Below are 57,671 nucleotides of genomic sequence, written 5' to 3' on the forward strand. Positions count from 1 at the left end.
CTATTTCATTAGCATTAGTTATTCCGTCTGCAATTGCTTGCGCTTCAGCTGCACCTCTGAAATAAGGCTCTAAGAAAATTAAACTTATCAGGTATAAAATTACACCAACCGAAAGAACTAATTTTGCGCCAACAGCTGGTACTTTTTTGGTATAAACACCAACTATTACAACAGCCAAAATAGGAACACTTAAACTTCCAAGAGACTGCTGTATATAACTAAATAAACCATCAGGTGCATTGGCAATAAATGGTGCAATAAGCATTGCTATTGTAGCCACAATCAAACCGAATTTTTTACCTGCTTTTACGGTTTCTTTCTCTGTAGCATCTTTATTAAAATATTGTTTGTATAAGTCAAACCCAAATAGTGTGGCACTACTATTTAATAAACTATTAAATGAACTTAATACAGCACCAAATAATACTGCAGCAAAGAAACCAATAAACGCTGTTGGTAGTACTTTTTTAACAAGTGCCGGATAGGCCTGGTCGGCATTTTCTAAATTTCCATCAAAAACGTGCCAGGCAATAATACCTGGTAATACTACTACTATAGGAATAATAAATTTTACAAAGGCGGCAAGTAGCATCCCTTTTTGACCTTCCTTAAGGCTTTTGGCTGCAAATACACGTTGCAATATGGATTGATTTGTTCCCCAATAATAAATCTGAGCTAGCATCATACCAGTAAAAAGGGTTCCGAATGGAATAGATGAATCTACTTCTCCTCGCATATTGAATTTTTCAGGATTGCTCTTAAATAAGATACTTATGCCATCGCCAATACTTCCATCACCAATTAGCAGTAAACCGAATACAGGAATAAGTAAACCGCCAACTAACAAGCCAATGGCATTAATTAAATCTGAAACTGCAACTGCTTTTAAGCCACCAAAAATTGCATAGATAACACCAATAATACCGATACTCCATACACAAACCCAAATAACGCCGTTTTGCGATAGCCCTAACATTTCTGGTAAATCAAACATAGTGCTAAAGGCTAATGATCCAGAATATAGTATTGTGGGTAGTAACACTATGGTATAGGCTACTAAGAATAATAATGATAAAAGTGCTTTAGTTTGTTTATCAAATCGGGTTTCAATAAACTCAGGTATCGTCGTAATACCTGATCCCAAGTATTTTGGTAGTAAAAATATTGCTCCAAAAATTATAGCAATGGCAGCCAACGTTTCCCATGCCATTACCATTAAACCTTCCTTAAAAGCAGAACCGTTAAGCCCTACAATCTGTTCTGCAGAAAGATTAGTTAAGAGTAGTGAACCTGCTATGGTTAAGGCTCCTAGACTTCTACCTGCTAAGTAAAATCCATCTGCCGAAGATTCGTCCGTTTTTCGTGTTGCATACCATGCAATTACAGCAACAAGGGCTGTAAAGCCTATAAAGGAAATAATTGAAAGCATTTATTTATTAGTTAGTTAGTATTGATTAACAATATATAAAAAAACGAATTAAGGGTTTGCGAATTTTAGAAATGAATTAATTATTTGCGAACGAAATGCTTTTCGTTAAAAATTGAAATAGTTTTATCTTAATTTTATTCAATACCATTTTTCTGAATTGTAATTTTAAATTCTAAACGAATATTAGGAATGAACCAAGACGAAAACCGAATCAATGAGACATCTCAATTTAATGGTGTAATGCTTAATGCATATCCAGACAGTATTGGTGAAACGCTAAGCGATATTGTAAGCATGTTGAGGTTTCCAGAGTTTAAGGACACATTTTCTTTTTTTTATATTTTACCCACATTTTTTAATAGTGATTTAGATAGAGGTTTTTCCATTATAGATTATAATTTAAACAAAGATTTGGTTATAGAAGATGACCTTATGAATCTTAAGGAACTTGGTATTGATCTAAAGTTTGACATTGTTTTAAATCATCTTTCGGTTGCTTCTCCTCAATTCAAAGATTTGTTGGAAAAAGGTGAACATTCAAAGTACAAGGATTTCTTTATTAATTGGAATTTGTTCTGGCAAGACCATGGCGTGATGAATGACGATGGTATTGTTATTCCAAATAAAAAACATTTAGATAAACTCTTTATGAGAAAGTCTGGATTACCAATCTTAAATGTGGTTTTCCCGGATGGTTCAGAACAACCGTATTGGAATACATTTTATCAAAAAGTAACATATAACTCAATAAGTGTCGAAGATTTAGCTGAAATAGAAGGCTTAACTCAAAAAAATGCACAATCCATTTGTGATCTTGTAAATAGTAAATTTCTTGAAATTGAGGAATTACATACTGTAGATTTTGGAGAATTCAAGAATTTTAAATCTTCTGTAATTAATATTCTCAAGAAAAAAAGAACTTATTTAGGTCAAATGGATGTTAATGCCAAGTCAGAGCTTGTCTGGGAATTTTACAAAGAAACCTTAGCAAAACTCAAATCATTTGGATGCAGTATATTAAGGTTAGATGCCTTTGCTTATTTACATAAAGAAATTGGCGAATCTAACTTTTTTAATAATCCAGGGACATGGCAATATTTAGAAAGAATAAAAGAAATAGCAGATAAAAACGAATTAATCTTATTACCAGAAATCCATGCAGAATATGGTTTAGGATTACATAGGGAAGTCTCAGAAAGAGGATATCAAATCTATGATTTTTTTCTTCCAGGCTTAATGATTCATACCATTGAACAAAAGACAAATAAACCATTGTTAAAGTGGATAAATGAAATTATCGAAAATGATTACCGAGTAGTTAATATGCTTGGTTGTCATGATGGTATACCGGTTTTGGATTTAAAAGGCAAGGAAGTCAACGGCTCTTATAATAAAGGTTTATTGGAAGATTTTGAGATAGAATCTTTAATGCATTTAATTATTCAAAGAGGAGGAAAGGTTAAAAACTTATATGGTCCAGATGGAAAGAAGGTCTCCTACTACCAAGTTAATGCAACTTATTTTAGTGCACTTGGGGAAGATTCAAGAAAAATGCTATTGGCAAGAGCTATACAACTGTTTATGCCAGGTATTCCACAGATATGGTATTTAGATATTTTTGAAGGTAAGAATGATTATGATGCAGTTGAAAAAGCTGGTAATGGTGGTCACAAAGAAATTAATAGAAGTACATTATCCAGCAAGAGTATTCTTGAAAGTTTAAAAAAGAAGTCAGTACGCAATCAGTTAGAATTAATAAGATTAAGAAATACGCATAAGGCCTTTCAAGGGCAAATAAAAATAAATCCCACTTCAGATTCTAAATTATCTTTGGTCTGGAACAATAATGGTGCTTATGTAAAATTAGAAGCGGATTTAGAAGCATTATTGTTCAAGGTGAATTACTCATACTTGGACTCTGAGAAACAGTTTGACTATTAAAACCAAAAAACCCGATTCATTTGAATCGGGTTTTTGATGGTGGTGCCTCCAGGAATCGAACCAGGGACACAAGGATTTTCAGTCCTTTGCTCTACCAACTGAGCTAAGGCACCAATTGCTTATTGAAGCGGATGCAAATATATATTCAATTTTATTATTCACAAAAAGAAAAATGTAAAAATTGATTTTATAAATTTGTCTCATACATAACCGTTATGAATCTTATTGTTGATGTTGGAAATTCTTTTGTGAAGTTCGCCGTATATAAGCGAAATAAATTGGAATACAAGATAAGTTTTGAATTGTCGGAGTTTAAAAAGCAATTCAAATCGGTTAAAAAAAAATATCCAAAAATCAATAGAGCTATTGTTTCTTCCGTGGGTCGTCTTTCTAAAAAACAGGTAGAAATTATTGATGATGATTTAAAGCTTATTGTATTAAGCCATGAACTCAAAACACCGTTCAAAAATTTGTATGAAACACCAGAAACATTGGGCGTGGATAGAATTGCCTTAGTGAGTGCTTCAGTAGATAAATTCCCTGATAAGAATGTGCTGATAATTGATGCAGGTACTTGTATTACTTATGACTTTGTAACTGATGAAAATGTATACTTAGGAGGAGCTATTTCACCAGGAATTAGACTGAGATATAAAGCATTAAATAATTTAACCGCCAATTTACCGTTATTAGAAACAAACCTACCAAAATCAATTATTGGTGACTCTACAGAAGAATCAATTCATTCTGGTGTTGTAAATGGTGTTATTAAAGAAATTGATGGTCTAATTGAGTATTACAAAGAAAATCATCAAGATTTAACAGTTATTTTAACAGGAGGCGATGCCAATTTTTTGTCAAACCAATTAAAAAATAGCATATTTGCGAATTCAAATTTTCTATTGGAAGGGTTGAATTTCCTCCTAGATTATAACACATAATAATGATAAAACGACTTATTGTAATAGCAATTACAATTATTAGTTCTTGTTCTTTCGCTCAGCAAGGCACAGCTTCACCTTATTCCTTTTATGGTATTGGAAGCCTTAAATTTAAAGGTACCGTAGAAAATAGAAGTATGGGAGGTATTAGCGTATATTTAGATAGTATTCATGTTAATCTTAGGAATCCAGCTTCTTACACTGGTAAAAATGTAGATGCCTATCCTTTTAATGGTGAAAGTAGACCTGTGAAGTTCACAGTCGCCGGAACCGTATCTGAAGTGAATTTAAAAGGAGATAATGCAGATGTAAATACTAACTCTGCAACTTTTGATTATCTAGCACTTTCCGTACCTTTAGGGAAATTTGGATTTGGATTTGGTCTTTTACCTTACACATCTGTTGGTTACAAGATAGAAGATATCAACGATGATGGTGATCTTGAATACAGATTTAATGGTGAAGGAGGTACCAACAGAGTTTTTGCCGGGTTTGGTTATCAGATTTCTAAATCATTAGGGATTGGTGTAGATGTAAATTATAATTTTGGAACAATTGAAAACTCAGCATTAGCCTTAGAGTATACACCTGAAGGCGAATTGGTGCAGTATCAAACCAGAGAGAATACACGTTCTGATGTTAGTGGATTAAATTTAAATTTTGGATTGGCATTTAAAACGATGCTTAATAATACGCTAGAGCTTTCTGCAACTGCAACATATGCACCAGAAAGTGAATTATCCTCGAGTAATGAGCGATCTTATTCTACATTGTTGTTTGATTCTTTTACAGGAAGCGAAATAATTAGAAATACGCTTGAAGAGGATTTAGAAGCACAAGGATTAGAGCAAACTAAAATTACTATACCTTCTAGATTGTCGTTTGGAGCGGGATTAGGTAAGTCAAAAAAATGGTTTGTAGGTGCCGAGTTTACGTATAGAAATACAAGTGATTTTTCAAATCCAATATTTGGTAATGAAATTTCTAGTTATGAAAACTCGTCTAAAATTGCCCTTGGTGGATTTTATATTCCCAACTATGATGCGTTCTCAGGCTATTTTAAACGTGTGGTTTACCGTGCAGGTGTTAACTTTGCAAATACTGGTTTAGTAGTAAAAGATGAGTCAATTAAGGAGTTTGGCATATCTTTTGGTCTAGGTTTACCAGTTGGCGACAGAAGTTTATTTTCAAATGCTAATTTAGGTGTAGAATTTGGACAGCGTGGTACAACAAATGAAAACTTAATTCAAGAGAATTTTATAAATTTCAACGTAAGTTTATCTTTGAACTCTAGATGGTTTCAACAAAGAAAGTATAACTAACAATAAATAATAAAGATGAAGACGAGAATTACATTATTGATGATTGCACTTTTTATGGGCTTCAATTTAAGTGTGGCACAACAAGATGAAGAGTGTATGAACAATCTATCAATATTTGATAGTTATGTTAAGAGTAAAAAGTATGATGATGCTTATGGGCCTTGGAATATTGTACGTAACAAATGTCCAAAATTCAATAGAGCAATTTATGCGCACGGTGAAAAAATCCTTAAGCATAAAATCAAAAATTCTAGCGGAGCAGATCAAGTAGCGCATATTAAAGACTTGCTTTTACTTTGGGACCAGGCAAGAGAGAACTTTGCGTCAAAGTATCCTTTAGGTGAGGTTGAGTCAGATAAGGCTCAGTTAACCTATAAGTATAGAAAAGAGCTTAATGCATCGGCAGATCAAATTTATAATATGTTTGATGGTGCTTACACTAAAGATGCTACAAACTTTACAAGTGCTCAGGGTTTATATACTTACTTTTCTTTAATAGTAGACTTGTATGATGCCAAAAAGAAAACAGCACAACAAATGTTTGATAAGTATGATGATGTAATCGAGGTGATTGAAAAACTTGAAAAGAGTTATACTGAAAAGTTAAATAAGCTTGTACAGAAGGAAGAAGGCGGTACTGATTTAACTAAGAAAGAAGCTAGTTACAAGAAAAATTACGAAGCAAATCTAGGAGCTTTTGAAAAAGTTACTTCTAGTATGGATACTAAATTAGGTCAAAGAGCTAATTGTGAAGTATTAATACCACTTTATCAAAAAGACTTCGAAGAGAATAAAAGTAATACAGTTTGGTTGCAACGTGCAATGAACAGAATGTTTGCTAAAGGATGTAAAGATGATCCATTATTCTTAAAGTTAGTTGAACAAAAGAACAGTATTGAGCCAAATGCAGATACAGCTTTCTATCTTTACTTACTTACTGGTGAACAAAAGTATTTTGATCAAACGGTTCAATTAGAGACTGATCCGCTTAGAAAGGCTAAGCTTTACAAAAAATTAGCTGATGACTTCAGAAAAAAAGGTAGTTACGGTAGAGCAAGACAATACTTTATGGAGTCTATAAAGCTAAATCCTTCAGACGGATCACCATATTTAAAAATTGCAAATATGTATGCAAAGTCTGCTAACAATTGTGGTACAGATAATTTTAGTAAAAGAGCAGTGTTTTGGTTAGCGGCAAGTACAGCAGAAAAAGCAGGACGTGTAGATGGTCGTTTAAGAAAAGCGGCTGCACAATCTGCAACAAGCTACAGAGCGAGTGCACCATCTAAGGCAGATATCTTTACAAAAGGTAATGCTGGTCAAACTATTAAAATAGGTTGTTGGATTCAGCGTTCGGTTAAAGTGCCAAACATTTAATGAATTCAGATAAAATAAATATTATGAAAAACCTAGTCACAGCAATTGCTGTGACTTTGTTTTTTTCATGTAAAAATAATTTTGACGAAGTGCAGAAAGTAGGCGTACTTCAAAACCAGCCAGTAGGCGAAGCTGAAAATATTGATTTAAAATACACAGAATTTGATGATGATTCTGTGAAACTTTTAGCTAACCTATTAAGCCCTAAAATGCTAGATTACTCTAATAGGGATTTTTCATTTTCTGAATTTCCTGAAGGTATTGAGCTTATTGTTTATGGCGATGATAATAAGCAAACAAAAATATTTGCTGACTATGCTATCATCTACAACGATACGGATATTATAGATCTTAGAGATAATGTAATTATCGCCACACATGATAACGACACCTTGTTGACAGACCAGCTTTATTACAATGAAAAGTTAGAATGGGTTTTTACAAATGAACCATTTACATATGGACCTTTACATGGTAATGGATTTGACTCAGATAAGGATTTCAAGAACTTTCAGATGTTAGAAATGGGTGGTGATTTTGAAATTGATAATTAACTATCTTTGTGCTCTAATCGATTTTTCTTAAATAATGAAATTATTAAAATTCTTCCAGTACGCATATTTGGTTATTGCATTTCTATTTCTTTATAAAGGTATTTCAGAATGGAGTACGGATAGAAATAGTGCTTATTTAAGCTTCTTTTTTACAGCCTTAGCTGTTTTTATGTTCTTTTTTAGGAAAAGATTTAGAAAAAAATTCGACGATCGAAATAATCAATAATTGATGACTACTGATATAGTCATAATTGTAATTTCATTACTGCTTTCAGCATTCTTCTCAGGAATGGAGATTGCCTATGTGTCCTCTAACAAAATCCATATAGAATTAGAGAAAAAACAAGGTGATTTCCTGGGTCAGGTTTTAACTAAACTCACAGCAAAACCATCAAAATATATTGCCACCATGCTGATTGGTAACAATATAGCATTAGTTATATATGGTTTGAAAATGGGTGATGTTTTGGTAAAATGGTTTCAATCAATGTTGCCAAATGATAGTGTTACATTAGAATACCTCCTTGTTGATTTACAACTATTAACTCAAACGGTAATATCCACAATTGTCATACTAATAACCGCTGAATTCTTACCAAAGGTGTTTTTTCAGATTTATGCTAACACACTATTGAAAGTATTAGCATTTCCGATGTATGTTTTTTATGTGATTTTCTCATTGATATCAGATCTTGTTATTTGGCTATCAGATATAATTTTAAAGTATGTTTTTAAAACAAAAGGAGAGGATGTAGCACTTGCTATGACTAAGGTTGAGCTTGGTAATTATATTAGTGAGCAAATGGAGTCTGTTGAAGACCATGAAGAGGTTGATAGTGAAATACAAATCTTTCAGAATGCGCTTGAATTTTCAGATGTTAAGGCTCGTGAAGTAATGATACCAAGAACGGAGATTACAGCAGTAGATATTAATGAATCTATTGAAAACCTAACGAACCTTTTTATTGAAACGGGAAGGACCAAAATCATTGTTTATAAAGATAATATTGATGATATCTTGGGTTATGTCCATGCTTTTGAGCTTTTCAAAAAACCAAAAAGTATTGGATCAATTATTATCCCTGTAAGTTTTGTTCCAGAAACTATTTTAATTAAAGATGTACTAAATATTTTAATTAAAAAGAGTCGTAGTATGACTGTTGTGATAGATGAATATGGTGGTACAAGTGGTATTATGACGGTTGAGGATATCATTGAAGAATTATTTGGTGAGATTGAAGACGAGCATGATACAATTGAATTGACCGAAGAGCAAATTGATGACACCCAATTTAGGTTTTCTGCTAGGTTAGAGGTAGACTACATAAATGAGACCTATAAGTTAAATCTACCTGAGAGTGAAAATTACGAAACCTTGGGAGGTTTAATTGTTCAGGTGGCACAAGAAATTCCGCAAGAAAAAGATGATGTGCAAATCGATAATTTCAAATTTACTATAGAGGAAGTATCAAGCACAAAAATTGATGTTGTTTTACTTAAAATTCTTGAAGTGGATTAAAACCGCATAACTCCTTTAAAAACTAGATTTCTCCTTTTATTATTTGCTAGAAAATGCTATTTTCGCAGACTTATTTATAGCAAATCAAAAGACTATGGCAGTTTTAAATAAAATTAGACAACGTTCGCTCGTTTTAATCCTTGTAATTGCAATGGCATTGTTTGCCTTTGTAATTGGTGATTTATTCAGAAATTCTGATGCATTGGCAGGAGGAAATCAAGATGTTATTGCAACCATTAATGGAAAAGACATCAATAGAACAGAATTTCAGCAGAAGGTTAAAAATTATCAAGATAGATCAGGAGGAAGGCAAACGTCTACTCAGGCAATGAATGCTATCTATAACCAAGAATTGCGTAAAATTTTATTAGATACAGAATTTGAAGAGTTAGGTTTGGCTGTTGAGAAGGATGAAATGAGAGATTTATTAAAAACTAGTTTCTCTTCTTATCCAGAATTCCAAGATGAAAATGGTCAGTTTGATGTTAACCGTTTAAATGCATTTATAGCAAATCTTAAGGATCTCAATGGAGAAACGGCTCCATTAGGCAATTTCTTGGTTAATTATGAAAGCTGGGCAAACAATGAACAAACTATTGCGACTAATGCTGTGCAACAATCGTATTACAATATGATTAAAGCTGGGATAGGAACAACAATTACAGAAGCTGAGGATGATTATTTTGGTGATGCTAAAACTGTAGATGTGCGTTATGTCCAATTACCTTACACAAGTATTGCAGATAGTTTAGTTAAAGTAACAAAGTCTGATATTAAAGAATACATTAAGGACAACGAGGATAAATTTAAAGTTGATGCAAGTAGAGAGTTAGTTTACGTAGAGTTTAAAGAAGAAGCTTCAACTGCAGACGAGGATAAAATAAAATTTGATTTAGTCGCACTTAAATCTGATAGACTAGAATATAATGATAGTAGCAAGAATACAGATACTATTCCTGGATTTGATAATGCTACAGATATTGAAGAATTTGTTAATTACTATTCAGATATAAAATACAGCGACACCTTCTTAAGAGAAGTGCAATTACCAGGTGTAGCTAAGGACAGTTTAATGAATTTGGAAGTTGGTGATTACTATGGTCCTTACAAAGACGGTGAGTATTACAAATTATCAAAACTAATTGAAGTTAAGCAATTGCCAGATTCAGTTAAGGTACGTCATATATTAGTGCCTTATGTTGGTGGCCAAAGAGCAGATGCTACTATAACTAAAACACCAGAAGAAGCCAAGAAGACAGCAGATAGTATTCTTGCAGAGATTACAAGTGGCCGTAAGAAATTCATGGATTTACTTGAGTTATCATCTGATAAAGTGAGTAATGAGAAAGATGGAGAAATAGAATTTGCTTATAATGCCGGTATGGCTCCAGAGTTTAAAGCTTATGCTTTTGATAATAAAGTAGGTGACGTTGATGTAGTCGGTACATCATTTGGTTATCATGTAATTGAAGTTTTAGAGCAAAAAGCCTTCAACAAAACATATAAATTAGCAACATTAGCAGATAAGATTGAACCATCAGAACAAACACTTCAAGATGTGTTTAACAAGATGTCTAAATTTGAGATTTCAGCAAAGGATGTTGATTTTAATGAGCTAGCAAAAGAACGTGAGTTAACTGTAAAGCCAATTACATTTAAAGAATTAGATGAAAACATACCAGGTTTAGGTAGTCAAAGAGAAATTGTAAGATGGGCTTTTGAAGAAGATACAGATGTAGGTGAGTTTAAGAATTTCCCAATTTCTGGATTTGGTTTTGTTGTTGCAAAATTAGTTGAGAAAAACGAAGAAGGATTAATGAGTGTTGAAGATGCTTCAATCACAGCATTACCTGAAATCAGAAAGCAAAAGAAAGCGCAGATGATTCGTGAGAAAATCTCTGCGGCGAACGTTAATGAAATAGCCTCAAATCAAGGGCAAAGTCCACGAACGGCTTCAGCACTTACAATTAAAAGTACAACATTATCAGGTGCAGGAGTTGAGCCAAAAGTAGTAGGTGCAGCATTTGGTCTTGCAGAAGGGGAAACTTCTAAACCAATTGATGGAGATAGAGGTGTGTATGTTGTTGAGGTAACAAAAATTAATGATGCGACTAAGCTAGATAACTATAATGCTATCATTAATAGATTAAATAACGAAATAAGAAATACAGTACAAGCCAAAGTATATAAAGCATTAGAAAACGCTGCTGATATTGAAGATAATAGAGCTAAGACAGTATATTAAACATAATTAGTTTAAATTATCAAATAAGCCTTGCAGTGATGTGAGGCTTATTTTATTTTAAAACCATTTGATTATAAGGTATAACTATACTATACCCTTTTGACCTGAAGTAACTGGTAGGATCTGTTTTAGATGAAACCAAAACAAAATCTCCACCCCAAGCTCCAAGACTTTTTATAGTTCCGTTAAAATCATTGAATAAATAGGATTTGATTGGCTCTAAACCTATAAGTTTAGATATGATGCTTTCATGTTCATCTAAAAGCTGGCTAAATAGGTCAATGGTATCTACTTTAATTATTGTCTCAGTAATTAGATTTATTTTATTTAAAATAGATGAATCTAATTTTCCTTTGCTACGATAATTAGCTATACCCTCTCTGCTGTTTTGTTTTTGTTCTAAATAAACGAAATAAAGATTGTTAGAAAACGAAGGGTTAAAATTGACTAATTCAACTCTAGGATTATATTTAACATTTAATTGATAGGTAATAGGACTGTTGTTTTGAGCACAAGCAATATCGTATCCGCTGCCATCAAATGTTATATCCAATAATTCGTAAGCATTTACATCAGCCCAATTGGCTATATTATTTATTAAAGTAGATGAGGTTCCTAAACCCCAAAATCTATTGAAATCTTGTTTAGTTATGATATCATATCCTTGGTCATTCCTCAAAAAATCCGGATTAAGTTTTTGAGTTGCCTTTAATATTTGGAGCAAACGATCCGATATTGGATTTTTAGATTTGTGATTCTGATATTCTATTTCCTCATTCAAATCAAAATTATCTTCAAACCAAATTTCATTTAATTCATTAAAACTTTTCCAGTTGATTTTGTTAGAATTATTTTCAATAACCTCTAAGCTTTGACCATACTTTGTCGGTATTGCTAATGCCTTTGCGCCATCAAGTACAGCATATTCTGCTGTAAGTAACAATTTACCGTTGCTTCTATAGGTTTTCAAATTAACGTCTTAAATTTTCGATAGCATCAACTACGGCACTATGCGTAACCGTATTGGTTTTAAAGTGTTCTACTAGTTTTGTTTTTTCTTCAGTTGTTGCTTCAAACTGATTTAGAATATTCATTAAATGCATTTTCATATGACCTTGCTGAATACCTGTAGTTGTTAAGGATTTAACTGCGCCAAAGTTTTGGGCTAAACCAGCTACGGCGACAATTTGCATTAGTTCTTTTGCAGTTGGATTTTTAAGTAATTCTAATGAAAACTTTACTAGAGGATGTAATCTAGTTAATCCACCGACAGTACCCAACGCAAGAGGAATCTCAATCCAAAATTTAAACAAACCGTTATCAATTGTGCAATGTGTTAGACTTAAATATTTTCCATTTCTTGCTGCATAGGCATGCACACCAGCCTCAACTGCTCTAAAATCATTACCAGTTGCCAATACCACAGCGTCAATACCATTCATTATTCCTTTGTTATGGGTTACAGCTCTGTATGGTTCTACTTCTGCAATACTTACGGCTTGTTTGAATTTCTTAGCAAATATTTCCGGATTTGGAATATCCTTACTTTTTAAATCTTTAATGGGACATGATACTTCTGCTCTAACCAAACAATTTGGAACATAGTTAGATAAGATGCTCATAACAACATCTATAGATTTTTCTTCATCATTAAAATCAACATTTTTCAATGCTTCGTTCTTTAAGGTGCTAGCAAATTGCTCTAAGCAAGAATTTATAAAATTAGCACCCATAGCATCTAGAGTTTCAAAAGAAGCATGGAGTTGATAGTAGTTATCTATGTCATTTGTTTTATTTCTTAATTCAATATCCAATATGCCACCACCGCGACGTTCCATATTTTTTGTAATGTCTTTTGAAGCTTCAATTAATTTAGGTTTGACATCATCGAAAAAACCCTTTAGCTTTTCAAAATCACCTTTGTAAATAAAATGGACTTGTCCAATTTTAGTAGTAGAAATAACTTTGGTTTTAAATCCACCACGTTCCAACCAAAATTTAGAGGCTTTACTTGCTGCTGCAACGACTGAGCTTTCTTCAATAGCCATTGGTATGGCATATAATGAATCATTTATTGAGAAATTTGGAGCAACACCTAATGGTAAGTAATAATTGGTTATTGTATTTTCAATAAACTCATCATGAAGCTTTTGAAGTTTTTTATCAGTGTTCCAGTACTTTTTTACAAGGTCCCGTGATGCCTCAATATTGGTAAAATATGTATTTAGAAGCCATTCAATTTTTTCTGATTTTGAAAGCTTTGAAAAGCCAACTATCATATTAGACATAATCCTTTAAATTTAAAAAACACAAAGATACTGAGGATTGGTATAAAACATGTGTTTTTACCTTCAATATTGCGGATTTACTGTTAATAAAGGCGGTTTTTTGCATTATTTTTAGTAAACTTGACATCGTTATTTTGAAAATTGTATATATGAAATTGAAACATACTCTAGCTATTATTAGCTTTATTACTACTTCTTTAATTTACTGTCAAAATAAGCAAATAACACTTGAAGAAATTTGGAGTGGTGCCTTTAGAACTGAAGGAATGCAAGCTCTACATTCTATGAATAACGGAAAACAATATTCCATTTTGAATTTTGATAGGCAAACAAGAAATTCAACAATAGATATTTATGATTATAAAACCTTAAAAAAAGAAAAAACCTTAGTGTCTTCTGAAGAGATAGAAGAAATTAAAGGTTTTTTTGATTATACATTCAGTCTAGACGAGTCCAAAGTAATATTAACAGCAAATGAGGTGCCTATTTTTAGACGCTCTAGATTAGGTGAATATTATGTATATGATATCAACGCCAAGTCCCTAGTAAAAGTTTCTGACCAATTGGTACAAGAACCAACCTTGTCTCCAGATGCATCTAAAATTGCTTATGGATTTGAAAACAACCTATACATTAAAGATCTTACGACTGGAGCTGTTGAGCAAATAACCTTTGATGGTGAAAAGAACAAGATCATAAACGGTATCACAGATTGGGTATATGAGGAGGAATTTAGTTTTGTAAGAGCTTTTGATTGGAATGTAGATAGTAATCAAATAGCATTTATTCGTTTTGATGAAACCAATGTACCAGAGTTTTCCATGGATGTTTACGGTTCAGATTTGTACCAAACCCAACAAGTATTTAAGTATCCAAAAGCTGGTGAGACCAATTCTATAGTATCACTACATCTATACGATTTAAATACTAAGACATTAAGTGAATTGAATGTTGGTAAATCTTATACAGATTTTTATATACCAAGAATAAACTGGACTAAGGATGCAAATTTATTGAGTGCTCAATATATGAATAGACATCAGAATGAGCTTGATCTTTGGATGATTAATACCCAATCTAAGACTTCAATATTAGCACTCGAAGAAAAGGACAAAGCTTATATAGACGTAACCTTTGATCTCACATTCCTAAAGGATAATAGTTTTATTTGGACCAGCGAAAAAGACGGTTTCAATCATATTTATCATTATTCTAAAGAAGGTGATTTATTAAATCAGGTAACCAATGGGAATTGGGAAGTAACCAATTATTATGGCTTTAATGAAAAGGCAAATACTATTTATTTTCAATCCACTGAAAACGGTTCTATCAATAGAGATATTTATTCAATTAAACTGAATGGCAAAAACAAGAAGCGTTTAACTAAATCTACAGGATCAAATAGTGCCTCATTCAGTGCAGATTTCACGTACTTTATAAATACGCATTCTAGCGCAACAACACCGCCAGAATACACATTAAATAGTGCAAAGTCAGGCGTGGTAGTAAAAAGTATTAAGGACAATGACAAATTAGCTCAAAAAATAGGTGACTACCAGACCTCTAAAAAAGTATTTTCTACCATTAATGTCAATGGCAATGATCTTAATATGTGGATGATTAAACCTGCAGATTTTGATGAAAGCAAAAAATATCCGTTGTTCATGTATCAATATTCAGGCCCAGGTTCACAGCAAGTTGCAAATCGTTGGAATGGCACAAATGATTATTGGTATCAAATGTTGGCACAAGAAGGCTACATTGTGGCTTGTGTTGATGGAAGAGGAACAGGTTTTAAAGGTTCAGATTTTAAGAAAGTAACTCAAAATGAGCTAGGTAAATATGAGTTGGAAGACCAAATAGCTGCTGCAAAGAAATTAGGAGATTTACCTTATATAGATGATTCTAGAATTGGAATTTGGGGATGGAGCTATGGTGGTTTTATGAGTAGTAATGCACTTTTCAAAGGAAATGATGTCTTTAATATGGCAATAGCAGTTGCGCCAGTTACAAGTTGGAGATTTTATGATACTATTTACACAGAGCGCTATATGACTACGCCTCAAGAAAACCCAAGTGGTTATGATGAAAATTCTCCAATAAACCATGTAGATAAACTAAAAGGTGATTTCTTGTTAATTCATGGTACAGGCGATGATAATGTACATGTACAGAATACTATGAGAATGGTTGAAGCTTTAATACAAGCAGATAAACAATTTGAATGGATGATCTATCCAGATAAAAATCATGGTATCTATGGTGGTAATACGAGGCTTCACTTGTACAAGAAAATGACTAATTTTATTCACGATACATTAGGTGATAAACGTGAAATTAAAAAAGAAGAAAACCAAGAAGCATCAAACATTAAAGGATAACTAACTAATAACTAACTAAATTAAATAATATGTCAACATTAATTAAACAACCACACCAAAGGGAGCTATTTGGTCATCCTGTAGGATTATTCGTTTTATTTTTTACAGAAATGTGGGAACGTTTCTCCTATTATGGAATGAGAGCTATACTTGTATTGTATTTGGTAGCTCAATCAACAGGTGATAATGCAGGTTTAGGATGGACAAATGGAGAAGCATTAGCCCTTTACGGATGGTATACCATGTTGGTATATGTAGCATCAATACCAGGTGGTTGGATAGCTGATAAATTTTTGGGCCAAAAGAAGTCAGTTCTTTATGGTGGAATTCTTTTAGTAGCTGGGCATAGTATTTTGGCTGTTGAACAGCTATGGGCATTTTATACAGGTCTTGGATTAATTATAGCTGGTGTCGGAATGTTAAAACCGAACATATCAACTATGGTAGGTGGCCTTTATAAGCAAGGTGATATTAGACGAGATAAAGGCTTTACTATTTTTTACATTGGTATTAATGTAGGAGCTTTTCTTTCAAGTTTAATCGTAGGATATGTTGGTGAGGTTCACGGATGGCATTATGGATTTGGACTTGCCGGAATTGGTATGGCCGCTGGATTAATTCAATATTTAGTTGGATTGAAATATTTAGAAAAAGTTGGGAATTTCCTTGGTACTTCTGAGAATAAATTAGAAAAGGAAGCAATGAATAAACCATTAACCAAAATCGAAAAAGATAGAATTGTTGTACTATTTATATCATTTTTACTTGTAATTGTTTTTTGGGGTGCTTTTGAACAAGCAGGTGGTTTAATGAATATCTATGCTTCAGAGAAAACAAATCGTGTGTTAATGGGATGGGAAGTTCCAGCGTCTTGGTTCCAATCCCTAAATGCCATGTTTATTATTTTCCTTGGTACTTCTGTAGCTGGCTATTGGGCAACACGTAAGTTAAGAGGTAAATTATCTACTGGCTTATTTAAAATGATAGTTGGGCTCATCATTATGGGTACAGGATTCTTTTTTATGACTGCTGCGGCAGGTCAATATGAAAGTGCGGGTTCTTCTGCAATGTATTGGTTAGTGCTTGCATATTTATTCCATACAATTGGTGAGTTATGTATTTCTCCAGTAGCATTATCCTATATTACGAAATTAGCCCCATTAAAGTATGCGTCTTTAATGATGGGTGTATATTTTGCCATGACTGGTTTTGGAAATAAACTTGCTGGATTACTTGGAGAGGCTTCTGAAAAATTAGGAGAATATACAATCTTTACTGGTATAGCAGTCTTCTGTGTGGTATTTGGACTATTAGTTATGGTATTCAGAAAGAAATTAGAAAGCCTTACACATGGAGCTGAAGATGATGAGCACGAAATGCTTGAGGCTGAAAAGTATGAGCTTGCAGATCCAGATATTAATAACTAAAAAATAGAGTATTCAACCCTTGTACAATAAAATTGTGCAAGGGTTTTTCTTTACTAACTAAACAATCAATTTTATGAGTAAATCATCCGAGAATTTTTTCGCCACCAAAGTTATGGGACATCCAGCTGGCTTGTTTGTTCTTTTCTTTACAGAAATGTGGGAACGTTTTTCTTACTACGGAATGCGCGCTATCCTTGTTATTTTTCTAACTGGTATGGTTACTGGTGATAATCCTGGTTGGGGTTGGAGCACAGAATCAGCATTATCCTTGTTAGGAACATATGCTTTATTTGTGTACCTCACACCAATAGTTGGTGGTTGGTTGGCAGATAATAAAATTGGTTATCGACTAGCAGTTGTCATAGGTGCGCTGTTAATGACTTTAGGCCATGCTTCCATGGCAGTCGAAACGCCGACATTTCTCTACATTGGTATTGCACTTTTAATACTAGGAAATGGCTTTTTTAAGCCTAATATGACATCTATTATTTCAAAAATGTATGAAGGTCATGATGAGAAAAAAGATGGTGCCTATAACATATTTTATATGGGTGTAAATGCGGGTGCCTTTATAGGAATTATGCTTTGTGGCTGGATAGGTGAAAAAATAGGGTGGAGCTATGGTTTTGGATTAGCTGGTATATTTATGTTTTTAGGCATGGTGCAGTTTTACTATGCACAACCATTATTTGGTGATGTTGGTGCGAAACCTAAAGATGAAGACAAAGGCATAATAGATACGCTTACGGATAACCTTGATGACACTAAAGAAAAAATCACTGGTAAGCTAAATAAGTTTGTTACGATAGATTATATTTTAATTACCATTTTTATTCTTTCAGCATTAATATTTATTGTCAATGACCCTTTAAGTAAAATAGGTGATATTAATGTACTTAATTTTACGGTTGCTGGCTTGACGGATTCTTTGTTTTTTGCACTACTCTCAGCGATTTTATTTATTGTTATCCTAATAGTTAGAATACCAAGATATGAAAAGGTGGTGCGCGATAGAATGATAGCTTTTACCATCTTCTGTATTTTTACCATCTTCTTTTGGGCAGCTTTTGAGCAAGCGGCAGGTTCCTTACCTCTATATACTAGAGATTTTACAGATAGATTATTGGTGGGTAACGCGGCAACAACATTTAAGGTCATTGATTTGATTGTTACAGTTGTGCCAATAGGAATAATAACTTATGTGTTAATTAGTCTTTTTAAACAGACCTTCAATAGAATTAGTTTTTCAAATATAGTTTTAGGAATTAGTTTCTTGATAGTTTGGGCTATTGTTATTTTTAAATTGTATACAGAATTTCAGTCAACAGAGACAGAAGTTCCGGTAACATGGTTCGCTATTTTAAATTCGCTATTTATTATAATTTTCGCACCGTTATTCACTAAATGGTGGGATAGTAAGTACAATCCACCAGCATCTGTTAAATATGGCTTAGGATTAATAATAATGGCAATAGGATTTGGTCTTTTGGCATTTGCAGCCAGAAACGTACCTCTGGGTGCAGAATCTGCTAAGCTTAGTATGATGTGGCTTGTGTTGGCATATTTATTTCACACTTTGGGCGAGCTGTGCTTGTCACCAATGGGATTATCATATTTGAGTAAGCTTATACCAGCTAGAATGGTAGCGTTTATGTTTGGTGTTTATTATTTAGCCATTGCAATAGGTAATAAAATGGCACATTACGTTGGCGGAGATATTGAAAAGATTTCAAATGAAAGTGGATTATCAAATTTCTTTTTAATCTTTACCATAGTACCTGTTGTTTTGGGATTAATTTCCTTCGCATTACATCCATTATTAAAACGACTAATGCATGGTGTTAGATAGGATCTTACCGTTAAAATAACTTAAAATGCTCCTATTTTGGAGCATTTTTTGTAAGTTCGGAACGAATATTGCAACAAATCGAATTATGAAGAAGCTACAACTAATAGTCACATTCTTGGCTTTTGGAGCCTTAATGTCGGTGCAAAATGCACCTGTAGAAAGTGAGACTGTAATTAATTGGCTTACCCTTGAAGAAGCTCTAGAATTACAGAAAAAGACACCAAAAAAGATATTTATGGATGTTTACACCAATTGGTGTGGACCTTGCAAATTACTAGATAAAAATACCTTTCACAATCCTGATGTGGTTAAGTATATAAACGAAAACTACTATGCTGTTAAATTTGATGCCGAAGGTAACTCTACAGTAACCTACAAGGACCGTACATTTAGCAATCCAAATTTTGATCCTGCTAAGGTAAAAAGACGTAATGGTGTACATGAGTTTACTCGATTTTTAAAGGTGAGTGCCTATCCATCCATGTTGTTTTTTGATGAAGAGGCCAATTATTTAACACCTGTTACTGGGTATTTAAAACCACAGCAATTAGAGTTATACCTAAAGTTGTTTGCAGAAGACAAGCATAAGGAAATGACAACTCAAGAGAAGTTTAATGACTATTACAGAGCCTTTAAACCAACATTTAAAGTAGTACAATAGGTAGTTATCTATTTTAGAATAAAAGCACCCTTTTCATTAGTGTAATGGAAAGGGATTTTTTTACCCTCACATGTAAGCATCCAACGATTTGCATAGGATTTATAGTTACTGGCATCAGCTATAATCATCTCTGGTTTTAAACTATCTATAAGGCGATTTAGATTTATTTTTGGTGAGTTCCTCAATAAAACCAGTTCGGGCTTAAAGCTTAAATTCTCATATACACCAACACTATCAACTATTAGTATTTTTTTGTTTTTGAATTGATAAATCGGTTGAATGCTATCTTCAATAACCTCTGATATTGATTCACCTACTTTGTAATTTGAAATTACATTATCAGAGCTTCTTTTTTCAGAATTTAAATTATGATGAACTAGGAGTTGATCATTCTGCTTATGGCCAACCATTGAGAATCTACTCTTGTTAAATACCAGAAATGCTTCACTCTGTCTTTGATGTTTGATTCGAATCATCACAATTTGAAAACCTATTATTCCAACAAAACAAATTGCTAACCATTTAAACGTCTTCTCTTTAAAAGTTTGGGTAATTCCGATGGTTATCAAATACGCTAATAGCACCTGAAGTAGGGTAAATGGTATATCCTTTAAAAGGAAATCTTCAAATTGAGCAATCCAAGCAATAAAACCATTTAAAGAGTTAATAATAAAACTATAAGTTTCAACAATAATAGAATGTAAACCACCTAGTAAAGCAAGGATAATAACAAGCAATCCAAAGCCAAGAATTAAACTTAAAAAAGGAATAACTACTAAGTTTGAGATAAAGAATAGTCCAGGAAATTGATGAAAGTAAAAAAGACTTATTGGTACAACGCCTATTTGTGCGGCCAACGTTACCGTAAAGATTTGCCACAATTTATCGCTAACTAAAAACTTAGGCCTCCATAATTTGTATAGCATAGGTTGAATACTAACTATACCAAAAACAGCCAAATAGCTTAGCTGGAAACCAACTTCAAATAAAAATGTAGGCTTAAACAACAGAATTACAAAAGCCGAAATAATTAGAGTATTGTAAATATTGGTCGGCCGTTTATAGTGCATGGCAATACTTATTATGCTGAACATAGTTACTGCTCTTGTAACAGAAGGTGATAGGCCTGCAATGACAGCAAAAGACCAAAGTAAAGTGATAATGACTAATGGTCTTAAAACGTTACCTCTTTTTAGATACAATAATGGTCTGAAAATAAAATTAAGAATCCACAATAAGATTCCAACATGTAAACCTGAAACAGCTAAAATATGTATAGTTCCGGCGTTGACATAGTTGTTGTAAATACTTTTGTCTATGGATTGTCTTTGACCCAGCAATAATGCATTGATAATACTTAAAACATCTTTTTTAAAACCTGCTTCAGTTAGTTTTATATTAATTGTAGCCCTTAATTTATCGGCCAAACCATAAATAGTACTTTTAGAATTATCAAGTAGAAATATATTATTATGTGTTAAGTATAATTGGTGATATACCTGTTTTAATTCCAAATATTTACTGTAATCAAATTGATGTGGGTTAAGAGGTTTTTGAATATTGTTTAGGGTTGCCGTGGTATATAGAATATCATCAACACCTAGAGGTGTTTTTAAACTGTCATGTTTAATGTTAATTAGTATTTTGCCAGAAGCCGACTTACCATTTAATGAATTTATTTCAACAATATACTTTTCGTTATAGAGGTCTGGCTTAAGACGCTCATTTACCTTAAAGATAATTTGACTGTTATCGTTTTTAATTATTTGATTAGTATAGTGTGTAGTTCTTGATTTTTCCTCGTTTATGTTATAAGCATTTACGCCTATGCAAAACATACATAAATAAACTAGTGTTCCAAATATGGGTAGTCTGTTAATCTTATTTTTTAAAACAAACCACAATATTCCAATTGCAAATAATAGCACAGTTGTGGTGAATAAAAACAACTTCTGATTCAATTTTAGATAATGTGCGAGTATTATGCCGAGAATAAGGCAAAAGGTTAGCTTTATAATATTGAAATTGAGGAGCTTCATTAAAATGAACTCCTAAAATAAGAAAAGAATTACAATATCCGTCTCGCCTGTACAAAGGCAAAATACCAATAACGCTCTGCCAATGAGGAAACCATTACACCCTTACTACTGGATGCATGTATAAATTCGATGTTACCAGTGCGCACGTTGGTAACAATACCAACATGGTTTACTTTTCTGCTATTTTTCTTGGTGGCAAAAAACACCAGGTCACCTACATTAACCTCTTTAATATCTATCCAATTTCCGGTAGATTTTAAATCGGTAGTGGTTCTAGGTAGATCAATATTATGTTCCTTAAAACTGGTATAAATTAGACCAGAACAGTCCATACCACGTTTTGTTGTACCACCATATTTATAGCGTGTACCGTTAAAAGATTTTGCATATTTTACTATTGAGCTGGCTTCTTTGGTAGGTTTAGCTTTAGTGTTTACAATTATGGATTTGGTAGTTGTTTTGTTAGCAGTGTATTTCTTTTTAGACTTGCAGCTACAAAAGCATAAAAAGACTATAAAAATTAAAAGTACTTTTTTCATACTAAGAAACTGCTTCATAAATTAATTTAGCTGCATTTTCACTTGCCCCTTTACCACCTAGTCTTTGCTCAAGTTCGTAATAATCTAAATATAACTGCTCACGCTTTTCAGAGTTTAAAATTGCTTTGAGCTCTTTTTTTAACCTGTTCTTATTCAAATCTCCTTGTATAAGTTCCGTTACAACTTCTCTATCCATTATTAAGTTCACCAAAGAAATATATTTTAAAGTGATTATTCGTTTGGCAATTTGATAAGAAATAGCATTGGCTTTATAACACACTACCTGCGGAACTTTATACAATGCTGTTTCTAAGGTAGCTGTGCCAGAAGTCACTAAAGCAGCATTAGAAACACTTAGTAAATCATATGTTTTGTTAGATATAAAACCAACGTTTTCTTGTTTTATGAACTGTTTATAAAATTCATAATCTTGACTAGGTGCACCGGCTATAACAAATTGATAATCCTTAAAATCATCGACTATACTTAACATAACGCCTAGCATCTTGGTAATTTCTTGTTTTCTGCTACCTGGTAATAAAGCAATTATTGGTTTATTACTTAGATTATTTGATTTTCTAAATTGGTTTTCATCTACTTGTGGTCTATCCGAAATGGCATCAATTAATGGATGACCAACAAAATTGACTTCATAATTATGTGTTTTGTAAAATTCCTTTTCAAAAGGTAAGATGCAATACATAGCATCTACATCACGTTTAATTTTTTCTACTCTTTTAGCTCTTGATGCCCATACCTGTGGAGAAATATAATAATGGGTTTTAAATCCTTCAACTTTTGCCCATTTTGCAATTCGTAGATTAAAACCAGAATTATCAATAAAAATAATTACATCTGGCTTAAAGGAAGCAATATCTGTCTTACAAAACTTTATTAAACCCAAGATTTTTCTAAGATTAAAAATCACCTCGGCAAAGCCCATAAACTGACGTTCTTTATAGTGCTTCACTAAAGTACCACCAACTTCTTGCATTAAGTCGCCTCCCCAAAATCTAATGTCTGCATTTTTATCCTGTTTGTAGAGTGCTTTCATGAGGTTTGACCCATGTAAGTCTCCCGAAGCTTCACCTACTACTATATAATATTTCATATTGAAAATAGATTATTGGTTTTCTTCATTGAGTTGCCATGTGTTTAGGTTTTGAATAGTATGATGAGCGGTTAAATCAAATTGTACTGGTACAACTGATATATAACCATTTGCCAAAGCCCATTCATCAGTGTCTTCTCCATGGTCCATGTTTACGAATTTTCCTGTTAACCAATAATATTCACGACCCATAGGATTGGTACGTTTGTCAAATTCTTCTTTCCAATTTGCACGTGCCTGCCTGCACACTTTTATCCCTTTTATATCTCTTTTTTGAAGTTTTGGTATGTTTACATTTAAAACAACACCATCTGGAAGTCCATGTTTTAAGACTTCTCTCGTAATAGTTTCAACAAACGACTTGCAGTGCTCAAAATTAGCACTCCAATTATAATCTAAAAGTGAAAAACCAATGGCAGGTATACTCTCTATACCAGCTTCTAAGGCAGCACTCATTGTGCCAGAATAAATTACATTGATTGAAGAATTTGAACCATGGTTGATGCCAGAAACACAAATGTCTGGTCTTCTATCTAATATTTCGTTTACTGCCAGTTTTACACAATCTGCAGGTGTCCCAGAACAACTATATTCAGGCTGTTTTCCGTCAATCGTAACTTTTTCAATATGCAAGGTTGAATTGATTGTAATGGCATGTCCCATTGCACTTTGAGGGCTGTCTGGTGCTACTACAACGACGTCGCCAATCACATTCATTATACTAATTAAAGTACGTAATCCTGGTGCAGTTATACCATCATCATTTGTAACTAAAATTAAAGGGCGATGAGACATTGTGAATCATTTTTAATTAATGTTGTAAAAATACTAAAAAGCACAACAACCATAAGTATTAGTACCTTTAACAAAAAATTAGTGCGATGTATTGTTATGGCACGATTTTTTCTCACTATTTTAGTGAACTTTTGAAAAAGTAATTAATAGCAAAAAAATAAAGAGATTATGAGAGGGAATTATAAGTTTTTTCTGTTAGCACTATTAATAGCCTTTGCATCTTGTAGCTTTACTAGTAAGACATTTGATAATCCTGATAAAGACAAATTATTAATTCAATTAATAACTTACGTTTTAGATCAGGGTCATTTTGATCCTCAGGATTTAAATGATGATTTTTCTGCAAATGTATTTGAAGACTATCTAACCCAATTAGACCCATTTAAGCGTTATTTCTATGCATCAGATATTGAAGAATTTGAAGTTTACAAAAATCAAATAGATGATCAATTAAAGGATTATGATGTATCATTCTTTAACATTACTCATAAAAGATTGCTTGAACGTATCGAAGAGTCTAAAAAAATGTATGCTGAAATTTTAGAGGAGCCATTTGATTTTAGCCAGGACGAATCTTATACATCAGAATATGAGACTTTGCCTTATGTGAAGAATAAAAGAGAAATGAAAGAGCGTTGGAGGCATCAACTTAAATTTTCTACAATAGCTAATTATGATGAAGCAGTTTCACAACGTGATTCTGAAATAGCAGCTGTAGAATTACCTGAAAGTGTCTTTTCTGCGACAAATGAAAAATCAAAGTCAAAAGAGTCTAAATCTATGGCTCAATTGGAAAAAGAAGCGCGTGAAACCACTAAAAGTTCATTAGACGAATTATACGACTTTATTGATGATAGGCAACGAAAAGATTGGTTTGCAGTTTATATTAATGCTATAGTAGAAGAATTTGATCCACATACATTCTATTTTGCACCTGAAGATAAGGATCGTTTTGATGTTGCTATGTCTGGTAACTTTGAAGGGATAGGTGCAAGACTTCAAAAAAGGATGGACGCAATTGTTGTTAATGAAATTATTAGTGGTGGTCCAGCATGGAGAGCGAATGAATTGGAGGTTGGAGACCATATACTAAAAGTGAAGCAAGAAGATGAAGAAGAAGGTGTCAATGTAGTTGGTATGCGATTAGATGATGCCATAAAATTTATTAAAGGCCCTAAAGGGACAATTGTAACTCTAACCCTTAAAAAGGTTGATGGAACTATTGAGGATATATCAATAACAAGAGATGTTGTAGAATTGGAGGAAACCTATGCCAAATCTTCAACAGTAGAAAAGGACGGTAAAACGTTTGGTGTGATTAATTTACCAAAGTTTTATGTTGATTTTCAAAGTTATGATAACAGAAATGCAGCTTCGGATATTAAACAAGAAATTGTTCGACTTAAAGAATCTGGCATGGAAGGATTAGTGTTAGATCTTAGAAATAATGGCGGTGGATCTTTGCAAACAGTTGTTGATATTGTTGGATTATTTATTGAGGATGGTCCTGTAGTTCAAGTTAAGACAACAGGAGAGCCTAAAGAAGTATTAAGAGATAGAGATAGAGAAATTGTTTGGGATGGGCCTCTAGTTGTTTTGGTAAACGAACTTTCAGCTTCGGCGTCAGAAATACTAGCAGCAGCAATGCAAGATTACAAACGAGGAATAGTTATCGGTAGCAAGCAGACTTATGGTAAAGGAACTGTTCAAAATGTATTAGACTTAAATAGAATGGTTCGTAATAATTCAAATGGTGACATGGGTGCACTAAAGTTTACGACCCAAAAATTTTATAGAATTAATGGTGGTTCTACGCAACTAGAAGGAGTAAAAAGTGATGTTGTTGTACCAGACCGTTATAGTTATATTAATATAGGTGAAAAGGACCAAGAGAATCCATTGCCTTGGGATAAAATTGATGCAGTTGATTATGAGGTATGGGGCAATTATTTTGACTATGATACAACCATTAGTAAAAGTAAGGCTAGAATGGCATCGAATGAACAATTAAAGTTAATTGATGCGAATGCCCGATGGGTTAAGAAGATAAGAGACCGTGACATATATTCTCTTAATTATGATAAGTATAGAGAGGAAATGGAACTTAATGAGCAAGAAGCAAAGCGTTTTGAAAAATTAGCTGAATATAAAACTGACCTTACATTTAACTCATTGCCATATGAGGTGAATTTAATGGAGCAAGATACTGTATTAAAGGAGAAGCGTAAGCGTTGGCATGAAAATTTATCTAGAGACGTTTATATTGAAGAGGCTTTAAACGTGTTAAATGATTTAAAGATGACTTACGCAATTAAAAACAAAGTTGTGACCTCTGTGAAGAATTAATTCACTAAATGAAAATAGAAAACAACTCACTAACAAGTTTAGCGCTTCAAAAGTTTAAGAAAAACTTTTGGGGCGTTTTTAGTTTAGTGCTAATAGGCTTAATTGGTTTAATATCAGTATTTGCTTATGTTTTTGCGCCAGATGCTTCAAAGAATGCAAATCAGATGCACTTATCTATTCATTCTAAATCGCCTGGGTTTCAAGTACAAATGCTAACCATACCATCTGGTCAGTCTTCTGATCAAAACTTTCTTTCAGAACTATTTTTTGGTACTGATAATTTAGATACTGAGATACCAATTTCATCATACAATGTTAAAGAGGGAATTTTAAAATACACTGAATACACTTCAAATGGTACAAAAAACATAGAAAAACAAATTAGTATAGAAAGATTTCCAGATGGTGATTACGAAAAATTTATAGAGACTAGAACATTTAGTTTCGGTACAGATAAGTATGGACGGGATTATTTAAGCAGGGTTTTAATTGGTTCTAGAATATCATTTTTTATTGGTTTTGTTGCAGTTTTTATTTCTTTATTTGTTGGATTGATTATGGGTAGTTTAGCTGGTTATTATGGTGGTAAAATTGATGCAATAATTATGTGGATAATTAATGTAACATGGTCTATACCAACGTTGTTATTGGTAATTGCCATTACATTAGCATTAGGTAAGGGGTTTTGGCAAGTTTTTATAGCAGTAGGTTTAACTATGTGGGTTGAGGTTGCGAGAGTAGTAAGAGGTCAGATTATTAGTGCAAAGGAAATGCAGTATGTAACAGCGGCAAGAGCTTTGGGTTATAAAGATTACAGAATTATAACCAAGCATATTTTACCCAATATATTCGGTCCATTAATTGTAATTTCGGCCGCTAATTTTGCCGCAGCGATTTTGATAGAAAGTGGCTTAAGCTTTTTAGGTATTGGTGCGCAACCACCAATGGCTAGTTGGGGAGCTATGATTAAAGATCATTATAATTATATTATTCTAGGTCAACCTTATTTGGCCTTAATTCCCGGAATCTGTATAATGCTTTTAGTGATGGCTTTTATGTTGGTTGGAAACGCTTTAAGGGATGCGCTTGATGTAAAGACTTAGTGTTTAATTTTTTCTCAAGTCTTCAATTTCATTATTCGTGTCCTCAATAAATTTTAAAACATCCTCTTGCCCGATTTTTTTACTTGAAGAAGTAACAAAGTAAGGAGGTAATTCCTCCCAAGTTTTTAGAAGCTCATGGCAATAATCTTGGACTTGCCTTTCAATAGCTTTAGGTTTCAGCTTATCTGCTTTGGTAAAGATAATACCAAATGGAATGCCACTCTCACCCAGATATTGCATAAATTCTAAATCAATCGGTTGAGGATTATGTCTAATATCTACTAATACAAATGCACAAACAAGTTGTTTCCTTTGTTCAAAAAAGTTGGTGATAAACTTTTGAAATTTCTTTTTAGAGGATTTTGAAACTCTAGCATAACCATAACCTGGTAAGTCTACTAGATACCAACTATTATTAATAATAAAATGATTAATGAGTTGTGTTTTACCAGGTCTTCCCGAAGTTTTTGCCAGACTCTTGCGGTCTGTCAACATATTTATCAATGAAGATTTCCCAACATTACTTCTGCCAATAAAAGCATATTCTGGTATAGGCTGTTTAGGGCATTTAGCCACATCAGAATTACTTATCACAAAATCCGCCGATTTTATTTTCATTTTGGTTCCAGGAAGATTGGAATTTTAATAATTAAAATTTAGAACTGACGGCTTTCCAACCAACTATTTAGAATTTTGTTAAATTCCTTTGGATGTTCCATCATAGCCGCATGCCCACACTTGTCAATCCAAAACAAATCAGAATCTGGTAAAAGTTCATGAAACTCTTTTGCTACTTCTGGAGGTGTAACATTGTCATTTTTACCCCAAATAATGCATGTTGCAGTATGCATTTTTGGAAGATCACTTGCCATATTATGCCTTATAGCACTTTTAGCAATTGCCAAGGTTTTCACTAATTTATTTCTGTCGTTTACAGTTTCATATACCTCATCGACAATTTCTTTAGTTGCAACTGCAGGGTCGTAAAAAACATCTTGTGCTTTCTTCTTTATAACTTCATAATCACTTCGCTTTGTGTAACCACTGCCCATGGCACTTTCATAGAGTCCAGAACTACCAGTTATTACAAGTCCCTTTACTTTATCCGGATACATTTTTGTATGGTATAAACCAATATGACCTCCAAGCGAATTTCCTAATAAAATAACTTCATCTAGGCCTTTAAATTCAATAAAATCTTTGAGGTAATTGGCAAAACTTTTTACATTGGTTTTTACCAGTGACATTGTATAAATAGGTAATTCAGGTATAATTACTTTGTACCCATTTGATCCAAAATAATTAGTAACTGCATCAAAATTACTAAGTCCACCCATCAAGCCATGGAGTACTATAATTGGTGTGCCTTCTCCTACTTCAATATAACTATATTCCTTTTCTTTTTTTAAAAGGTGTGCCATTTATAATGTTAGTGCTTTCGTGTTAAAAACAAATATAACTAAATCCTTTTGAAATTAAAGATTACTCGAAAAATATCAATTTTTTTGAGGTATCAACAAACTAAAAAAATGTTGATAATTACCACTTTAATTTTATGGTCTTACGCCTGTATTTTACTGTATTATCAAAAGCTATTCATCTATTAAAAGTAAAACTTATCAACAAATGTGGGATTTTGTGGTAAAATGTGGTGTTTTTTTCAATATATTTGGAACTCAATCGTTAAAATTGGGAAATCAAATCAATTGAATTCATTTATAGGAACATACGAGTGTAGAGCTGATGCCAAGGGAAGGTTGATGATACCGGCTGTGTTGAAAAAACAGCTTTCATCTGCCTTGCAAAATGGTTTTGTATTAAAACGTGCAGTTTTTCAACCGTGCCTGGAGCTATATCCAATGGCAGAATGGAATGTGCTTATGACTAAAGTGAACAAACTAAATCGCTTTAAGAAAAAGAATAATGATTTCATAAGACGATTCACCGCGGGAGTAAAAATGGTAGAGGTAGATAATGCTGGTCGTCTTCTTATCCCTAAAGATTTAATAAAATTTTCCGGTATTACAAAGAATGTAGTATTGGCATCAGCTGTTAACATCATTGAAATCTGGGACAAAGACAAGTACGAAACGGCCATTGATGATGCTACATCAGATTTTGCGGATTTAGCTGAAGAGGTAATGGGTCAAGATGATAATGACGATGGCTTATCATAATGCTGTACTACTCAAGGAAACGGTTGACGGTTTAGATATTAAACCAGATGGTATTTATGTCGATGTCACTTTTGGTGGAGGCGGACATAGTAAAGAAATATTATCAAGATTAGGTGATAATGGGAAGTTGTTCGCGTTCGATCAAGATAAGGATGCTTTAAAAAATACTATTGAAGATGAAAGGTTTGTTCTTATTAATGAGAATTTCAGGTTTATAAAAAGGTTCTTACGGTTTTATGGTGTTAAGGAAGTTGATGGTGTATTGGCGGATTTTGGCGTTTCATCACATCAGTTTGATGTAGCAGAACGCGGTTTTTCAACCCGTTTTGAAGCCGAATTAGATATGCGAATGAATCAAGACAATGCGTTGTCAGCTTTTGAAGTAATCAACACATATGAAGAGGAGCAATTAAGGCGAATGTTTTTTCAATATGGCGAACTCAGACAAGCAGCAGCAATGGCAAGAGTCATCGTTACGGAAAGGTCTAAAGAAGAGATAAAAACTAGCAAGCAATTAAAGTCAGTATTGAAACGGTTTTTAAATCATAAAAAGGAAAATAAAGTATTAGCTCAAATTTATCAGGCCATAAGAATTGAGGTTAATCAAGAAATAGAGGCATTAAAAGAATTGTTATTGCAAATGCCTGAAATACTAAAAAAGGGAGGAAGGCTAGCCTTTATTTCTTATCACTCTTTAGAAGACAGGTTGGTGAAAAGATTTATAAGAAATGGCTTGTTTGAAGGTGAACCAGAGCGCGATGTATTCGGAAATTTTGAAGTACCACTAAAAAAAGTAGGGGGACTGATAATACCATCTGAAGAGGAGATAAAAGTAAATAATAGAGCAAGGAGTGCAAAACTCCGAATTGCAGAAAAAATATGAAGCAAAACATTTACAGAATACTTCGAGGCAAGTTTCTTATTAGTGATGATTCGTTTAAAAATTGGCGCATTATCATTTTTGTTTCTGTGCTAGCGGTTGTAATGATTGCAAGTTCACACAGTGCTGATAAAAAAGTTCATGAAATTGCAAGATTAACCAATGAAGTAAAAGAATTAAGGTCTGCATTTGTAGATGGACGTTCAAAATTAATGCGTCTTAAAATGGAGTCTACAATTATAGATAAAGTGGCAAGCAAAGGGATTGAAATATCAGAAATACCACCAAAAAAAATTAAAGTTAAATCACAAAGCGAGTAATTAGAGATTGGCAACCACAGAAACTAACATATTAAATAGATTATACTTTGTTTCAGGATCATTGTTTGTTTTTGCGCTTGCGGTTGTTTTTAAGTTATGCAGTATTCAATTTATTCAAGGTGACGCTTATAGAGAGCTAGCAGAGAAGAGAACAGTTAAAGATTTTGAGATTCCTGCAAATAGAGGTAATGTTTATTCTTCAGATGGCAGTTTATTAGCAACTTCAATTCCAAAATATGATGTAGGGATAGATCCTGTGACTTCTTCTAATAAAAATTTCGAGGACTATATAAGACCGCTATGTGATTCGCTCCAATCCTTTACTGGCAAATCGGCTTTGAGTTTTCAAAACAAATTAAGAAAAGCAAGGGAGACCGATAATCAGTATGTGTTATTAGCAAGGGATTTATCTTATTCAGATTTCATAAGATTTAGAGAATTTCCACTATTAAAATTAGGTGCTATAAGAGGTGGTTTTGTTTTTAGCCAAAAAACAAAAAGAGAGCATCCGATGGGAAGAATAGCAGAACGCTCTATAGGTTACGAAAAAATTGATGAGAATGGTTATGCCACTCGTGTCGGAATTGATGGTGCCTTTGGAATAAAGTATTTAAGAGGCGAAAATGGAAAGCGATTAAAGCAAAAAATAGGTAATGGCCAGTGGAAACCAATAGCAGACTTTAATCAAATAGAACCGAAAGATGGATATGATGTATATACTACCATAGATGTAAATATTCAAGATATAGCGCATCATTCATTATTAGGTCAACTTGAAAAATATGAAGCAGACCATGGTTGTGTGGTAGTGATGGATGTTAAAACGGGTGAAATAAAGGCTATCTCCAATTTAGGAAGAAATAAAAATGGTTACTACTATGAGCGTTTAAACTATGCTGTAGGTGAAAGTCACGAACCAGGATCTACTTTTAAAGTTATGGCTATGATGGCCGCACTTGAGGATAAGGTAATTGACACATCTTCAATTGTAGATACTAAGAACGGCATTAAATATTTTTATGGAAGAACCATCAGTGATTCTCATAGAGGTGGTTACGGTAAAATTTCAGCTGCTAAAGCACTTGAAGTTTCCTCAAACATAGGTCTTGCTACAATCATGGATGATAATTATTCAAGTAATCCGAATAAGTTTATTGACCGACTTAATACATGGAGATTAGATCAACCACTTGGTGTTTCAATTATTGGTGAAGGTAAACCGGATATAGCTAAACCAGGTGCTTCAAATTGGAGTAAAAATGCCCTTCCGTCAATGGCATATGGTTACAACCTTACACTTACGCCTTTACAAACTTTAGCCTTTTATAATGCGATTGCAAATAATGGAGAGCTTATTAAACCTCGATTTATTAAAGCAGTTAAGTCTTTTGATAAAGATATTGAGGTTTTTGAAAAGGAAGTGTTAGTTGATAAAATATGCTCGGATAAAACACTAGCTGAAATTCAAGATATATTGAAAAATATAGTCATACGAGGTACCGGACAAAGAATGTATTCAGAAACCTTTTCAATGGCTGGGAAAACAGGAACAGCTAGAACAGATTATGCGAATTTTGAAGAATGGAAAAAAGATAAAAAATATGTCTCTTCATTCGCTGGTTATTTTCCTGTAGACAATCCAAAATATTCATGTATAGTTGTTATCCATGAACCTAGTACAAAAGTGGGTTATTATGGTGCAGATGTGTCAGGGCCTGTGTTCAAAAGAATTGCCCAAAAAATATATACCGATACTCCAATCATTGAGGAGGTTCAATCTCTCAAATTCAAAAATAATCTAGTCAACAAAGATTTTGACAACTATAACAGTATGGCTAATAAATACAAACAGCTAATGCCTTATGTGGTTGGGATGCCAGCAATGGACGCAATCGCCTTGTTGGAGAATCTTCAGGTTAATGTAAAAGTAAAATTGAACGGCAGTGGAGTTGTAAAAAAACAGTCAATAGATAAGCACCAAAAACTTAAGCCAAACCAAACAATCGTATTAGAAGCTTCATGAAAGTACTTAAGGACGTATTATATAAGGTTACTATAAATGCCGTGGTAGGTAGTACTGGAATTAGTGTGGAGAAAATTGAATTCGATTCACGTCAGATCTCAAGTAATGATGTTTTTATTGCTATCAAAGGACTACAAGCAGACGGTCATAATTACATTGACAAAGCAATTAAACTTGGTGCAAAAGCTGTTGTTTGTGAATACCTACCAGAGAAATTAAATGATGGTATAACCTATGTAGAGGTTGCCAATTCAAACCAGGCATTGGCCTATATGGCTTCCAATTACTATGAGCACCCTTCTGAAAACTTAAAACTTGTAGGAGTAACCGGTACTAATGGTAAAACGACTGTGTCAAGCTTATTGTATCAACTATTTAAAAAGGCAGGTTATAAAGTTGGTTTATTGTCTACGGTTAAAATTATGGTAGATAATAAAGAATATCAAACTACACATACAACACCAGATTCCTTAAGTATAAACAGGTATTTAAAATTAATGAATGATGAAGGTGTGGAGTATTGTTTTATGGAGGCGAGCTCTCATGGAATCCATCAGAGTAGAACTGAAGGTTTGAGTTTTGCAGGTGGTATTTTTACTAATCTTTCTCATGATCATCTCGATTATCATAAAACATTTGCTGAGTACAGAGATGTTAAAAAGTCATTCTTTGATTCATTGCCAAAAACTGCCTTTGCACTTTCAAATATAGATGACAAAAATGGCTTAGTAATGCTTCAAAATACCCAAGCAAGAAAACTCACATATGCACTAAAGAATTACGCTGATTACAGAGCTCAAATTCTTGAGAATGACTTCAGCGGATTGTTGTTGAAACTAAATGACAATGAGTTATGGGCTAAATTAATAGGAGATTTTAATGCCTATAACATTTTAGCTATATATGGCGCTGCAGAACTTTTGGGTCTTGATAGTAATGAGATTCTAAGGCTTATAAGCGAGTTAGAAAATGTTAGTGGTCGTTTTCAGTATTTCATTTCTGAGGATAGAATTACGGCAATTGTGGATTATGCGCATACACCTGATGCATTAAAGAATGTCCTTGAAACAATCAATAGTATAAGAACTAAAAATGAAGAGTTGATAACGGTAGTTGGTTGTGGTGGTGACAGAGATAAAACCAAAAGACCTAAAATGGCACATATTGCTTCAGCCTTGAGTACTAAGGTAATATTCACGAGTGATAACCCAAGAAGCGAAGAACCTGATGCTATAATTGCTGATATGGAAAAAGGTGTGGAGCCACAAAATTACAAGAAGACTTTATCAATAACCGATAGAAAACAAGCCATTAAAACGGCATGTCAAATGGCGGAATCAAAAGACATTATTCTAATTGCTGGGAAAGGTCATGAAACCTATCAAGAAATAAATGGACAACGATTTGATTTCGATGATTATAAAACAGTTCAGGAACTATTAAAACAATTGCAAAAATAGATGTTGTATTACTTATTTGAATATTTAGAACAACAATTTCAATTTCCAGGCGCAACCTTGTTTGGGTTCTTGACATTTAGGGCGGCTATGGCAATAATCTTGTCACTGCTAATATCTACCATTTATGGTAAGCGTATCATTAGGTTTTTACAAAAACAACAAGTTGGTGAGACCATTAGGGATTTAGGATTAGATGGGCAAGTAGAAAAGGCAGGTACTCCGACAATGGGTGGAATTATTATAATTCTCGCTACACTCATACCGGTATTACTATTGGCAAGACTTGAAAATATCTACATCATTTTACTTATCGTTACTACAATTTGGATGGGAACTATTGGGTTTATTGATGATTATATTAAAAAGTTTAAAAACGACAAAGAAGGCTTAAAAGGTAGATTTAAAGTATTAGGCCAAGTAGGATTGGGAATTATCGTAGGTGTGACACTTTATTTTCATGAAGATGTAACCATTAAGGAGAAATTACCTGTTGAGCAACAAAAAGTCTTATTGGCAGAGAATCCTGATTTGCCAGCAACAAAGCTTTTTGAAGCTGAAGAAAAATCAACAAAAACAACAATCCCCTTTGTAAAAGGAAATGAATTTGACTATTCGAGTCTAATTACATGGATAAGTCCAGATCTAAAAAAATATGCCTGGGTTATTTTCATTTTGGTAAGCATCTTCATAATTACAGCGGTTTCAAATGGCGCAAACTTAACTGATGGTATTGATGGGCTGGCAGCAGGATCTTCTGCTATAATAGTCCTAACACTAGGCATTTTTGCCTGGGTTTCAGGTAATATCATTTTCTCAGAATACTTAAACATAATGTATATCCCAAATGTTGAGGAAATAACAATTTATATAGCGGCTTTTGTTGGTGCCTTAGTTGGATTCTTGTGGTATAATGCATATCCAGCACAAGTATTTATGGGAGATACAGGAAGTTTAACCATTGGAGGAATCATTGCTGTGATTGCTATTGCAGTGAGAAAAGAATGGCTAATACCAGTCTTATGCGGCATTTTCCTAGCTGAGAATTTATCTGTGGTTATGCAAGTAAGTTACTTTAAATATACACGGAAGAAGTATGGAGAAGGAAAACGAATATTTAAAATGTCACCATTGCACCATCACTATCAAAAATCAGGATATCACGAGAGTAAAATAGTAACCAGGTTTTGGATTATAGGAATATTGTTGGCCATTATTTCTATTGTCACTCTGAAGATAAGATAATGAAAAGGTTGGTGATACTTGGTGGAGGAGAAAGTGGAGTTGGCACTGCGCTTCTGGCAAAGGAGAAGGAATTTGAAGTGTTTGTTTCTGATAAGGGAGCAATTAAGAAAAAATATAAGGACGTTCTTTTAAATAATGAGATTGAATTTGAAGATGAACAACATACAGAATCAAAAATTCTGAATGCTGATCTCGTAATGAAAAGTCCAGGAATACCAGATAAAGTAGAGCTGATTAAAAAAATTAGAGCTACAAATATCCAAATTGTTTCTGAGATCGAATTTGCTTCAAGATATACAGATGCAACATTGGTGGCCATAACCGGTAGTAATGGAAAAACTACAACTGCGACGCTAACTCATCACATCTTAACACAAGAATTAGATACTGGTTTAGCAGGTAATATTGGCGACAGTTTTGCCAAACAGTTGTTAGAAAATAACCATCGAAACTATGTGCTTGAGGTAAGTAGTTTTCAACTTGATGATATTTTAGAATTCAAACCAAAAATTGCAGTGTTGACCAATATAACACCAGATCATTTAGATCGCTACGATTATAAGTTTGAAAATTACATCGCATCAAAATTCAGAATTGTAGAAAATCAGACATCGGAAGATTATTTCATTTACGACGCTGATGATCCAGTTATTGCTAATTGGTTACAAAATCATTCAATTCAGTCAAAATTATTGCCTTTTTCATTAACAAATGAGGTTAAAGAAGGCGCCTATTTTAATAACAACGAAATAACGATAACAATAGATAACAACAAGATTATTATGCCTACAAAGAACATTACATTAGAGGGGAAACACAACATTAAAAATGCAATGGCAGCGTCTACTGTTGCACATTTATTAAGAATCAGAAAACAGACTATTAGGGAGAGTTTAGAGAACTTTCAAGGAGTAGAGCACCGATTAGAACATGTACTGAAAATTAATAAAGTTCAGTATATCAATGACTCTAAGGCAACTAATGTTAATGCAACATATTTCGCCTTAGAAAGTATGGATGCACCAACTGTTTGGATAGTAGGTGGTGAAGATAAGGGCAATGATTATAAGGAATTGTTCCCATTTGTGAATGAAAAAGTGAAAGCCATAATTTGTTTGGGTGTAGATAATTCTAAACTATTTGAAGCTTTCGGGAATATGGTAGACATTATTATAGAAACTCAATTTATGAGTGAAGCTGTAAAAATCGCATACAAGGTTTCTGAGGCAGGAGACAATGTATTGTTATCACCAGCTTGTGCTAGTTTCGATTTGTTTGAAAATTATGAGGATAGAGGACGTCAATTTAAGTACGCTGTACGTAATTTATAAAAAAAAGGTCAATTGAATTAGGGACTCAATTGACTACTGAGGGTTAAGCATGCAAAAATTATTTACACAATTAAAAGGAGATAGAGCTATTTGGGCAATTGCAACCTTGTTGGCTATTTTTTCATTTTTACCTGTTTATAGTGCTGCGAGTAATTTGGCATATACGCGCGGTGCAGGAAATACCTTTTCTTTTTTTGTAAAACACTTTATGCACCTATTTCTTGGTTTTTCCATTATGTACGGTGTTCACAAGGTTCCCTACAGATATTTCCGAGGACTTTCAATGATTATATTACCCATAGTTTTTGTGTTGCTTTTAGTAACCTTATTGCAGGGAACTACTATTGATGGTGCTAATGCAAGCCGCTGGATTAAGATACCGATTGTAAACATGTCTTTTCAGACATCTACTTTAGCTGCTGTTGTGTTAATGGTTTATGTAGCACGATACTTATCTAAAATTAAAGATAAGGTGGTTTCGTTTAATGAAACTATCATTCCACTTTGGGCACCTGTATTCATTATTCTAATATTAATACTACCGGCAAATTTTTCTACAACGGCAATCATATTTACAATGATTATGATGCTAGCATTTATAGGAGGTTATCCTGTGAAATACCTTTTAATCATAATAGGTACTGGGATTTTAGCATTGACTATGTTTGTACTGGTTGCAAAGGCATTTCCTGAAGCGATGCCAAATCGCGTTGATACTTGGATGAGTAGGGTTGAGAATTTTGCCAATGGAGAGGATACAGAAGCGGATTATCAGATTGAAAAAGCAAAAATTGCAATTGCCTCAGGTGGTATTCAAGGTGTAGGTCCAGGAAAAAGTAGGCAAAAGAATTTTCTGCCTCAATCTTCATCAGATTTTATTTTTGCAATAATCATTGAAGAATATGGTCTAATAGGTGGATTATTCTTGTTAGTACTTTATAGTTGGCTACTATTTAGAATAGTAATTGTCTCTCAAAAAGCAGATACCATATTTGGCAAACTATTAGTATTGGGAGTAGGACTTCCTATTGTTTTTCAAGCATTAATTAATATGGCCGTTGCTGTGGAGTTATTCCCTGTTACAGGACAAACACTTCCTTTGATAAGTAGCGGTGGAACCTCTATTTGGATGACTTGTCTGGCCGTTGGAATAATACTAAGTGTTAGTGCAAAGAGACAAGAAATTAAAAGTAAAGAAGAAACTGAAAACGATAATCCTTTAGATATTTTAAGTGAAGCAATATAATGGGTAATTACAAATTCATATTATCAGGTGGCGGAACAGGAGGACATATATATCCTGCAATTGCCATTGCAGATGAGTTAAAAGTAAGATATCCAGATGCTGAATTTTTGTTTGTTGGTGCTTCCGATAGAATGGAAATGGATAAAGTACCTCAAGCTGGATATGAAATTGAAGGTCTTTGGATTGCTGGGATTCAAAGAAAGTTGTCCTTAAAGAATTTGATGTTTCCGTTTAAGCTTGTGGTTAGTTTGCTTCGTTCTAGGAAAATACTAAACACATTTAAACCACATGTTGCTATAGGTACAGGAGGTTTTGCAAGTGGACCACTTTTAAAAATGGCTACTGCTAAAAAAATACCAAGTCTTATACAAGAACAAAATTCTTATCCAGGAATTACAAATAAACTTTTAGCAAAAAAGGTTGATAAAATTTGTGTGGCTTATGAAGGATTAGAACGGTTTTTTCCAAAGGAGAAGCTAAAGCTTACAGGTAATCCAATAAGAAAGGATTTATTAGATCTGAATAAAAATGAAATAAAAGCAAAAGACACCTTTAAGTTAAAGCACAAGAAACATACTTTATTGGTGCTGGGAGGAAGTTTAGGTGCGCGAAGAATTAACCAATTAATTGAGGAGCATATTGAGTTTTTTGAAAGTCAGAATGTTCAGGTAATATGGCAATGCGGTAAGTTGTATTATGAGCAATATAAGATTTTTGGCAAGTTGGATGATATTCAAGTACATGCATATTTAAATAAAATGGAAATGGCATATGGTGCTGCAGATATTATCATTTCTCGTGCTGGTGCAATATCAGTATCAGAATTATGTGTGGTAGGAAAACCTGTAATATTTATTCCGTCTCCAAATGTTGCTGAAGATCATCAAACAAAGAATGCAAAGGCAATTGCAGAAAAAAATGCCGCAATCTTAATTGTAGAAAAGGATCTTGACAATGTATTTAAAAATGAATTTGCAGAATTGATTTCTAACAATGATAAAAGAATAGAATTAGGAAAAAATATTAAGAAGTTAGCACTTACAAACGCAACAAATGAAATTGTTAATGAAATTGAAAAGCTATTAAAAACGGCATGAATTTAAGCACAATACATAACGTCTATTTTATAGGAATTGGAGGTATAGGTATGAGTGCCATTGCACGTTATTTTTTAGCAAATGGAAAACAGGTCGCAGGATACGATAAAACTGAAACTGCACTCACAAAAACACTTCAAGAATTGGGTATTGAAATACATTTTAATGAAGATGTAGATGCAATTGATTCGAATTATAAGAATAAAAAGGAAACAGTTGTGGTTTATACGCCTGCTGTACCTAATTCACATTCTGAGTTAGTTTTTTTTAATGATAATGATTTTGAGGTTTACAAACGATCAGAAGTATTAGGTGCCATAACACAACAGACATATTGTTTGGCTGTTGCAGGTACACATGGCAAAACAACTACAACAAGTATTTTGGGTCACCTACTTAACATATGTGATGCTCCAGTCACTGCTTTTCTTGGTGGAATAAGTGAAAACTATAATTCAAATTTAATTCTTAACGGGACTGAAATAGCGGTAGTTGAGGCTGATGAATTTGATAGATCTTTTTTAACCTTATCTCCGGATTTAGCATGTATCACATCAATGGATGCTGATCATTTGGATATTTATGGGGATGCTTCAGAATTAATAAAATCCTTTGAAGAATTCACCAAATGTATTAAGCCAAATGGGAAACTATTTGTAAAAAGTGGATTGCCATTAGAAGGAATAACATACGGTATAGACGATCAATCGGATTATACCGCAAAAAATATAAAAATAGAAAATGGGAGCTATGTTTTTGATTTAAAAACACCTCTTGGAACCTATAAAGATTTCACGCTTAGCCTGCCTGGTAGACATAATTTGTCGAATGCAATAATAGCCTTGGCGATGGCTGTCGAATACGGATGCCCTCTCGACCAGCTCGCCAAGGGTTTAGCATCTTATAAAGGTGTTAAACGCAGATTTACCTACCATATTAAAACTGAAGATTTTGTTTTTATTGATGATTATGCCCACCATCCTACTGAGATAAATGCAGTGCATAATGCAGTTAGGGAAATGTATCCTGCTAAAGATGTTTTGGCAATATTTCAGCCTCATCTTTTTAGCAGAACAAAAGACTTTGCAAATGAGTTTGCGGATAGTCTTTCAAAATTTGATGAAGTCGTATTACTAGATATTTATCCTGCCCGTGAGTTGCCAATAGAAGGTGTGGATTCTAGTTGGTTATTGAGTAAAATTACTAACCCAAACAAAAGATTGATTCAGAAGTCAGAAATGATAACTGAAATAAGACAATCGCGCTCCCAAATTGTATTAACATTAGGTGCAGGTGATATTGGTGAGGAAGTAGAACGTATAAAAGAGGAATTTACAATTGCGAATTAATTTTAACTACATAAAAGTCATTGGTTTAGTTTTGGTTTTGGGCTTTCTATATGCTTTTTCCAACCAAAGAAATAGTGCTAGAAAAGTAAATGTTCAGGCACCAAAATTTATTGGCGAAAACAAATTATTCATTACTGATTCAACTGTTAGTAAATTGTTAATACAAAATCAACAGCCTGTTACGGAGCAACCTAAAGAAATTATAGATTTGAACGAATTAGAAGCGGCCCTAAATTCTAATTCAATGATTAAGAAAGCAGAAGTGTTTATGTCAATAAACGGTGAGCTTTACACAGAAATTGAACAGAAACGACCTATTGCAAGAGTAAGTTCAAATGTATCGTATTATATCGATGATGAGGGCTCATATATGCCATTGTCAAGTAATTATACAGCAAGAGTACCTCTAGTAACTGGAAATGTCAAAAAAAATAATCTTGGGAATGTTTTTGAATTCGCAAAAGCAGTTGATCAAGACGAATTTTTAAAAAAGCATGTCATTGAGATTCGTCAAAATGACGATAGCACCATTGATTTTAAAATTCGTAAAAGTGATTTTATTGTTCATTTGGGAACATTAAGAAAACTAGAAAAGAAGATAAATAATTTTAAGGCTTTTTACCAAAAGGCATTTAAGGATAAGATTTTAGATTCTTATGCACGGGTTAATCTAAAATTTGATAAACAAGTGATTTGTACCAAAAAGTAAACTATGGAAAATCATAACATTGCGGTAGGTTTAGATATAGGAACCACAAAAATTGTGGCCATGATTGGGCGCAAAAATGAATATGGAAAACTTGAAATTCTTGGTGTTGGTAAATCCAAGAGTTTAGGTGTACATCGTGGCGTGGTGAATAATATCACACAAACTATACAATCTATACAGCAGGCAGCGCAAGAAGCTGAGGTTGCAGCAGGCGAGAAAATTGCTGACGTAACAGTAGGCATTGCTGGGCAGCATATACGTAGTTTACAACATAGTGATTATATAACACGTGCCAATTCAGAGGTCGTAATTGATGAAGCAGACATAGATCGATTAATAAATCAGGTTCACAAGTTGGTAATGTTACCAGGAGAGGAGATAATCCATGTATTACCTCAAGAGTTTAAAGTTGATGGTCAAGCAGAAATTAAGGAACCAATTGGTATGTATGGTGGTAGATTAGAAGCTAATTTTCATGTTGTAGTAGGCCAAGTTTCTTCAATACGAAATATTGGTAGATGTGTTAAGAGTTCTGGTTTGCAATTAGAAGGTATAACACTCGAGCCACTTGCATCTGCAAATGCTGTTTTAAGTCAAGAAGAAAAAGAAGCTGGTGTTGCATTAATTGATATAGGTGGTGGAACCACGGATCTAGCAGTTTTCAAAGATGGTATAATTAGGCATACAGCCGTAATTCCTTTTGGTGGTAATGTAATTACTGAAGATATAAAAGAGGGTTGCTCAATTATAGAAAAGCAAGCTGAATTATTAAAAATAAAGTTTGGTTCTGCCTGGCCAGGAGAGAATAAGGATAATGAGATTGTTTCAATACCTGGTTTGAGAGGGAGAGAGCCAAAAGAGATAACACTCAAAAACTTGTCTAAAATCATTCATGCTAGAGTAGTAGAGATTGTAGAACAAGTTTATGTGGAAATTAAAAATTATGGCCACGAAGAGCAGAAGAAAAAACTAATTGCTGGCATTGTTTTAACGGGTGGTGGCAGTCAGTTAAAGCATTTAAAGCAACTTGTTGAATATATAACAGGAATGGATACCAGAATAGGATATCCAAACGAGCACCTAGCAGGAGATAGTGACGATGACATAGCAAGCCCGTTATTTGCTACCGCTGTTGGATTAGTAATGGATGGTGTAAGACGACAAGAGCGCAAACATGCTGAAGAAAATGAAGAGCTTGATGCTCAAATAACTGAGGAATCAGAACAAGCAACTGAAGGTGAAACATTAGCCTCTAAAGAAGGTGTTGTAAAAGAAAGACGTTCGTTCTTAGATAAGTTAACTGAGCGAGTTAAGGAGTTTTTAGATAACGCAGAATAATAAAATTTAATTAATTCATATAAAATCCCATAATCACAAGTAATATGAGTAATAGCAACGAATTTGGAAACATCTCATTTGATTTACCTAAACACCAATCTAACGTAATAAAAGTTATTGGAGTTGGAGGAGGTGGTAGCAATGCCATTAACCACATGTTTCAACAAGGTATCAAAGGTGTGGACTTTGTAATCTGTAATACAGATGCACAGGCACTTCAAAATAGTGGTGTTCCAAATAAAATTCAACTTGGAGTAAACTTAACCGAAGGATTAGGAGCTGGTGCCAATCCAGATGTAGGAGAACAAGCTGCGGTAGAGAGTCTAGAAGACATCCGTAGAATGTTAGATACCAATACCAAGATGGTATTTATCACAGCAGGAATGGGTGGTGGTACTGGTACAGGTGCAGCACCGATTATTGCTAAAATGGCAAAAGAGCTCGATATTTTAACTGTTGGAATTGTTACAATGCCATTTCAGTTTGAAGGTAAAATGCGTAATGAGCAAGCCCAAAGGGGAATTGAAAATTTAAGACAACATGTTGATTCCCTCGTGGTTATTAATAATAATAAATTACGTGAAGTATATGGAAACTTAGGTTTTAAAGCTGGGTTCTCTAAAGCAGATGAAGTGTTATCTACGGCGTCTCGTGGAATAGCAGAAGTGATAACACATCACTACACACAAAATATAGATTTACGAGATGCTAAAACAGTATTGAGTAATAGTGGTACTGCGATCATGGGATCTGCTACTGCTTCAGGTCAGACCAGAGCTCAAGAGGCAATTATGAAGGCTTTAGACTCGCCATTGTTGAATGATAATAAAATTACAGGAGCTAAGAACGTATTGTTGCTCATCGTTTCGGGTTCTCAAGAAATTACAATTGATGAGATTGGAGAGATCAATGACCATATTCAAACAGAGGCAGGATATGGCGCTAATATTATTATGGGTGTTGGTGAAGATGAATCTTTACAAGAATCTATTGCAGTTACTATTATTGCAACAGGATTTGATATTGATCAGCAAAATGAAATTTCCAATACAGAGGCAAAAAAGGTAATACATGCTCTAGAGGAGACTCCAAACGAAGAAATAAGTACTTTAGAAAAGGAGCCAGCTATCATTACTCCAGATATTGTTTTAGAAGAAGAAAAAGAAACTCCAATTGTACGTCATACCCTTTTAGAAGAAGATGAATTAGAAACTAATGCTTCTAGTAATGAGGCATTAAACATGGAAATAATTCCAACAACGGATTTATTGAAAAATATGAATGTTGTTTATGAAGAAGTATTAGACAAGAAACCTGTTTTCAATGAAGACGTTGAGGATTTTATTATTACTCCTATAGAGAATAAAGAAGAGATCATTGAAGAAGAGGAGCAAATAACACTAACTTTTGATTTACCATTGTCTTCTAACGAACCTAAGAAGGTTGAAGAACCAAAACCACAAGAAGAAACAATGTTCTTCAGTTTAGACGATGAGGTAAAGGATATGGATGTAAACGAACCCGTTGAAATAATTTCTGTTACAGAAGTTAATGAAGAAGGAGAAAAACGTTATGCGTTAGATGATTTTGAAACTTATGAATCTTCAATAAATACAAAATCTGCCGAAGTTAAAGAAGAAGTTGTTTTTGAAAAGAAAGTTTTACCTGTTGAAGAATCGGAAGAAAATATAGAAGAAGAGATTGATCCTATGAATAGTCCAATCTCAGAATTAATAAAAGCACGCGCTGATGAACGCAGACGTAAAATGAAAGATTTCAATTACAAGTTCAACAACGCAAAAATAGATGAAATAGAAAAAGAGCCTGCTTACAAAAGACAGGGTGTGAATTTAGAAGATGTACAACATTCTTCTGAAGATAATACTTCTAGGATGTCCATTGGGACAGATGATAATGATGAAATTCAATTAAGAAGTAATAATTCATTCCTGCACGATAACGTTGATTAATAGCAAATCAGATTAATGTGTTTACACACACCTGTCAAACCCAAAAAGTCCCTCAGCTTTTTGGGTTTTTTGTTTTTGTTTTAAATTGAAATAGTCTCACTAAAAGAATGTAAATCTTTAGTATCTTCGTATTCCAAAATTTTGAAAATTATGAGTTTACAAGACGATGTCATGACAGCCATGAAAACGGCTATGAAAGAGAAGGACCAAACGGCTTTAGCAGCATTAAGAGCTATTAAATCTGCTATATTATTAGAGAAAACATCTTCAGGTGGTGGCGAGGAATTATCTGAAGAACAAGAGCTGAAGCTTTTACAAAAGCTTGTAAAACAACGCAAGGATAGTGCAGCAATTTACCTAGAACAAGATCGAAAGGATTTGGCATTGCCAGAAATAGACCAAGCAGAAGTGATAAGTCAGTTTTTACCTGAAGCCTTAAGTGAAGAAGAGATTGAGAGAATAGTAGTGATGACAATTGATGAAATTGGAGCTCAAGGGATGAAGGACATGGGTAAAGTAATGGGACTAGTTAATAAAGAATTGGCTGGTCGTGCAGATGGCAAAACAATTTCTACAATTGTAAAAGCCAAGCTTACTCAATAGCATTAAAATAAGGCCACGTAGCTCAGCTGAATAGAGCACTGGATTTCGGCTCCAGCGGTCGTAGGTTTGAATCCTACCGTGGTCACAAGATATATGTCATTAAAAAAACGCCAAGTTTATTTGAGCGTTTTTTTATAGTATTATTTTCAAGGAGCAGGATAAGAAATACAGCAGCATTTTGAAAGTTGTGATTTGTTCAAATAGCATTTTTACATAATTCATGAAGTTCACTTGAGCTTTTTTTCCATTTAATGGTTTTTATAATTTATAACTATCATTCATGTATTGAGTAGAGGAATATTTTATATGATTATTAGCGCATTGCATTCACAGTGTTATATGTTTTTGTAAAGTCATTGAATGAATTTAATGTCTATCAAATAGTATTTTTTGGAGCTTAAGGGTCGTTGTTTTTTACTTTTCCATTTTTAATAAAAAGAAAACAAACTTTAAGTAAATAAAGCTTATTTTTAACCACTATTAATATATTAGAATGAAAAGAATTTTAGTTACAGGTGGTGCAGGATTTGTAGGTTCTCATTTATGTGAGCGGTTACTGAAAGAAGGTAATGAGGTAATTTGTTTAGATAATTATTTTACAGGTTCTAAGCGTAATATAGAGCATTTAATGGACCATCATTATTTTGAGTTAGTTAGACACGATGTTACATCTCCTTATATGATTGAGGTCGATGAAATCTATAATTTAGCTTGCCCAGCTTCACCAGTTCATTATCAGTATAATCCTATTAAAACGACCAAGACTTCGGTAATGGGAGCTATAAACATGTTAGGTCTTGCCAAACGTGTAAAAGCAAAAATTTTACAAGCATCTACAAGTGAAGTATATGGAGATCCAACTGTACATCCCCAAAAGGAATCGTATTGGGGAAATGTTAATCCAATTGGTCTCAGATCTTGTTATGACGAAGGTAAGCGTTGTGCCGAAACTTTATTCATGGATTACCATAATCAGAATCAGGTAAAAATTAAAATTATCAGAATTTTTAATACCTATGGTCCCAGAATGCATCCTCAAGATGGTAGAGTAGTGTCTAACTTTATAGTACAAGCATTGAGAGGAGATGACATTACAATATTTGGTGATGGTTTACAAACCAGAAGTTTTCAGTATGTCGATGATTTAGTTGAAGGAACTGTCCGAATGATGGGTACTAGAGATGAATTTTTAGGACCTGTAAATATTGGCAATCCAAATGAATTTACTATGCTTCAATTGGCACAATCGGTAATTGATTTAACAGGCTCTAAATCTAAACTTACATTTAGACCCTTACCACAAGATGATCCCATGCAACGTCAACCAGATATTAGTTTAGCTAAAAAAGAATTAAATGGTTGGGAACCTAAAATTCAACTAAAAGAGGGGCTAGCACAAACGATTAACTATTTCGATAATTTATTGAAAGAAGGATATTAATTCAAATTCTTGATAAATAATTAAAGTCTCCTATATAGGAGACTTTTCTATTTCATTTAACTTTATCCTATTTACAGGGCAATAAATGCTTGTATATGAGTTTGGAAATGATTATTGTCAATGCCGCTTTCAGAATGATCTAAAGCCAATTTACCAATGACTTGAGCTCTTATTCCAATAGTTTGTCTTCTGTTTAACCAAAACAAAAGACCACCACCTAGATTAAAGGATAGGTTAGTATTCTCTATACTAAAAAAACCAACACCACTGTTTGCATAAATATCTAACCAATCTACGTCTGGGAAAATATGTTTACCAAAATAATACTTAACATGAGTGTCAAATGAAAGATAAGAGAAATCTTCTTGTAAGACTATACCATCTATTAGATCACCTTCGGCAAACGAATTAACGGTTACAGATTGTTCTATTGCTAGGCCAGATTCCCATTTCAATTCTACAGCAGCAGATACAGGAATGTTTATTGCCCAATCACCCATTCCACTGACTGGTGATTTTGTACCCTGGCTATTAATCGCATTTAAGCCAATACTAATAAACCACTCCTTAGAATTTTGGTTGTTTTGAGCAAGAGTGGTGAATGAAAATGATATTACGGTTATTGCTAATAAGAGCTTACTCATATAGACTTTTCAATTGATTATAAATCAAAGTTAAACTTTATGCGTTACAAAACAAATAGTTACCAATCTAAACTTGTTTAATTTAATTTCATTTTTTAGGATTTTAAAAACAAACCACTCTTTAATTTTTTTATAACGCGCTTTCTGTCCGCTCGTAATGCTTTTCTGTATTCAGAATTCATCAAGAACATATGAAGCCTATGAAATAAAACTCTAACAAAATTATACCGCCTCAATAGCTTAATTCTGAATGCATCAAATTTTAGGTTTCGTAATCTAAAACTATAAAACTTTTTTGCATACGTTCCTAAAGCAGGCTTTATATCGTGAAACTCATAGAAAAAAATAGCCAAATATTTAAAATAATTCTTAATAGGCTTAATTTGAAATAGATCATCACTATAATCCATATGTTTATCTTTTAACAATACAAGTGTGTCAAAGGCTGGCCTAAAGGCTACATGTTTATATTGCATTCCGTGATCATTGATTTGATAATTTAATATTGCATGCAATAATAGATGTCTTTTACATGGAATTAAGATATTATTTTTTGTGTCTTTTTTATTAAGAATGGGTTTAGTATCTAATGCACTTAACTTGTAGGTCATAAATAATTTTCTATGTAATTCAACTGCGCAAAGATGATTGCTGTTTGTGAGCCTGGGTAAATGTTTATGTTCAAAAAAAATGTTACCAAAGGTTTCTTCTCTAGCGGTATAACCACTATTTTGTAATAATCTGAAGGCATCTTGCAAACGGTTTTTTTGAATTAAAACATCAATATCACCAACCATTCGCTCGGCATTATCTTGGTAATATCCAGAAGCTAAAAGAGCCGCACCTTTTAAAAATACATGATTTATGTTATGTTCGTTTAATAATTGCGATAGTGCTTGTACTTGTTTAATGATAGCGCTGTTTCTGTTGCGGTTAATTGCAGTTAAATTTTCAAGGTAAGACTCTAATTCTCTAGGGAGAATGTGTAAAAGTTCTTTCGCTTTAAGTCTGCAATAAATTGTAGGTAGAACAAGGTGCCTACTTCCTTCAGTAACTATAGTGTCCCAATTAAAAGTTGGATGCAGAAGCGTTTGTTCTAGTTTAGAATTAGAGCTATTAAAACTTAAAATATCTGCAATAGCTTGGTATGTCTTGGCTAGGTTTCTCAAAGTGATTTAATTGAAAGAACTAAGATAATAGATTATTAGTTGGTCGGAAGTTATTCAAATAATTGTGATACTTGTTCTAACATATCATTAGTGTCACTATACGTTAATTCATATAAATCAAGTGTTTCTAACCAATCTAAAAATTGCTTTGCGTGCTGTGATTTTGGAGATAACCAAGAATCCGGGATGAGAGTCTCTAATACGGCTTCAATTGTTGCTTTCTCTAATATTGTCTTTGTGTTTTCTAAATAGTTAACTAATACAATAGCTTTACAAGGATAATGAGACTTTTCAGGACTTGGTAATGGAACATATTTCAATGCTCCTTTAGTTTTGTTATATTCAATACTTGGTAAGGTGTCAAAATTATCAATCATGGCATTAAAAGTAGGAAATGCACCTTTTTTAATAGAGACGGCAGCCGGGTTATAATATATGTTGAGCGTCTCCGACAATAGGGGAGAAACATCATCAGCTAATAGTTTATAACCATGACTTGCTAAGATGGCACATAGGGTACTTTTCCCTTTTCCGGACTTACCTGCAAATAGCAAAGATGATTCTTCATTTGTAATTGTCGATCCATGCAAAGTCCCAATCCAATCAGATTCATCATTCTCATAAAGCGAACATAACAAAAGCATTAAAAATTTGCCTTGTATTAAATGATGTTGAGTTTGAGGAACTTTTTTAATTAATTTAGAATCTTTGAATAAATGTAAATGTTCATTTTTCAAATACACATCAAATGTACTTTGGGCTCTTATATTATTTGATTCTAGATGTGCCAATGCAGGATGAATAGATTTTAGCACCAATTCGGAATCAAAGTAAATTTGAATGGTTTTGTCCTTAATTACATATTGTTTTAGAATATGACGCTTTGTGAAATCTTGGTTTAAATTGTTCTCCGCTTCAGAGATGTAAGGAATATTACAATTTTTTAAATAGGTGTAGATGGTTTTTGCAATATTATCGGCGTCTAAATTTTGGTTATCAGACTTAAGTATTCTTCCAAAATCTTCTAAGGAATCAGATAATAAGTAAGAATCAAGACATGTTTTAAAGGGATAATCAACAATGCTATAAGTATTAGATTCCATAAACCATAAAACCCAATGCAGATCAAATAATTTTTGGTGTGTAGGTGCTAACTTAGTATTCACATTTAGGCATATTATCAGCAATCTGGATCTAATCCACCACCCGGATCACAAGGGTCAGTACCAGACTGTGCTTGGGATTTTTGCGGATTTAAAATCAAAAATGTGCCAACAGCCGTTAACGCCGCATACTTCCCCATTTTTTTAATGGCTTCCTTGCGTGTAATTTTATTAGCTTCTTTTTTCATGACTTAGATCTAGAGTTGGTCCAAAAATAATAAAATATTATCATTTTTAAGGGTAAATAATTTAAATGGATAATTAAATGCACTCTATTCTTATTTTGTTGTGTTAATTAGTTTACATACCATAATAGGGTAAGTCCCTTAAAAAATTTTAGATTTGTGTAATGCCAATATTTTGGTGTAAAATTTAATTTTTTATAATGAGTAAAGTTGCATTTATTACTGGTGTTACTGGACAAGATGGTGCCTATTTAAGTGAGTTTCTTCTTAAAAAAGGATATATAGTTCATGGTCTAAAAAGACGTTCATCGCTTTTTAATACGGATAGAATTGATCACCTCTACCAAGATCCGCACGTAGATCATCAAAATTTTTATCTGCATTATGGAGATATGACAGATAGTACAAATCTTATTAGACTGATTAAAGAAATACAGCCAGACGAAATATATAATTTGGCAGCAATGAGTCATGTAGCGGTGTCTTTTGAAATTCCAGAATATACTGGTAATACAGATGGTTTGGGAACCTTACGTGTTTTAGATGCAGTAAGGCTTTTAGGTTTAGAAAAAAAGACTAGGATTTATCAAGCGTCTACTTCAGAATTATATGGCAAGGTACAACAAGTGCCACAAACGGAAACTACACCGTTTTATCCTAGGTCACCTTATGCAGTGGCAAAGATGTATGCATATTGGATTACAGTAAATTATCGCGAAGCCTATAACATGTTTGCTTGCAATGGTATTCTGTTTAATCATGAATCACCAATTCGTGGAGAAACATTTGTTACGCGTAAAATTACGCGTGCAGTGAGTCGTATAGCCTTAGGATTACAGAACAAGTTTTATCTTGGTAATTTAGATGCACAAAGAGATTGGGGCCATGCAAAGGATTATGTGCGAATGATGTGGATGATTCTTCAGGCAGATGAGGCTGAGGATTGGGTAATTGCTACAGGTAAAACAACCAAGGTTAGAGATTTTGTTAAATTGAGTTTTGCCGAAGTTGGCATAGAATTAAAATTTAAAGGTACTGGAATAGAAGAGAAAGCCTTTGTGGCAAAATGCAATAACCCTGATTATCAATTAGAAATTGGAAAACAGGTTTTATCGGTTGATCCAAGATATTTTAGACCCACAGAAGTAGACTTACTTGTAGGTGATGCTTCAAAAGCAAAGCAAAAATTGGGGTGGGAATGCGAATACTCTTTAGAAGATTTGATTAAAGAAATGATGCAAAGCGATATAAAATTGATGCACAAACAGCAATACCTAGAAGATGGTGGGTATACAACCTTGAATTATTTTGAATAGGGCCGAGCGTTATAAATGCGTCCAGTGGATGTATTTAGCGAAAGAGACAGCTGGCGCTAGGAATATTACTATTTTGCATCAATCTGAGGTTTTTTATTTTACAATATGACAATTATCAATAAAAATTCAAAGATTTATATTGCTGGCCATAAAGGCATGGTAGGTTCAGCAATTTGGCGTGCCTTAGAGACTAAAGGCTATAATAATCTTTTGGGTAAAACGAGTAAAGACCTCGATTTGCGAGATCAAAAATTAGTATCTGATTTTATCAAATCCGAACAACCAGAAATTATAATTGATGCGGCGGCAAAGGTTGGAGGGATTTTGGCCAATAGTCAAAATCCTTATCCATTTTTAATGGAAAACCTTCAAATACAGAACAACCTTATTGATGCGGCTCACAACAATAATGTACTGAAGTTTATTTTTTTAGGGAGCTCATGTATTTATCCAAAGTTAGCACCACAACCCTTAAAGGAGGAGTATTTGTTAACAGATAGTCTAGAACCAACAAACCAGTGGTATGCTATTGCAAAAATAGCAGGTGTGAAAGCTTGCGAAGCCATTAGAAAGCAGTATGGTAAAGACTTTGTTAGCCTAATGCCAACTAATTTATATGGTACTAATGATAATTTTGACCTAAAAACCTCTCATGTGCTACCCGCTATGATTCGGAAGTTCCATGAAGCGAAGATTAAAGATCATTCACCTGTACAGCTATGGGGAAGCGGTTCTCCGTTGCGAGAATTTTTGCATGTTGATGATTTGGCACAGGCAGTTGTTTTTGCAGTAGAGCATCAATTACCAGAGCATTTATACAATGTCGGTACAGGTAAAGAATTAAGCATAAAGGCTTTGGCTGAAACCATAAAGGAAATTGTTGGTCATAAAGGAGAAATAAAATGGGATAGTACTAAGCCAGATGGTACACCACGTAAATTGATGGACAGTTCTAAATTAAGAAAATTGGGTTGGACACCTAAAATAGATTTAGAACAAGGAATTACTTTGGTTTATGATTGGTATTTGAAGAGTGGAAGATAAAAAAGCGATACAATAAAATAGTTATAAGCAAATACTTTTCTCAATACATTTTATGCTTTTATACCGTTTAAATTATTTTTAAATTTTAAAATCTAAACAAGAGACATTAGTTTTTAATTGTTTTTAGTTTAACCTTAATGACAGAAAAGAGATTTGGAAAATATAAATACAAAGGATTACTGGGAAAGTAGGTTCAAAAGCAAAAATTGGGGAAAAAGCGGAAATAGGCAAACAAAAGAGTATGCTATTGCGAATGTCTCCAAGATGAGTTTAAGCAAAAACTTCAACGGTTCAATTTTAGATTATGGTTGTGCTTTGGGTGATGCCATTCCAATCTACCATAAAGCGTTCCCTAATGCTAAGTTGAGAGGAATTGATTTCTCCCGAATAGCAATCAAGACATGCGAAAATAATTATGGGAATATTGCGAAATTTGAAAGTGGAAATTATGAAATAGTAAAAAAACAAGATATAATAATAGCATCCCATGTAATGGAGCATTTAACGGATGACAAAATAGTTGTTGATGAACTACTTTCTCGATGCAATGAGTTGTATATTTTTGTTCCATATATGGAAAATCCATTATACATAGAACATGTTAATTATTATGAGGAAGATTACTATGATGATTTTGAAGTGCTGGAAAAGAAAGTGTTTCTAGTAAGTTATGAATATAAGATGTCAGTTAAGGATAGAATAAAATCATTTTTAAATGGAAAGTATACTAGTATAGGTCGTTTTTCCAAAGAAATAATAATGTTCAGAATAAAAGGGTCAATATTATAATTTTGTTCAAATCAAACAATAATTCAATTCAGACATTTTGGGTAGCACTGGGTAGCTTAAGTGCATTTGGTCTTGCGATTGTTAGTTCTGCGATATTGTCACGTTACTTAGACAAACAAGAGTATGGTACATACAGACAGGTTATATATGTTTACACCATGCTTTTAGTGATTTTCTCTGCAGGATTACCAAAGATTTTTGCTTTTTATCTACCGAGGTATAGTTTGAGTGAAGGAAAGGCAATTGTGAAAAAGGTTAGCTTAGTTTTAATAGTATGTGGTTTAGTATTTTCTTTTTTTTTATATTTTTTTGCAGGTATCATAGCAGCTATTTTGGGTAATAATGAGTTAGAGCGGGCTTTACAAATTTTTTCACCAGTTCCTGTTTTGCTATTACCTACATTAGGTATAGAAGGTATTTTTTCTACTTATAAAAAGTCAGTTTATATAGCTATTTACAATACAGTAACAAGAATTATTATGTTGTTGTTTATAGTTGTTCCTGTCGTGATTTTTGAATCAAGTTATATTCATGCGCTTTATGGCTGGATAATAGCGTCTGTTTTTACATTAGTATTGGCTTTTATTTTTAAGGGTATTCCTTTTAAGGGAATAAAGAATGTAAAAACAGATTTAAGATTAAAACAAATCTTAGCGTATAGCCTACCATTAGTAATGGCCAGTTTATGGGGCGTGGCTATTAAGTCGTCTGATTCATTTTATATAAGTCGGTATTTTGGTGCAGAAGTTTTTGCTGAATATGCAAATGGATTTATTGATTTGCCATTTGTATCTATGATTACATCGAGTATTGCAGTGATTTTAACGCCAATATTTTCTAAACAAATTCATGAAAACAGCGATAAAAATTTACTATTAAAATCATGGCGAAAGACAATCGAAAGGTCAGCAATTTTAATTTATCCACTTATAATTTATTTCATCATTTTCTCTGAGGATATTATTGTATTTTTATTTTCAAATAAGTATGTCAATTCTTCTTATTATTTTAGAATTAATCTAGTTTTTAATTTTTTCAATATTATTGTTTTTGTCCCGCTATTTTTAGCAACAGGAAGGACAAAGTTATATGCTAAAGTACATATGTTTTTAGCTGTTATTATTTGGGTTACCGGCTATCTAGTTATTATTCTATTTAATTCGCCAATTGCTATAGCAATAAATAGTACCATAATTAATATTTTCAAAATTTTAATATTTGTATACTTAGGTTCGAAAATTTTAAATATTCGTTTTTTAAGTTTTTTCCCATTTAGAAAAATGGGCTTGTCTTTTTTACAATCAGTCCTTATTATGTTTCCTATTTATATTTTAGAATCATACCTAATTGATATTGAACAAGGAATTATTAAAATCTCTGTCACTTTCATTATGTTTTGTAGTTTAATTTTAGTGACGAGTTCTATTTTTAAAATTGATTACTATTCGATTATCAGACCTTTTTTCAAAAAAAACAAGTTTCTTGGATGAACTTTGATTAAAATTAAAAAGATTTATGAATTCAAAAAATGTATTAATTGTTTCTAGATTTTTTTACCCAGATATTAGACCGCGATCTTCAAGAGCATTTGAGTTGGCTAAAGAATTTGCTCGCCAAGGACATAAAGTAGTTGTATTAACAACTAAAAAGGATATAAATTACTCTTCTTTAGAAAAGAAATATGGTTTCTGCGTAAAAGATATAGTTAAAAGTGAGCCTAAAGAAATCCAGGGAGAAGGTATTAAACGGGTTTTACGTTTTAGTTTAGCGTATCTATTTTTATATCCATCTATTTTACTAACTAGATATTTTAAAAAAGCCTTGATTAAAGAGAAGCGTTATGACTTATTAATTTCGATTGCTCACCCTTATTCCGTTCATTTTGGTGTAGTTTTAGCTTTGAAAAATAATAAAACCTTAACAAAAACTTGGATAGCGGACTGTGGAGATCCGTTTACTGGTATTCAACACGCTCTTCTGCCATATCCATTTTATTATAAAATAATAGAGCGTTGGTTCTGTAAAAAAGCTGATTTTATTACAGTACCCATTCAGGAGGCAATTTCAGCTTACCCTCAAAATTATATTCATAAAATTCGAGTTATACCTCAAGGATTTAATTTAAATGATGTTAGTCCATCTTATATTGAAGGTAAAAATGAAGTACCTACTTTTGCATATGCTGGTACTCTGAGTCCTAGGTTAAGAGATCCTAGAGCTCTTTTGGAGTTTTTGACTAGAAATGATTTAAAGTTTAGATTTATTATATATACCAGAAATAAAGCATTTCTTTCTGAATATGTAAAGAAGCTTGGTCATAAATTAGAGTTAAGGGATTATGTGCCACGAGATACTTTACTTAAGGAATTAGGCCAAATGGACTTTTTACTTAATTTAGAAAATAAGGGTGACGTTCAAAGACCTAGTAAATTGATTGATTACGCTTTGTTAAAGCGACCTATTTTATCTTTATCCCCAAGTAATATTAACACTACTTTGGTTATTGATTTCTTAAATGGAAATTATAGTAAATCATTAATGATTAATAATATTGAAGATTACAACATTAAGAATGTAGTAGAAAGTTTTATGCAATGTACATTTGATATGGTTGAAGAATGAATACAATTAATATGCAGTTTAGGTTTTTTAGAATTAGAAAAAAGGAGCTTCTGCCGTTGCTATTTCTATGGCTATTAATTTATTTTGAACCAATAAGTGTTGAACAGTTTAAACTATCGCAGATATGGAAGGTGATTGGGGTAATTGGGTTGTTTTTATTTTTAATAAAGAAACAGCTTCCTAAATTCTTTTGGCTAGGTATTTTATTTGCTTTTAAATATTTAATTTATACAAGTTTTCCTTACGGTCTTATTCGAGCTTTTCAAAATAGCATTGAATCACTTATTTTCCCTTGCCTTTTGGGTTTTTTCTATATTAGGTATTATGGTAAGACACATGCATCCAACAATTTGATACATGTTTCTATACTATTTTCATTATTTATGATTTATTCTACACTACCTTTTATATTTGGTTTAAAAAGTCTTAATCCAGTAAGAGATTTAGAACAGTTTGGGTTAGAAACAAATGCGACTACCGGTTTATTTTATGCCATTTCTGGTGCTTCTAAAGTTTATGTTTTAGCTACAATTGTACTTTTTAATTCATATAAATTTTTTTCTAATTCTATAATAAATAAACTGTTTTGGTTCATTTCAGTAATTCTAGGTACTTATTTTGTTTATTCTAGTTGGACACGGACTGGCTGGTTTCTATTTATTTTTGCTTTGGGATTTAGTTTTTTTTACGGTGGTACATTAAAACGCAAGTTTATTGCTGTTTTGGGAACATTAATTTTGATTTTTGCAATTTATTCCTTGTACGAGTCTAACCAGGCGTTTAGGTGGAGGCTTAGCGGTGGTGCAGTATATAGAACTAATACGGAATTGAGTATAGACCAGCTTGCTAAAGCAAGAGTTCCCTTTATTATAACTGCTCTCGATAATTTAAAAGATGAGGGGTTGATGGGGCAGTTTATGGGTTATGGAGAACAACATACAATGGATCTTTTTAAGAATAAAACAGGAATGGCTATCGTGTCTCATAATAAAACATTTGAAATACTTGAAGCAAGTGGAATATTGGGATTGCTTATTTTTATACTATTTTTATTTCATTTGTTTAGAAGAATATTTAGTGCGCTTAAATATTTTGATCTTCAAACAAAAAAATTATTGCTAGTATCTTTCATTTTATTTATGGGATACAATTTAACTTCGCATGGCTCATTTATTTGGACGGATGTTATATTTGCACCTATATTTTCGGTTTTTATTTTGGCAGGAAGAAACAGGCATTTGAAAATTCCTCAAGATTGAAAAAAATATTTTATATAGAATCAATTGATATACATAATCTCTATGGCACTGGAGGTGGTCCAATGTTGAGATATTCTTCAAAGGTTAGTAATGACTTCGTTTATGTTACTTTCACTAGTAAAAAGAGAGAGCTACTCAATTTAAATTCGATACAATATGACAATCAAACATATAATTATATACCTATTGCATATACTATAAAAAGTTCATTTCTCAATCGGATTATTCCATTAAATATATATTTTATTATAATGTTAGCATGGAGATTTAATCGAGTAAACAAAATAGTTGAGACTAAAAATGTTATTACAAAAACATATTCTGTACTATGGTATTTTGCGTTTTTTAAAAAACATTTTAGTCTTTGTTATGTTTATCCAGGTTTAGAAAATCCAATGGAAATTGGGAGGTTCTCTTTTTTTACAAA

At 33.1% G+C, this 57,671-nt stretch carries 49 protein-coding genes and 2 tRNA genes (2 of these 51 only partly in view); 37 read left to right on the top strand and 14 right to left on the bottom strand.

The window, feature by feature from the left end:
- Positions 1–1,429 carry the 5' portion of a solute:sodium symporter family transporter gene (locus tag ACFWV9_RS01445; RefSeq protein WP_411893453.1) on the bottom strand. The gene continues 221 nt to the left of window position 1, outside the view, so only the first 1,429 of its 1,650 coding nucleotides appear in the window; its start codon is at positions 1,427–1,429; its stop codon lies beyond the left edge, outside the window.
- A gap of 189 nt (positions 1,430–1,618) precedes the next feature.
- Here ACFWV9_RS01445 and ACFWV9_RS01450 point away from each other — a divergent pair, with 189 nt between their 5' ends.
- Positions 1,619–3,370, top strand: coding sequence for a glycosidase (locus ACFWV9_RS01450; RefSeq protein WP_411893454.1), 1,752 nt, complete (start codon positions 1,619–1,621; stop codon positions 3,368–3,370).
- Between the two features lie 37 nt (positions 3,371–3,407).
- Here the strand turns inward: ACFWV9_RS01450 and ACFWV9_RS01455 are convergent.
- A tRNA-Phe gene (locus tag ACFWV9_RS01455) sits at positions 3,408–3,483 on the bottom strand.
- Positions 3,484–3,585: 102 nt separating this feature from the next.
- On the opposite strand from ACFWV9_RS01455, the gene ACFWV9_RS01460 reads away from it, so the two are divergent.
- From ACFWV9_RS01460 to ACFWV9_RS01490, 7 genes are all read left to right on the top strand, one after another.
- Positions 3,586–4,311, top strand: a complete 726-nt coding sequence (locus tag ACFWV9_RS01460) for a type III pantothenate kinase (RefSeq protein WP_411893455.1) — start codon at positions 3,586–3,588, stop codon at positions 4,309–4,311.
- A 2-nt stretch (positions 4,312–4,313) separates the two neighbouring features.
- Entirely contained in the window at positions 4,314–5,633 is a 1,320-nt protein-coding gene (locus ACFWV9_RS01465) for a hypothetical protein (RefSeq protein ID WP_411893456.1), read from the top strand.
- Positions 5,634–5,648: 15 nt separating this feature from the next.
- Positions 5,649–7,010: a hypothetical protein gene (locus tag ACFWV9_RS01470; RefSeq protein WP_411893457.1), complete on the top strand. Its 1,362-nt coding sequence runs from the start codon at positions 5,649–5,651 to the stop codon at positions 7,008–7,010.
- Positions 7,011–7,033: 23 nt separating this feature from the next.
- Positions 7,034–7,564, top strand: a complete 531-nt coding sequence (gene lptC, locus ACFWV9_RS01475) for an LPS export ABC transporter periplasmic protein LptC (protein ID WP_411893458.1) — start codon at positions 7,034–7,036, stop codon at positions 7,562–7,564.
- A 34-nt stretch (positions 7,565–7,598) separates the two neighbouring features.
- The gene (locus ACFWV9_RS01480; RefSeq protein WP_411893459.1) at positions 7,599–7,790 is read left to right on the top strand and encodes a hypothetical protein; all 192 of its coding nucleotides are present in this window, start codon (positions 7,599–7,601) and stop codon (positions 7,788–7,790) included.
- A gap of 3 nt (positions 7,791–7,793) precedes the next feature.
- Complete coding sequence (locus tag ACFWV9_RS01485; protein ID WP_411893460.1) at positions 7,794–9,083, top strand: hemolysin family protein; 1,290 nt, start codon at positions 7,794–7,796, stop codon at positions 9,081–9,083.
- Positions 9,084–9,177: 94 nt separating this feature from the next.
- Positions 9,178–11,328, top strand: coding sequence for a SurA N-terminal domain-containing protein (locus tag ACFWV9_RS01490; protein WP_411893461.1), 2,151 nt, complete (start codon positions 9,178–9,180; stop codon positions 11,326–11,328).
- A gap of 52 nt (positions 11,329–11,380) precedes the next feature.
- Here the strand turns inward: ACFWV9_RS01490 and ACFWV9_RS01495 are convergent, their stop codons facing one another.
- Together ACFWV9_RS01495 and ACFWV9_RS01500 are read right to left on the bottom strand one after the other, a co-directional pair.
- Positions 11,381–12,298 (bottom strand): GYDIA family GHMP kinase, encoded by a 918-nt coding sequence (locus tag ACFWV9_RS01495; RefSeq protein ID WP_411893462.1) that lies wholly within the window; start codon positions 12,296–12,298, stop codon positions 11,381–11,383.
- 1 nt (position 12,299) lies between these two features.
- Entirely contained in the window at positions 12,300–13,616 is a 1,317-nt protein-coding gene (locus ACFWV9_RS01500; protein ID WP_411893463.1) for a hydroxymethylglutaryl-CoA reductase, degradative, read from the bottom strand.
- A gap of 149 nt (positions 13,617–13,765) precedes the next feature.
- On the opposite strand from ACFWV9_RS01500, the gene ACFWV9_RS01505 reads away from it, so the two are divergent.
- The 4 genes from ACFWV9_RS01505 to ACFWV9_RS01520 all read left to right on the top strand — a co-directional run bounded on the left by ACFWV9_RS01505 (position 13,766) and on the right by ACFWV9_RS01520 (position 19,934).
- Positions 13,766–15,997, top strand: coding sequence for a S9 family peptidase (locus ACFWV9_RS01505; protein WP_411893464.1), 2,232 nt, complete (start codon positions 13,766–13,768; stop codon positions 15,995–15,997).
- Positions 15,998–16,026: 29 nt separating this feature from the next.
- A complete protein-coding gene (locus ACFWV9_RS01510; protein ID WP_411893465.1) occupies positions 16,027–17,424 on the top strand; it encodes a peptide MFS transporter in 1,398 nt (465 codons plus the stop codon).
- A gap of 73 nt (positions 17,425–17,497) precedes the next feature.
- Positions 17,498–19,273 (top strand): peptide MFS transporter, encoded by a 1,776-nt coding sequence (locus ACFWV9_RS01515; RefSeq protein WP_411893466.1) that lies wholly within the window; start codon positions 17,498–17,500, stop codon positions 19,271–19,273.
- An 85-nt stretch (positions 19,274–19,358) separates the two neighbouring features.
- Positions 19,359–19,934, top strand: a complete 576-nt coding sequence (locus tag ACFWV9_RS01520; RefSeq protein WP_411893467.1) for a thioredoxin family protein — start codon at positions 19,359–19,361, stop codon at positions 19,932–19,934.
- A gap of 8 nt (positions 19,935–19,942) precedes the next feature.
- Here the strand turns inward: ACFWV9_RS01520 and ACFWV9_RS01525 are convergent, their stop codons facing one another.
- From ACFWV9_RS01525 to surE, 4 genes are read right to left on the bottom strand one after another with little or no spacing between them, the layout of a single operon-like run.
- Entirely contained in the window at positions 19,943–21,973 is a 2,031-nt protein-coding gene (locus tag ACFWV9_RS01525; protein ID WP_411893468.1) for a ComEC/Rec2 family competence protein, read from the bottom strand.
- Positions 21,974–22,002: 29 nt separating this feature from the next.
- Complete coding sequence (locus tag ACFWV9_RS01530; protein WP_411893469.1) at positions 22,003–22,512, bottom strand: C40 family peptidase; 510 nt, start codon at positions 22,510–22,512, stop codon at positions 22,003–22,005.
- 1 nt (position 22,513) lies between these two features.
- Entirely contained in the window at positions 22,514–23,623 is a 1,110-nt protein-coding gene (lpxB, locus tag ACFWV9_RS01535; RefSeq protein WP_411893470.1) for a lipid-A-disaccharide synthase, read from the bottom strand.
- A gap of 12 nt (positions 23,624–23,635) precedes the next feature.
- Positions 23,636–24,418, bottom strand: coding sequence for a 5'/3'-nucleotidase SurE (surE, locus tag ACFWV9_RS01540; RefSeq protein ID WP_411893471.1), 783 nt, complete (start codon positions 24,416–24,418; stop codon positions 23,636–23,638).
- Positions 24,419–24,586: 168 nt separating this feature from the next.
- Here surE and ACFWV9_RS01545 point away from each other — a divergent pair, with 168 nt between their 5' ends.
- Together ACFWV9_RS01545 and ACFWV9_RS01550 are read left to right on the top strand one after the other, a co-directional pair.
- Positions 24,587–26,764: a carboxy terminal-processing peptidase gene (locus ACFWV9_RS01545; RefSeq protein WP_411893472.1), complete on the top strand. Its 2,178-nt coding sequence runs from the start codon at positions 24,587–24,589 to the stop codon at positions 26,762–26,764.
- An 8-nt stretch (positions 26,765–26,772) separates the two neighbouring features.
- Complete coding sequence (locus ACFWV9_RS01550; protein ID WP_411893473.1) at positions 26,773–27,867, top strand: ABC transporter permease; 1,095 nt, start codon at positions 26,773–26,775, stop codon at positions 27,865–27,867.
- Positions 27,868–27,870: 3 nt separating this feature from the next.
- Here ACFWV9_RS01550 and yihA read toward each other — a convergent pair whose 3' ends face one another.
- Both yihA and ACFWV9_RS01560 read right to left on the bottom strand, forming a co-directional pair.
- Complete coding sequence (gene yihA, locus ACFWV9_RS01555; protein WP_411893474.1) at positions 27,871–28,485, bottom strand: ribosome biogenesis GTP-binding protein YihA/YsxC; 615 nt, start codon at positions 28,483–28,485, stop codon at positions 27,871–27,873.
- A 38-nt stretch (positions 28,486–28,523) separates the two neighbouring features.
- Positions 28,524–29,288 (bottom strand): alpha/beta fold hydrolase, encoded by a 765-nt coding sequence (locus tag ACFWV9_RS01560; protein ID WP_411893475.1) that lies wholly within the window; start codon positions 29,286–29,288, stop codon positions 28,524–28,526.
- A gap of 285 nt (positions 29,289–29,573) precedes the next feature.
- Between ACFWV9_RS01560 and mraZ the strand changes: the two genes are divergently transcribed.
- The 16 genes from mraZ (at position 29,574) to ACFWV9_RS01640 (ending at position 47,053) form a co-directional block, all read left to right on the top strand.
- On the top strand, positions 29,574–30,044 hold the full coding sequence (gene mraZ, locus ACFWV9_RS01565; RefSeq protein ID WP_411893476.1) for a division/cell wall cluster transcriptional repressor MraZ: 471 nt from the start codon (positions 29,574–29,576) through the stop codon (positions 30,042–30,044).
- Positions 30,019–30,927, top strand: coding sequence for a 16S rRNA (cytosine(1402)-N(4))-methyltransferase RsmH (gene rsmH, locus ACFWV9_RS01570; RefSeq protein ID WP_411893477.1), 909 nt, complete (start codon positions 30,019–30,021; stop codon positions 30,925–30,927). Before mraZ ends, rsmH begins: the two co-directional genes overlap by 26 nt.
- Entirely contained in the window at positions 30,924–31,244 is a 321-nt protein-coding gene (locus ACFWV9_RS01575) for an FtsL-like putative cell division protein (RefSeq protein ID WP_411893478.1), read from the top strand. Before rsmH ends, ACFWV9_RS01575 begins: the two co-directional genes overlap by 4 nt.
- Before the next feature lie 7 nt (positions 31,245–31,251).
- Positions 31,252–33,267, top strand: coding sequence for a penicillin-binding protein (locus tag ACFWV9_RS01580; protein WP_411893479.1), 2,016 nt, complete (start codon positions 31,252–31,254; stop codon positions 33,265–33,267).
- Positions 33,264–34,727 carry a UDP-N-acetylmuramoyl-L-alanyl-D-glutamate--2,6-diaminopimelate ligase gene (locus ACFWV9_RS01585; RefSeq protein WP_411893480.1) on the top strand — a complete coding sequence of 488 codons (1,464 nt, stop codon included), beginning with the start codon at positions 33,264–33,266 and terminating at the stop codon, positions 34,725–34,727. Before ACFWV9_RS01580 ends, ACFWV9_RS01585 begins: the two co-directional genes overlap by 4 nt.
- Entirely contained in the window at positions 34,728–35,969 is a 1,242-nt protein-coding gene (gene mraY, locus ACFWV9_RS01590; protein WP_411893481.1) for a phospho-N-acetylmuramoyl-pentapeptide-transferase, read from the top strand. It begins immediately after the preceding gene.
- Complete coding sequence (murD, locus tag ACFWV9_RS01595; protein WP_411893482.1) at positions 35,969–37,300, top strand: UDP-N-acetylmuramoyl-L-alanine--D-glutamate ligase; 1,332 nt, start codon at positions 35,969–35,971, stop codon at positions 37,298–37,300. The genes mraY and murD overlap by 1 nt, the downstream gene beginning before the upstream one ends.
- 49 nt (positions 37,301–37,349) lie before the next feature.
- Entirely contained in the window at positions 37,350–38,546 is a 1,197-nt protein-coding gene (locus tag ACFWV9_RS01600) for an FtsW/RodA/SpoVE family cell cycle protein (RefSeq protein WP_411893483.1), read from the top strand.
- On the top strand, positions 38,546–39,643 hold the full coding sequence (gene murG, locus ACFWV9_RS01605; RefSeq protein WP_411893484.1) for an undecaprenyldiphospho-muramoylpentapeptide beta-N-acetylglucosaminyltransferase: 1,098 nt from the start codon (positions 38,546–38,548) through the stop codon (positions 39,641–39,643). Before ACFWV9_RS01600 ends, murG begins: the two co-directional genes overlap by 1 nt.
- The gene (gene murC, locus ACFWV9_RS01610) at positions 39,640–40,992 is read left to right on the top strand and encodes a UDP-N-acetylmuramate--L-alanine ligase (protein WP_411893485.1); all 1,353 of its coding nucleotides are present in this window, start codon (positions 39,640–39,642) and stop codon (positions 40,990–40,992) included. The genes murG and murC overlap by 4 nt, the downstream gene beginning before the upstream one ends.
- Complete coding sequence (locus tag ACFWV9_RS01615) at positions 40,982–41,701, top strand: cell division protein FtsQ/DivIB (protein ID WP_411893486.1); 720 nt, start codon at positions 40,982–40,984, stop codon at positions 41,699–41,701. The genes murC and ACFWV9_RS01615 overlap by 11 nt, the downstream gene beginning before the upstream one ends.
- 3 nt (positions 41,702–41,704) lie before the next feature.
- Positions 41,705–43,039 carry a cell division protein FtsA gene (gene ftsA / locus ACFWV9_RS01620; RefSeq protein WP_411893487.1) on the top strand — a complete coding sequence of 445 codons (1,335 nt, stop codon included), beginning with the start codon at positions 41,705–41,707 and terminating at the stop codon, positions 43,037–43,039.
- A gap of 44 nt (positions 43,040–43,083) precedes the next feature.
- Positions 43,084–45,009 (top strand): cell division protein FtsZ, encoded by a 1,926-nt coding sequence (gene ftsZ / locus ACFWV9_RS01625; RefSeq protein ID WP_411893488.1) that lies wholly within the window; start codon positions 43,084–43,086, stop codon positions 45,007–45,009.
- Positions 45,010–45,159: 150 nt separating this feature from the next.
- Positions 45,160–45,612, top strand: a complete 453-nt coding sequence (locus ACFWV9_RS01630; protein ID WP_411893489.1) for a GatB/YqeY domain-containing protein — start codon at positions 45,160–45,162, stop codon at positions 45,610–45,612.
- Positions 45,613–45,623: 11 nt separating this feature from the next.
- Positions 45,624–45,697: transfer RNA gene (locus ACFWV9_RS01635), tRNA-Arg, on the top strand.
- 408 nt (positions 45,698–46,105) lie between these two features.
- Positions 46,106–47,053 carry a UDP-glucuronic acid decarboxylase family protein gene (locus ACFWV9_RS01640; RefSeq protein ID WP_411893490.1) on the top strand — a complete coding sequence of 316 codons (948 nt, stop codon included), beginning with the start codon at positions 46,106–46,108 and terminating at the stop codon, positions 47,051–47,053.
- A gap of 71 nt (positions 47,054–47,124) precedes the next feature.
- On the opposite strand, the gene ACFWV9_RS01645 is transcribed toward ACFWV9_RS01640, so the two are convergent.
- From ACFWV9_RS01645 to ACFWV9_RS01660, 4 genes are all read right to left on the bottom strand, one after another.
- Positions 47,125–47,697 carry a hypothetical protein gene (locus tag ACFWV9_RS01645; protein WP_411893491.1) on the bottom strand — a complete coding sequence of 191 codons (573 nt, stop codon included), beginning with the start codon at positions 47,695–47,697 and terminating at the stop codon, positions 47,125–47,127.
- Positions 47,698–47,792: 95 nt separating this feature from the next.
- Positions 47,793–48,866, bottom strand: a complete 1,074-nt coding sequence (locus tag ACFWV9_RS01650; RefSeq protein ID WP_411893492.1) for a nucleotidyltransferase family protein — start codon at positions 48,864–48,866, stop codon at positions 47,793–47,795.
- Between the two features lie 50 nt (positions 48,867–48,916).
- Positions 48,917–50,032 (bottom strand): hypothetical protein, encoded by a 1,116-nt coding sequence (locus ACFWV9_RS01655; RefSeq protein WP_411893493.1) that lies wholly within the window; start codon positions 50,030–50,032, stop codon positions 48,917–48,919.
- A 14-nt stretch (positions 50,033–50,046) separates the two neighbouring features.
- Positions 50,047–50,217: a hypothetical protein gene (locus tag ACFWV9_RS01660; RefSeq protein ID WP_411893494.1), complete on the bottom strand. Its 171-nt coding sequence runs from the start codon at positions 50,215–50,217 to the stop codon at positions 50,047–50,049.
- A gap of 197 nt (positions 50,218–50,414) precedes the next feature.
- Here ACFWV9_RS01660 and gmd point away from each other — a divergent pair, with 197 nt between their 5' ends.
- The 7 genes from gmd to ACFWV9_RS01695 form a co-directional block, all read left to right on the top strand.
- Complete coding sequence (gene gmd, locus ACFWV9_RS01665; RefSeq protein ID WP_411893495.1) at positions 50,415–51,530, top strand: GDP-mannose 4,6-dehydratase; 1,116 nt, start codon at positions 50,415–50,417, stop codon at positions 51,528–51,530.
- 114 nt (positions 51,531–51,644) lie between these two features.
- A complete protein-coding gene (locus ACFWV9_RS01670) occupies positions 51,645–52,574 on the top strand; it encodes a GDP-L-fucose synthase family protein (protein ID WP_411893785.1) in 930 nt (309 codons plus the stop codon).
- A gap of 153 nt (positions 52,575–52,727) precedes the next feature.
- Positions 52,728–53,363, top strand: coding sequence for a class I SAM-dependent methyltransferase (locus ACFWV9_RS01675; RefSeq protein ID WP_411893496.1), 636 nt, complete (start codon positions 52,728–52,730; stop codon positions 53,361–53,363).
- A gap of 2 nt (positions 53,364–53,365) precedes the next feature.
- Positions 53,366–54,853, top strand: a complete 1,488-nt coding sequence (locus ACFWV9_RS01680; protein WP_411893497.1) for an oligosaccharide flippase family protein — start codon at positions 53,366–53,368, stop codon at positions 54,851–54,853.
- 25 nt (positions 54,854–54,878) lie between these two features.
- Positions 54,879–55,985 (top strand): glycosyltransferase, encoded by a 1,107-nt coding sequence (locus tag ACFWV9_RS01685; RefSeq protein ID WP_411893498.1) that lies wholly within the window; start codon positions 54,879–54,881, stop codon positions 55,983–55,985.
- A 383-nt stretch (positions 55,986–56,368) separates the two neighbouring features.
- Positions 56,369–57,244 (top strand): hypothetical protein, encoded by an 876-nt coding sequence (locus ACFWV9_RS01690; protein ID WP_411893499.1) that lies wholly within the window; start codon positions 56,369–56,371, stop codon positions 57,242–57,244.
- On the top strand, positions 57,241–57,671 hold the start of the coding sequence (locus ACFWV9_RS01695; protein ID WP_411893500.1) for a glycosyltransferase family 4 protein. It continues 757 nt past the right edge of the window; the window shows 431 of its 1,188 coding nt (coding positions 1–431); it begins with the start codon at positions 57,241–57,243; its stop codon lies off the right edge, out of view. The genes ACFWV9_RS01690 and ACFWV9_RS01695 overlap by 4 nt, the downstream gene beginning before the upstream one ends.

The sequence above is a fragment of the Winogradskyella sp. A2 genome (assembly GCF_046762865.1).
Classification (GTDB): Bacteria; Bacteroidota; Bacteroidia; order Flavobacteriales; family Flavobacteriaceae; genus Winogradskyella.

Excerpts from the sequence above, each read along its gene's own strand:
- ACFWV9_RS01450 (WP_411893454.1), top strand. The coding sequence starts at position 1,619 with ATGAACCAAGACGAAAACCGAATCAATGAGACATCTCAATTTAATGGT.
- ACFWV9_RS01460 (WP_411893455.1), top strand. The coding sequence starts at position 3,586 with ATGAATCTTATTGTTGATGTTGGAAATTCTTTTGTGAAGTTCGCCGTA.
- ACFWV9_RS01465 (WP_411893456.1), top strand. The coding sequence starts at position 4,314 with ATGATAAAACGACTTATTGTAATAGCAATTACAATTATTAGTTCTTGT.
- ACFWV9_RS01470 (WP_411893457.1), top strand. The coding sequence starts at position 5,649 with ATGAAGACGAGAATTACATTATTGATGATTGCACTTTTTATGGGCTTC.
- lptC (WP_411893458.1), top strand. The coding sequence starts at position 7,034 with ATGAAAAACCTAGTCACAGCAATTGCTGTGACTTTGTTTTTTTCATGT.
- ACFWV9_RS01480 (WP_411893459.1), top strand. The coding sequence starts at position 7,599 with ATGAAATTATTAAAATTCTTCCAGTACGCATATTTGGTTATTGCATTT.
- ACFWV9_RS01485 (WP_411893460.1), top strand. The coding sequence starts at position 7,794 with ATGACTACTGATATAGTCATAATTGTAATTTCATTACTGCTTTCAGCA.
- ACFWV9_RS01490 (WP_411893461.1), top strand. The coding sequence starts at position 9,178 with ATGGCAGTTTTAAATAAAATTAGACAACGTTCGCTCGTTTTAATCCTT.
- ACFWV9_RS01500 (WP_411893463.1), bottom strand. The coding sequence starts at position 13,616 with ATGTCTAATATGATAGTTGGCTTTTCAAAGCTTTCAAAATCAGAAAAA.
- ACFWV9_RS01505 (WP_411893464.1), top strand. The coding sequence starts at position 13,766 with ATGAAATTGAAACATACTCTAGCTATTATTAGCTTTATTACTACTTCT.
- ACFWV9_RS01510 (WP_411893465.1), top strand. The coding sequence starts at position 16,027 with ATGTCAACATTAATTAAACAACCACACCAAAGGGAGCTATTTGGTCAT.
- ACFWV9_RS01515 (WP_411893466.1), top strand. The coding sequence starts at position 17,498 with ATGAGTAAATCATCCGAGAATTTTTTCGCCACCAAAGTTATGGGACAT.
- ACFWV9_RS01520 (WP_411893467.1), top strand. The coding sequence starts at position 19,359 with ATGAAGAAGCTACAACTAATAGTCACATTCTTGGCTTTTGGAGCCTTA.
- ACFWV9_RS01525 (WP_411893468.1), bottom strand. The coding sequence starts at position 21,973 with ATGAAGCTCCTCAATTTCAATATTATAAAGCTAACCTTTTGCCTTATT.
- ACFWV9_RS01530 (WP_411893469.1), bottom strand. The coding sequence starts at position 22,512 with ATGAAAAAAGTACTTTTAATTTTTATAGTCTTTTTATGCTTTTGTAGC.
- lpxB (WP_411893470.1), bottom strand. The coding sequence starts at position 23,623 with ATGAAATATTATATAGTAGTAGGTGAAGCTTCGGGAGACTTACATGGG.
- surE (WP_411893471.1), bottom strand. The coding sequence starts at position 24,418 with ATGTCTCATCGCCCTTTAATTTTAGTTACAAATGATGATGGTATAACT.
- ACFWV9_RS01545 (WP_411893472.1), top strand. The coding sequence starts at position 24,587 with ATGAGAGGGAATTATAAGTTTTTTCTGTTAGCACTATTAATAGCCTTT.
- ACFWV9_RS01550 (WP_411893473.1), top strand. The coding sequence starts at position 26,773 with ATGAAAATAGAAAACAACTCACTAACAAGTTTAGCGCTTCAAAAGTTT.
- yihA (WP_411893474.1), bottom strand. The coding sequence starts at position 28,485 with ATGAAAATAAAATCGGCGGATTTTGTGATAAGTAATTCTGATGTGGCT.
- ACFWV9_RS01560 (WP_411893475.1), bottom strand. The coding sequence starts at position 29,288 with ATGGCACACCTTTTAAAAAAAGAAAAGGAATATAGTTATATTGAAGTA.
- rsmH (WP_411893477.1), top strand. The coding sequence starts at position 30,019 with ATGATAATGACGATGGCTTATCATAATGCTGTACTACTCAAGGAAACG.
- ACFWV9_RS01575 (WP_411893478.1), top strand. The coding sequence starts at position 30,924 with ATGAAGCAAAACATTTACAGAATACTTCGAGGCAAGTTTCTTATTAGT.
- ACFWV9_RS01585 (WP_411893480.1), top strand. The coding sequence starts at position 33,264 with ATGAAAGTACTTAAGGACGTATTATATAAGGTTACTATAAATGCCGTG.
- mraY (WP_411893481.1), top strand. The coding sequence starts at position 34,728 with ATGTTGTATTACTTATTTGAATATTTAGAACAACAATTTCAATTTCCA.
- murD (WP_411893482.1), top strand. The coding sequence starts at position 35,969 with ATGAAAAGGTTGGTGATACTTGGTGGAGGAGAAAGTGGAGTTGGCACT.
- ACFWV9_RS01600 (WP_411893483.1), top strand. The coding sequence starts at position 37,350 with ATGCAAAAATTATTTACACAATTAAAAGGAGATAGAGCTATTTGGGCA.
- murG (WP_411893484.1), top strand. The coding sequence starts at position 38,546 with ATGGGTAATTACAAATTCATATTATCAGGTGGCGGAACAGGAGGACAT.
- murC (WP_411893485.1), top strand. The coding sequence starts at position 39,640 with ATGAATTTAAGCACAATACATAACGTCTATTTTATAGGAATTGGAGGT.
- ftsA (WP_411893487.1), top strand. The coding sequence starts at position 41,705 with ATGGAAAATCATAACATTGCGGTAGGTTTAGATATAGGAACCACAAAA.
- ftsZ (WP_411893488.1), top strand. The coding sequence starts at position 43,084 with ATGAGTAATAGCAACGAATTTGGAAACATCTCATTTGATTTACCTAAA.
- ACFWV9_RS01630 (WP_411893489.1), top strand. The coding sequence starts at position 45,160 with ATGAGTTTACAAGACGATGTCATGACAGCCATGAAAACGGCTATGAAA.
- ACFWV9_RS01640 (WP_411893490.1), top strand. The coding sequence starts at position 46,106 with ATGAAAAGAATTTTAGTTACAGGTGGTGCAGGATTTGTAGGTTCTCAT.
- ACFWV9_RS01645 (WP_411893491.1), bottom strand. The coding sequence starts at position 47,697 with ATGAGTAAGCTCTTATTAGCAATAACCGTAATATCATTTTCATTCACC.
- ACFWV9_RS01660 (WP_411893494.1), bottom strand. The coding sequence starts at position 50,217 with ATGAAAAAAGAAGCTAATAAAATTACACGCAAGGAAGCCATTAAAAAA.
- gmd (WP_411893495.1), top strand. The coding sequence starts at position 50,415 with ATGAGTAAAGTTGCATTTATTACTGGTGTTACTGGACAAGATGGTGCC.
- ACFWV9_RS01685 (WP_411893498.1), top strand. The coding sequence starts at position 54,879 with ATGAATTCAAAAAATGTATTAATTGTTTCTAGATTTTTTTACCCAGAT.
- ACFWV9_RS01690 (WP_411893499.1), top strand. The coding sequence starts at position 56,369 with ATGATTTATTCTACACTACCTTTTATATTTGGTTTAAAAAGTCTTAAT.